We start from the raw sequence: 57,671 nt of genomic DNA, 5'->3' as shown, positions 1-57,671 counted from the left end.
ATGCGTAGCTAATTAACTTCATTCTTTTCACCACTACTGAAAAGGCTGCTCTCGTTAATGAGCAGTCTTTTTGTTATTTTAGCTGCGCCGGTGGAGGCGTAGAAATATGCAGTTGAAAGCAGAAAACATAACGAAAATTATCGGTGGCAACACCATTTTTAAGGAACTTTCTTTTGAAGTGAATGCCGGTGAACGTATCGCAATCGTCGGTCGAAACGGCAGTGGGAAAACAACATTATTTAAAGTGCTGGCAGGTATTGAACAGCCGGATGAAGGGCGAATCATAAAATCGAAAGGTCAAACAATCGGCTACTTGCATCAAATACCTCAATACACGGATATATCAGTTTTTGATGTATTGTCAAAAGCATTTGCTGAATTACATGATATTAAAGATCGTCTGTCTCAGTTGGAAATGAAGATGGTAACTGATTTATCCGAGAAGATTTTAAATCAATATGGAGAGCTGCAAGAGCACTATTTAGCAAACGGTGGCTACGAAACTGAAGCGAAAATTGCATCGATTGCCAATGGACTCGCGATTACAAAACTATTGGATCAACCTTTTCATGCGCTCAGCGGCGGTGAAAAAACAAAGGTAATGCTCGCTCAAATATTACTGCAGCAGCCCGATATTTTGCTGTTAGATGAACCGACAAATCATTTGGATCTTGCTGCAACACAATGGCTTGAAGACTATTTGCAATACTTTAAAGGTACCGTTGTTGTAATCTCGCATGACCGGATGTTTTTAAATAAAATTGTTCAGTATGTGGCAGAAATTGAAGACGGACAGATTTGGATGAGCAAGGGTAACTATGATCAGTACATTAAAAATAAAGAGGCAAAAATAGCGCAGCAGTTTGCAGCATATGAAGAACAGCAAAAAAAGATTCAGAAGATAAAAGAGGCAATTCGCCGATTACGTCAATGGGCGAATGAGGCTTCTCCTCCGAATCCTGATCTATACCGCAAAGCGAAAGTAATGGAGAAGATGCTGGCTCGAATGGAAATTGTCAAAAAGCCAAAAACCGAGCGCCAGATGAATTTACAGCTGAAGGCAGAAGACCGGACTGGAAAAGAAGTATTTATGCTAAAAAACATTTCCCACGGGTTTGAACAGGACTTTTTATTTATGGATGTTCAGTTATCGGTCCATTTTCAAGATCGGATGGCGATTGTTGGAAATAACGGAACAGGAAAATCCACGTTAATAAAAATTCTATTAGGGGAAATTGAGCCTGTTGATGGGGATGCAAAACAGGGCAGCAATTTAAAGATCGGATACCTTGCACAGCAGTTTGACCAATTTAACGGCAAACAGCGTCTTATTGATGCTTTCCGAGAGCAGGTGTCATTAACGGAATACGATGCGCGGCATATGCTCGCCAAATTTTTATTTTACGGTCATGACGTATTTAAAAAGGTGGATCAACTAAGCGGCGGGGAAAAGATGAGGCTTCGACTAGCTCAATTAATGGTTCAAAAATGCAATGTTCTCGTTTTGGATGAACCGACGAACCATCTTGATATTGAGTCAAGGGAAGCGCTTGAAGAAGCATTGGAAAACTTTGAAGGAACAATACTTGCGATTAGCCATGACCGTTATTTTCTGCAAAAACTATTTACGAGAACGGCATGGCTGGAAAATCAGCAGCTTATCGTACATGAAGGGCCATTTGAATGGGCACAGTCGAAACAAAAGGAGTTATGCAAATGAATCAAATCGAAGCATATTGGCAGCGCTTTTGTGAGTCAGAAGGTTTGCAAAATATTCGTTATAAAGAAGCATTTCAGTTTGGTGAAAAAGCGGATTGGCTTGCAGAACTTGTAGTAGATGGCGTTAAAAGAGCAACTTGCTCAAGTTTTCCGTTGTATGAACTTGAAGAAGAAAGTTTGCCGGAAGTGGGGGACTACCAGATTGTTTTAAACAGTCATGATGAACCTGTTGCGATCATCCAATCTTATTCTATTGAAATTTACCCATTCAATGAAGTACCGGTTGATTTTGCATTGGCAGAAGGAGAAGGTACTTATGAGGAGTGGAAGGAAGCACATGTCGCGTTTTTTAGCAGAGAACTTTCCAAACTTGGTCTGGAATTTACCGAAGAAATGCTGACAGTTTGTGATCGCTTTAAAAAAGTTTTTCCTAAATAAAGATTAGAAAGTTGCAATATTAATAGCTAAACTTATACAAAATGGAGGAATTTGTTTAAGCAAACCTCCATTTTTTCACTGTTTTCGTTCAATTTCAACACTTCCTGGCAACAATTGCTATCGAAAAACGTTACATAATAGTTGCATAGGTTAATGTTTTTTTGATATATTGATTCTTGTTTTTCTAAATAAAAAAGGAAAACGTCTTGAATAGAAAGAGTGATTACAAGGTGAAAAACTTAGTAAAAAATAAAAGCTTAATAAACAATTTTCTAGGGATTTTCGTTCTTGCGGTTTTAATGCTATGGGCGAAAACTTATATTACACAATTGACGCAGTTTAAGTTGGGTGTAGAGGGGCCACTTCAACAGTTTCTTTTATTAATTAACCCATTAGGTTCTGCGGTACTATTTTTAGCAGTTGCTTTTCTGTTTAAAAGAAAAAGAAGACTGACAGCATTGATCATCCTTTATACATTGATGACATTTCTATTATTTGCGAATTCTGTATATTATCGTTTCTTCAGTGATTTTATTACGCTTCCAACGATTTCTCAAACACAAAATTTCGGAGATTTAGGCGGCAGTGTTTTAACATTATTAAAACCGACTGATTTATTATTTTTTGTGGATATTTTTGTACTGATATATATTCGTTTCTCAAAGAAAATTAATTTCCAATCCGGCAAAGTCGGATTCAAAATGCCTGCAGCTGTTATAGCAGCAGCAATTGTATTATCAATTGTTAACTTGCAATTAGCGGAAGCTGACCGCCCGGATTTATTGAGCCGTGGCTTTGACCGCAGTTATATCGTGAAATATTTAGGTATGTACAATTATACAATTTATGATTCTGTTAAAACGTTTGAAGCATCTTCAGAACGTGCTTCAGCAGACAGCAGTGATATTGCTGAAATTATTAACTTTACAAATTCATTTTCAGCCCAGCCAAACGAGAAGTACTTTGGTAAAGCAAAAGATATGAATGTAATTTATTTGCATCTGGAATCCATGCAGTCATTTTTAATTGATTATGAGCTTGAAGGCCAACAAGTAACACCGTATTTAAATTCGTTAGTTAAAAATGAAAACACAATGTATTTCGATAACTTTTATCATCAAACGGCGCAGGGGAAAACTTCCGATGCTGAATTTATGTTAGAGAATTCATTATTCGGATTGCCACAAGGTTCGGCCTTTATTACAAAAGGTCAGAATACATTTGAAGCTGCACCATCGATATTAAAAGACTATGGCTATACATCAGCAGTGTTCCACGGAAATAACGGTAGTTTCTGGAACCGAAATATTATTTACAACCAGTTCGGCTATGACGAATTTTTTGACGAAGGTTCGTATGATACAGCCGATTCGAAAAATATGGCGGAGTACGGCTTAATGGATAAACCATTTTTCGAGCAGTCGGAAAGCTTGCTTGAAACATTGCCGCAGCCATTCTATACAAAATTCATTACGGTTGCCCATCACTTCCCTTACAAGATTGATCAGGATTTAGCGACGATCGGTAAGGCGACAACAGGCGATGCGAGTGTCGATAATTATTTCCAGACAGCTCGATACGCTGACGAAGCGATTGAACAGTTCTTTACGTATTTAAAAGAATCCGGGCTTTATGAAAATACAATGATTGTAATGTACGGAGACCATTACGGAATTTCCGATAACCATAATAAAGCGATGGAACAAATTATTGGTGAAGAAGTTACACCTGTTGTAAATGCAGATTTACAGCGTGTGCCGCTATTTATTCATGTACCGGGAATGGAAGGTGGCGTTAACCATACGTATGGTGGCCAAATAGACCTTCTTCCGACAGTGTTGCATTTACTTGGTGTTGAAACGAAAAACAATATCCATTTTGGGACAGACCTGCTTTCTGAAGAACATAGCGAAATCGTTCCGTTTAGAAACGGTAATTTTGTCAGCCCGACAATCTATTCGTTGGACGGCAAATACTACGATCCGAAAACAGGTGAAGAGCTCGATGAATCGAAATTGGAAACAGCAGATAAATTAAAAGCGACGGTAGAAGAAAAACTTCACTATTCCGATAAAGTTGTAAATGGGGATTTATTGCGCTTCCATTCCAAAGACGGAAGCATAAAAGAGTAAGTAGATAGTTTAAAATTGAACATATTTTCTGAGGCATCATCTAATTTGATTAATTCAAATAGGTGATGCCTTTTTATTATGGCTTAAAAAATAATTAATAAAGATTCAGAGGAAGAAAATACTTTTCAAATTGCAGTGAAATAGTCAAGGAACTCTATCTGTTTCATAATAAATTACTATCAGGTAAGAAGTTCGATTTACATATAAAACCATGCATTCATCCTGTTAATTACCTTCTGAAGTAATGTGTTAACTTATATTGAAAGTATAAATGAAAGCATGATTTGTTATTAAAACAATAACAATTAATGTCGTAAAGGTGAATTTTACTATTTAAAAGTACTAATTTGTTGAGAATATTTTAGCAGCATTATCTATATAAATTAATAGACAGATAATTAATTACTTAATAGGTTGTAATCTTTTTGTATAAACAACATATATTGTTTTTTGTGAAAGCGAAATGGTTTAGGATTTTTAGGAGGCGATCTAAATTAAATGATTCGCCAACACCCAATTTATTAAGGGGGAATGAATGAATGAGAGAAGCCGTAATCGTCGCTGCAACACGAACACCGGTAGGCAGAAGAAATGGTGTTTTGGCAGAAGTACGGGCAGATGATTTAGCTGCAGATGTACTGGAGGATGTAGTAAAGCGAGCGGGAATTGAAAAGGCACTTGTTGAAGATGTTATTTTTGGCTGTGTCACCCAAACACTGGAGCAAGGCGGGAATATCGCACGAATTGCTGCATTGATGGCAGGCTTTCCGATTGAAGTGCCCGGTGTAACGATTGACCGGCAATGCGGCTCGAGTTTACAGGCAGTTCATTTTGCGGCGCAAGCGATTATAGCAGGTGATATGGACATTGTGATCGCGGGTGGTATTGAAAGCATGAGCCGTGTACCGATGGGATCGAATATGGAGGGCACGCGCAAAAGTGACCGTATCAAAAAATATGAGTTGATTCACCAAGGGTTATCCGCAGAGCGTATAGCTGAACAATGGGAGTTAACAGAGCAGGAAATTAATGACTATTCTGTGCTGAGCCAGCAGCGTGCCACTCAAGCAATTGAAGCAGGCTATTTTGATGATGAAATTGTAGCGATCGGTGATGTAGATACTGACGAGGGACCAAGACCGGGAACGACCGTCGAAGTTCTGCAAGGCTTAAGAAAGCTGTTTAAAGAAGACGGATTTATTTCTGCAGGAACTTCGTCACAAATGAGTGATGGTGCATCAGCAGTACTCATTATGTCGAGTGAAAAAGCGCAGGAACTTGGTGTGAAACCGATGGCGAAAATCATTGCGCGTACTGTCGTAGGTTCTGATCCGACACTTATGCTCACAGGTCCAATTGAAGCGACAAAACGTGTCCTTGAAAAGGCAAACTTAACGATTGATGATATGGATACGTACGAAGTAAATGAAGCTTTTGCACCTGTACCGATCGTTTGGGCAAAAGAGCTTGGTGCGGATCTGGAAAAATTGAATCCGGATGGTGGTGCGATTGCATTAGGTCATCCACTTGGCGCAACAGGAACAAAATTATTAACGACGATGCTTTACCGCATGGAGCGTAATAATCAGCGCTATGGCTTGCTTGCGATTTGTGAAGGAATGGGCATGGCCAATGCAACAATTATTGAGAGACTTTAAATAAAACTCTATTCATATTTTATAAATTCACGAAAAGATATGTAATCGCTTTCAATAGATAAGGTGTTAAAAATATGACGAAGAAAGAGTGAAATAAATGAATAAAACATTGGCGAAAACAAGAAAAGAGTCCCGTACGTTTTTTAATAATGATCATATTATGTTCCGGGAGTCTCTTAGAAAATTTGTAGAAAAAGAGATTGATCCTTATTTTACACAATGGGAGCATGATCGCATCGTTCCGCGTGACCTATGGACAAAATTAGGCAGTCAGGGATTTTTATGTCCAAGCGTAGAGGAAAAGTACGGCGGAATGGGCTTGGACTTTATTTTTGATATTGTTTTATCTGAGGAATTGTCAAAAGTCGGTGGCGGTCTAAGTGGAATTGGACTGCATAGTAATGTCGTAACGCCGTATATCACTTCTTTTGGAACAGAAGAGCAGAAGATGAAGTATCTTCCGAAGTTTGTAAGCGGTGAATGGATTTCAGCCATTGCAATGACAGAGCCGGGTGCAGGTTCGGATTTACAGAAAATGACGACAACAGCAATTAAAGATGGCTCCGACTATATTGTAAACGGTCAAAAAACCTTCATTACGAACGGAATTCTTTCCGATGTTATCATCATCGCCTGTAAAACAGATCCTAAAGCGGTACCAGCCCATAATGGGGTAAGCTTACTAATTGTTGAAAGAGGGATGGAAGGATTCTCACGCGGCAGAAAATTAGACAAGGTTGGCATGCATAGCCAGGATACAGCAGAACTTATTTTTGAAAATGTACGAGTACCTGCAGAAAACCTTCTTGGTGAAGAAGGAAAAGGTTTCTTGTATTTAATGCAAAAGTTGCAGCAAGAACGCCTATTGACAGCAGTAGGGGCAATTACCGCTGCAAAAGATATGCTCGACTTAACGCTGCAATATGTTAAAGAGCGGGAAGCGTTTGGGAAACCGATTGGTAAATTCCAAAATACACAGTTTACTCTGGCTGAAATTGCGACACAAGTAAAAATCGGCCAAACATTTGTAGATGATTTGATCATTCGTCATTTAGAAGGACAGGATATTGTGACGGAAGTATCAATGGCAAAATGGTGGATAACGGATATGGCGCGGAAAATTTCGGTAGAATGTATGCAATTACATGGCGGATACGGCTATATGGAAGAATACAAAATTGCAAGACGGTTCCGCGATATTGCAGTTACACCAATTTTCGCCGGTTCCAACGAAATTATGAAAGTCATCATTGCCAAAAATTTAGGACTGTAATAAATCCGAAATTACTTCATCTAGTTAAAGCACATGATTCGTACTATGAATTTATGAGGTGAGATGAAATGAAAAATGCCGTAATAATAGACTCTGTACGTACAGCAGTCGGTCGCATGGGCGAAACATTAAAAGATGTGGAAGTAGATTATCTTGCGGCAAAAGTATTGGATGAAATTACTGTCCGTACCGGTATCGACAAGAGTAAAGTCGATGAAGTCATTATTGGGCAAGCGAAGCAAAGTACAGACTCGCCGAATCTGGCCCGTTTAGCCCTTTTACGTGCAGGTTTTCCGATTGAAATTACCGGTTATACTGTTCACCGGCAGTGCGGATCGGGACTGCAGGCGATGAATAGCGGTGCTCAGCAAATCATGTGTGGACTGTCCGATATTATTATTGCGGGCGGAGCTGAAAGTATGAGCACTGCGCCATACTATTTACGAAATGTTCGATACGGTTATGGTGCAGGAAACGGTGAAATTCTCGATTCAAACACGGAAAGTCAGCCCCGTGCCCAGCCGATTGAAACATATGGCGCATTAACGATGGGATTGACTGCTGAGAACTTGGCTGTAAAATACTCGATTTCCCGAAGTGAACAAGACGAGTTCGCCTTAAGAAGCCAGGAAAATGCGAAAAGAGCGATCGAGTCGGGATTGTTCACGGATCAAATTGTCCCATTTGAGGTGAAGACGAAAAAGGGAATCGTTGAATTTAAAGTAGACGAGCATCCAAGGGGAACAACATTTGAGAAATTATCACAGTTAAAACCTGTTTTTAAAGAAAATGGCACAGTAACTGCCGGAAATACTAGTGGTCGTAATGATGGGGCGGGTGTAATCATGCTGATGTCGGAAGAAGCGGCTGCACAGTATGATAAAAAGCCTAAAGCAAAAATCATTGCGCAGGCTGTAGCAGGGGTTTCGCCTGATATTATGGGAATTGGCCCTGCGCCGGCAACTAGAAAAGCATTGAAAATGGCGAATTTAACACTCGATCAGATCGGGTTAATTGAATTAAATGAAGCCTTTGCAGCTCAATCTTTAGCCGTCATTAAAGAACTTGGCATGGACATAGACCGAGTCAATGTAAATGGTGGCGCAATCGCCCTAGGTCATCCAATTGGAGGCACAGGCGGTGTATTAATGACAAAGCTGCTTCATGAAATGGAAAGGCGCGGAGAAAAATACGGTTTAGTTACATTCTGTATCGGCGGCGGACTTGGTATTACAACAATTGTTGAAAATATGCAGTTGTAAATATGTACTGGAGCTGATCAAATGAACAATACCGATTGGAAATACCAGTATACAAAAAAATGTACCACTGCTGAAAAAGCAATCCAGCTTATTGAATCCTCTCAAACAATATTTTTGGCACCGATGTGTAATGAACCTCAAGTACTTGTAGAAGAATTAATTCGTCAAAAGGCACGGTTACAAGAGATTTTATTATATACCATCGTTTTAGGTAGTCCGTGTAAATATGCGGATATATCATGTCAACCACACTTTACAATCCGAACATTTTTAAATTCATCCTTATTGAAAAAAGCATACAAAAATAACCATTGTGATTACGTTCCTTTGAATTTCTCGGACATCCCTAGGTGGATCAAAGAAGAGAAAATCGATGTTGTACTTATACAGGTTTCAAAGCCAAATGCAGATGGTTTTTGCAATCTCGGTCTTTCGGTAGATGTTGTACAGACATTGATTAAGGAAGCGACGGTTGTGATCGCGGAAGTAAACAGCAATCTTCCTTACACATCCGGTGAAACACTGGTTCATGTATCCCAGATTGACCGTTTTGTTTCATCCGACAGACCGTTACTTACGATTCCTAACAGTCAACCTGCCAAAGAAGACAATACTATCGGCAATTACGTAGCAGCGCTGATTCCTGATTATGCGACGATACAAGTAGGGGTCGGCAAACTCGCAGGCAGTATTGTCCGATCACTTCGGTCAAAAGTGGGCTTAGGTGTGCATTCGGGTTCGATTTCTGATGACATTATGCAACTCATCAATCTGGGAGTCATTACGAACGAACGAAAAGAAATCAATCGTCATAAAACCGTATGTACAACACTTACCGGAACAAACGAGTTATATGAGTTCTGTCATCACAATAAAAGTGTTGAACTGTATCCGGTCAGCTACACACATAATGCGGCAGTTATAGCGAAAATAAGCCACTTCTATTCAATTAACTCGGCGTTGGAAGTAAGTCTGTCCGGGCAAATCAATGCCGAGCAAGTTGAGGATTCCTATGTTGTTGCGGGAGTTGGCGGTCAGATGGATTTCATTCATGGATCAAAACTTTCTCCTGGTGGAAGAGCAATTATTGCCCTTCCTTCTACGGCAAAAAATGGAACGGAATCCCGGATTAAGGTTCATACAAAATACGTGACGTCGCTGAAGTCTGAAGTCGACTTCGTTGTCACAGAGTATGGTATTGCAAAACTGTTTGGAAAATCTTTAAGCGAACGGGCAGAAAGCTTGATTGCCATTGCGCATCCGAAGTTCCGTGGTGCTCTAACTGAACAATACAAACAATTAGTATAAATAGAAAATTAGCCAAATAAGAAAGGGTGTTAACTATGACGAATTTAAAAGATAAAGTTGCAATCGTTACAGGTTCCGGCCGAGGCATTGGACGAGATATTGCGTTACTTTTAGCAAAAGAAGGAGCAAAAGTAGTTGTCAATGATTTAGGCGGAGGATCTGACGGGCAAGGGAATGATACAAAAATTGCTGATGAGGTAGTGCGGGAAATACAGGAACTTGGCGGAGAAGCTGTAGCCAACTATGATTCCGTTGCCGACTATGAATCTGCTTCCAATATTATAGATACAGCACTTTCAAGATTCGGGCGCTTGGATATTGTCGTAAATAATGCAGGTATTTTACGGGACCGCATGTTATTTAAAATGAGCGAGGAAGAATGGGATGCGGTTATTGCGGTTCATTTAAAGGGTTCATTCAATATGACGCGAGCAGCATCAACGATTTTTAAGGAGCAAAAAAGTGGGCGCTTTATTCATTTCACTTCCACTTCAGGGTTAATCGGTAATGTTGGGCAGGCCAATTATTCAGCTGCCAAATTAGGAATTGTAGGGTTAAGTAAAAGTACGGCGTTGGATATGGCACGGTATAATGTCACATCGAATGCGATTGCCCCGTTTGCTTGGAGTCGATTAATCGGGACAATCCCTGCAGAAACAGAGGATGAAAAAGAGCGCGTGGACAGACTGAAACAGCTTTCACCAGCACATATTGCGCCATTAGTTGCCTTTTTGGCATCGGATGAAGCTGCCGATATTTCCGGTCAAATATTTGGTGTGCGAGGAAAGGAAATTATGGTGTTTTCTCAGCCGCGCCCGATTCGTTCTGTCTTCAATGCGAAAGGCTGGTCTGTTGACAGCTTAAGTGCAATTAAAGGGTCGCTTCAATCAAGTTTTACACCGCTCGAAGGTAGTGCACAAGTCTTCCCGTATGCTCCGTTAGTGTAATTGTTTGGACTGCTAAATGGAAGGGAGAGAAAAAATGGACTTTCAGCTGCCACCCGATTTAATAGATATGAAAAAATCGATTCGGGATTTTATAGACAATGTAGTGGACCCACTTGCAGACCAGATTGACCGTGAAGACCGTATACCAGACCATATTATGAGAATGTCAAAAGAAATGGGCTTATTCGGTCTAAGCATCCCTGCAGAATATGGCGGTATAGGCATTGATATGGTCGGGAAATGTAGTCTCTTTGAAGAAATCGGCCGTACATCGAACGGATATATGACGGTAATTGGTGCTCACACAGGAATCGGGTCTGTCGGAATTGTGGAATTGGGGACGGAAGATCAGAAGCGAAAATATTTACCGCGCATGGCTTCCGGTGACATTATTGGTGCGTTTGCTTTAACCGAAACGACTGCAGGTTCCCATGCAGTGGCTTTAAAAACAACTGCCGTTCGTAAAGGGGACAAATATATTCTGAATGGCGCAAAGCAATATATTACGAATGCACCGATTGCAGGAGTTTTTACAGTGATGGCTGTAACCGATCCAACTAAAGGTGCAAAGGGGATAACTTCATTTCTCGTAGATAAAAGCGCTCCCGGTTTAATCATCGGAAAAACAGAAGAAAAAATGGGGCTTCGCGGATCCCATTCATCTGAAATCTTCTTCGAGGATTGTGAAGTTCCGGCTGAAAATGTGCTTGGTGAAGAAGGCTTAGGTTATGTCAATGCTTTAACCATTTTGGCAAATGGCCGTGCAGGACTCGCAGCGAGAAATTTAGGGTCTTCGCAAAAACTTTTTGAGCTATCCGTCAAATATGCGCATGAGCGTGAACAGTTCGGTAAACCAATTTTTGACCAGCAAATTATCCAACATTACTTGGCGGAAATGGCATTGGATATTGAAACGTTGAGAGCCTTTACGTACCGGGTAGCATGGATGGTGGACCAAGGGGTGAATGTCATGAAAGAAGCCGCGATGGCAAAGCTTTTAGGTTCGGAAATTTATAATCGCATAGCGGATAAAGCTGTTCAAATCCACGGTGGTCTTGGTTACATGAAAGATTTTCCAGTTGAAAGATATTACCGTGATGCCCGTATTACAAAAATATATGAAGGTACGTCCGAAATCCAAAAAAATATTATTGCTGCTCAAATTCATAAAGACTATTTGAAGAAAGCACCGCCGGCAACAATGAAATAATATGATTTAAATTATCTGAAAATAATGATAAATGAAGTTGGAGGAGGTGATTTTTTGAGTACTGGGCATAAGGAAGAAGTTGGCCTGAAATTAGAATCCTACACTTTTAGAGTAGAAAAAGGAAAAATCAAAGAATTGGCACAAGCGATTGGCGATCTGAAAGAGGAGTTTTTGAGCGGAGAAGCAGTTCCACCTACATTCCCGACAGTGATCGACTTTTGGGGTGGAGGTGCCTCCTCATCCGAGTTATTGAATTTAAATATGAAAAAGGTTCTCCACGGTGAGCAGGAGTATGAATATTTCAGGGGAATTGTTCCCGATGAGGAAATTACAGTGCATGGTGTCATTGAAAAAGCTTATACAAAAGCGGCGATGAACTTCTTTGTCATACGCAAGGACTACTTGGACAAACAAGGTAAAACAGTTTTAATCAGTCGATCCACGATTATCGAAAGGCATTAGGGGGGCATTTTATGGAAGTCGGCCAGACACTGGAACCTTTACAGAAGGAAGAAATAACACATACACAGCTCGTTCGATATGCGGGTGCATCCGGAGATTTCAATCCGATCCATACCGTTGTTCCTTTCGCGGAGGCAGCAGGTTTAGGCGGGGTCATTGCACATGGCATGTTGGTTATGGGATTTGTCGGCCAGGCAATTGGACAATGGTTCGAAGTGAAGAATCTGAAGAAATTCACAACGAGATTTAAAGCAATGACAAGGCCCGGAGAAAGAATAACAGTTCAAGGGCGGATTGTTGATGAAAATGATACTTGCTGGATTTGTGAGGCGGAAGCTGTCAATGAAGCTGCTGAAGTAAAGGTAAAAGCATTTTTTGAAATAAGAAAATAATTACTTTTACGGTTGTTCTAGAGAGATGGCTCGATACGTAAAATTTGTGATGTTGACTGCAATTATTACAGGAGAATCTCTTTAATACTCAAGCAGTTATAGATGAAGCTAACAAAATTTAAGGGGGAACTGGCAATGAGAGAATATGTAACGACGAAACAGGAAATCAACAAAAATTCACTACCGTATAATTTATACCAGAAAGCAAAAAAATTCGGAATCTGGAATCCGGTAGATATCGATTTTAGCCAAGATAAAGAAGACTGGAAGAAATTAAATGAAGAGCAGCAATTAGAGGTACTGACACAGTTTGCCCAATTTATTGGCGGTGAAGAGGCAGTCACACAAGATATCCTGCCGATGATAATGGCGGTTTCAAAAAAGGGATGGTTTGAAGAGGAAACTTACTTAACAACATTCCTTTTTGAAGAAGCGAAGCATGCGGAGTTTTTCAGTCTGTTCCTGGAAGAAATCGGCGTAACGGAAGATTTGACACATTTACTTTCACCAGGCTACCGGAAGTTATTTGATGAAACATTGCCGGCAGTGATGGGTAAATTGATTGATGATCAATCACCGGAAGCAATGGTCGATGCTGCGGTTACTTACAACATTTTCGCGGAAGGTGTTTTGGCTGAAACCGGTTACTGGTTCTTCCATGAAGCACTCTCAAGATCAAATCTGTTCCCAGGGTTTATTTCGGGAATTCGAAATGTAAAGCGTGACGAAGGACGTCATATTGGTTTTGGTACATTCCTCATTCAGCGCCTAATCAGTGAAAATCCTGAGCTTGAGCTGTTTGAACGCGTACAACAAAGACTGCAGGAGCTGTTACCGATTGCGATGATGTTAACGGAAAGAAAAGAAGAAGTAACAAGCCTTGGTATCGAACGAGGAAAATCGATGGAATTTGCCATGAAGCAATTGCAGGCACGTCTGACAGTCCTTTCCCGAGCAAAAGGAAAGACTTTGGAAGAAATCTATAATACGGACATTGCTTTAGAAGAAGTGTAGGAAGTAATCAATCAGACGCTGTAACGAGACAGTTTGCTATTTAAAGGGGGATGAAAGATGACGACAGACGTACAAGTAAAGATCTTTCCGCAATTTATTAATGGTGAATGGACACCACCAGCTTCAGGTGAATTTTTTGATGTAATCAATCCGGCTACATCAGAAGTTGTGGCGAAAGTTTCAAAAGGGAACCAGGAAGATGTGAATAAGGCGGTTCAAAATGCGAAAGAAGTATTTGAATCGGGTGTGTGGTCAGAGAAAACGCAGGCAGAACGTGCACAGATCATGCTGCTATTTGCGGGGAAAATCAGGGAGCATGCACAGGAGATAATTTTCCTGGAGGGTATTAGTACGGGGGCGACACTTCGTAAACTGGGTGGCGCGGATATCCGACAGTTAATCCTTTCTCTTACTCAAACAGCAGATTTATCGCTGAAATATGAAGCCGTGACAGCGCTTCCTGTTAATGAGCAGCTCGGTCCGAACCGAAGCTTACTCGTTCGTGAACCACTTGGTGTAGTAGCGGCAATCACTCCATTTAATTTCCCGTTAGTTTTAGCAATGTGGAAAATCGCACCGGCAATTGCGATGGGGAACTCCATCATTATTAAGCCGGCTTCAAATACACCATTAGGCACATTGAAACTTGCACAATTAGCAGTTGAAGCAGGTATTCCACCAGGGGTCATAAATGTCATCACTGGTCCTGGAGCCGAAGTGGGGGATGCGCTTGTCACACATCCGGATGTATCGAAAGTGGCGTTTACTGGATCTACCGAAGTAGGCAGAAAAATTATGGCGCAAGCTGCAGGTACGGTAAAGAAAGTGACGCTTGAACTTGGAGGAAAAGCACCTGCAATAGTACTTCCGGATGTAGATCTTGAAGTGGCGATTCCGGGAATACTGCTCGGTGTATTTTTCCATTCAGGGCAAGTATGTGAAGCGAGTACACGCCTCATCGTCCATGAATCCATTTATGATATCGCCGTGCAACAACTAGTTGAAACAACGAAGAAAATTAAACTCGGCCAGCCGCTTGATATGACAACTGGAATGGGGCCGGTTATCTCTGAATCACAAATGAATAAAATCCTCGATTATATTCAGTTAGGCATTGATGAAGGAGCGAGACTTGTTAGTGGTGGTAAAAGGGCAACAGGTCCAGGGCTGGATAATGGGTATTTCATCGAACCGACAATCTTCGCAGATGTAACAAATGATATGAAGATTGCGAGAGAAGAAATCTTTGGTCCGGTATTATGCGTGATTAAATATTCAACAGAAAAAGAAGCAATCGACATTGCAAATGATACAGAATACGGATTATCTGGCGGTGTCTGGGGTCGTGATGTGACAAAAGCAAATGAAATTGCTACGAAAATTAATGCGGGAACAGTTTGGATCAATGACTGGCATATTTTTCGTACTGATGCTCCATTCGGCGGCTATAAGCAAAGTGGTTTAGGTCGTGAACAGGGGGCTCAAGTGTTTGATGACTACACAGAGCTTAAAAATATTTGCACGTCCTTAACGACGGAAAATGCGCAGCGCCCAGCTTTAGGTTTAATCTTTTAATCGAAAAACGAATGGAGAGATACGATGAAAACGACTTCCTATTTTGAATTCACACATCGCCCTGAAATCCGAAGTGGTGCAGGTTCACATATTTTAGTGCCGGATTTAATTCAAGGTTTAGGCGGAAAGCGCCCTGTTCTTTTTTCGGATAAAGGACTAACAGATGCCGGATTAACGCAAAAAATCAAAAGTTTATTTGACATGGTACCAGGCATAAAGCTTGCTGGTGTATTTGATGATATTCAGCAAGATGCGAAATCAAGCAATATAAACAGAGGTCTGAAGTATTTTAAAGAATGCAATGGCGACTCCATTATTGCCATTGGCGGCGGAAGTGTTATTGATACAGCTAAAACGATCAAGTGGGCTCTTTACAATGGTGTTAACCAAGTTGAGTATATTTTAACCGGGAATGTTCTAGAGGTGTGGCCAGATGCAAAACCATTCGGTATTCCGCATATTTCGATCCCTACTACAGCTGGAACGGGTTCTGAAATTTCCAGTATTTCAGTAGTGTTCAATGAAATGCTGAACTTGAAATGCAATTTAATGAATCCATATTTAAGTTCCGATATTGCTGTATTGGATCCAGATTTAACGGTCGGTTTACCGCCAAGAGTAACAGCGTTTACAGGTATGGATGCACTAACACATGCTGTAGAAGGATTTTTCTCAACAAAATCCACGAATTTCTCGGATGCATTTGCGTTGCATGCTGCAAAAATCATTATCGAAAATTTGACTACAGCAGTACATGATGGGAAGAACGTTGCGGCACGTGCTAATATGCTACAAGCTAGCGCAATGGCTATTACAAGTTTCCAATCGGCGATGGCCAATATTCCAATTCATAACATAGCCCATACGTACGGTGCAAAATACGGCATTCCACATGGATTGGCAAATGCAGTTCTCATGCCGAGTGTTATGAAAAACATGCCGAACATGTATTTACCGAAAGTAAATGCATTTGCTTCTGCATTAGGGGTAATTCCGAATGCAGAAAATCCTCTAGAAACATTGGATGAGTGCATCAATGTAATTGTTGACTTAAGAAATGCAGTAAATCTGCCGCCAAGCTTTGACGAGTTTAATATTGATGCGGCAGATATTCCGCAACTTGTGCCTGCTGTTCAAAACGATCCTTCGTCGTTAAGTTTCCGTATTCCTGATGACATCATTGTAAACGTTTCTAAAGAAGTAATCAGTTCTAAAGTAAGTATTTAATTTAAAGAAAGCGCTCTTGAGGAGAGGGGGATCCTCCTTTCCTCTGATCAATAATTTGAAAGTAGGAGGTTACATTATGAACATTGTTGAATTGCTTACTTCAACAACTTCACGTTTGCCAGATCAACCTGTCATCCACTTCAAAGGGGCTCAACTTACTTATAAAGAATTGCAAGATAAAGTTTACATTATCGCTGCAGGATTAAAAGAACAAGGTGTCACAAAAGGTACAAATGTGGCTTTAATGATGACAAACCGCCCGGAATATATTATTACGTATTTTGCTATTTTAGCAAATGGAGGTACAGTCGTTCCGATCAACCCTACATTTAAAGAGCAGGAAGTTACGTATATCCTGAACGACTCTGAAGTTGAATTGTTAATTATAGAAGATGCGTGTAGACCGGTTATCGAAAACGCATTGGCTCAATTTAAAACGGTTAAAGCAATTATTAATTACAGTGATACGGCTGATGAACAATTTTTATCATGGCATCAACTAGAGACATCCGCTTCTATTTCAGAAATTGTCCCCCTACATGAATCTGACGTCGCACAAATTATCTATACTTCCGGAACGACCGGAAACCCGAAAGGCGCCATGATTACACATGGAAATTTAAACTGGATGGCGATTACAGCAGCCGTCTACAATCAGTTAGTTCCGAGTGACCGTGTCCTATGTGTCTTACCATTGTTCCATGCTTATGCAAAACTTCAAGGTTTCCTTGCACCGATTGCCCACGGTTGCGCGATTTATTTGGAAGAACGGTTCCATCCGGTAGAAACATTAAAAGCGATTGCCGAACATGAAATTACAATTTTTTTAGGGGTACCGACAATGTATGCTTTCTTTGCCCAGGTTCCTCATTTAGTAGAGCAGCTGGACTTCTCAAAATTACGTACAGCCGGTTCAGGTGGGGCAAGTTTACCGGCGGAGCTATTGCATAAGACGAATGAATCGTTCGGTGTAAGTATTTCAGAAGGTTATGGCTTAACGGAAAGTACGGTCATGCTGTTGACAACACACCGTAGCTTACCGAAAAAAGTCAATTCAGTCGGGATGCCATTACCGGGAATCGATTTGAGACTGGTAGATCCTGAAGGCAATGAAGTAGCCAATCATGAAGTAGGCGAAATCTTATTTAGAGGGCCGAATATGATGAAGGGGTACTACAAGAAGCCGGACGAGACCGCAAATACGATTAGGGACGGCTGGTTGTATACAGGTGACATGGCCTATCGCGATGAAGAAGGCTATCACTTTATCGTTGACCGTAAAAAAGACATTATTATTCGCGGCGGGTTTAATATTTACCCTCGTGAAATAGAGGAAATGCTGTATCAGCATCCGGCTATCGTAGAATGCTCTGTGATCGGCAGACCGGACACGGTTTTTGGTGAAAAGACGGTTGCGTATGTCGTATCGAAAGACACCGAACTTACAGAAGAAGATATTCGAGACTACTGCAAAGTGAAACTTGCCGAATACAAAGTACCGGATTATGTAAGTTTTATCGAAGAAATTCCGAAATCGGGAACAGGTAAGATTTTGAAGACAGCATTGAAAAACTTGGATAAGAATGCACTGCCTAAATAAGAAGCGGTCGGTTGGTCGGAGTTCTTAAACTTCAGTACATGAACTAGAACGCAGATCATGCCGTTATGAACAAGTCGCGAACTGCGTATGCCCAGAAACGGCAAATAGGTTAAAGATTGAACACATATAAGGAGGGGTAAATAAATGAATTTTGACCAAAAGGCGATTATCGTTACGGGTGGAGGTTCAGGGTTAGGTGAAGCGACTGCACGAAAGATTGCAGCTGCTGGAGGCTATCCAATCATATTGGACTTAAATGAAGAAAAGGGTCAAGCGGTGGCTGATGAAATAAATGGCCTATTTTTTAAAACGAATGTAGTAAAGGAAGAAGACGTACAGGCAGCGATTAACGGTGCTGTAGAAAAGTACGGTTCCATCCAAGGTGTTGTAAACTGTGCCGGTCTTGGTACTTCGACACGTGTAGTAGGCAGAAAAGGTATATTTCCATTAGATGAATTTAACTTTATTATTCAAGTTAATTTAGTTGGTACATTTAATGTCATTCGTTTAGCGGCAGCTGCCATGATGACAAATGAACCAAATGAACACGGGGAACGCGGGGTTATTGTGAATACAGCTTCTGTAGCGGCATTCGATGGGCAAATCGGCCAGGCTGCCTATTCTGCATCTAAAAGTGGAATTGTAGGAATGACATTGCCCATCGCAAGGGACCTGGCAAGCTATGGCATCCGAGTTATGACGATTGCACCGGGAATTTTCGATACACCTTTAATGAACAGTGCACCTCAAGCACTTAAGGAAGCGTTAGGAAAACAAATCCCATTCCCTTCCCGTTTAGGTGAAGCAGATGAATATGCACATTTAGTAAAGGCGATTTTTGAAAATCCAATGTTAAACGGTGAGACAATTCGACTTGATGGTGCGATTCGCATGGCCCCAAGATAAGGAGGAAAACGGATGAACCTTGAAACAATGACGATAGAGAAGTTGGATTACGGTGTACACGTCGTAACAATTAATAACCCGCCAGCCAATACATTAAATGCGGGAATTCAACAGGACTTATTGCAGCTGATTGAAGAAGTCGAGAAAAATCCGGCAATCCGGGCCATTGTGTTTAAATCTGCCAACCCGAAAATCTTTATTGCAGGTGCAGACCTGGGGGAAATGGGCAACTCTGATGAAAACGTGGATTTTGCCGAAAGCTCAAAACATGTACAAGAGATTTTCAATCGACTGGAAGCATTAAGGGTACCAACAATTGCCGCAATTAATGGCCATGCATTAGGCGGTGGATGTGAATTCGTACTTGCATGCGATTTCCGTATTATGGGTGCCGGCACAATTGGGTTAACGGAAGCATCATTGGGCTTATTGCCAGGTGCTGGGGGTACACAGCGTATGACAAGGTTGGTGGGCGGAGCAAAAGCACGTGAATTAATGTATTTAAGCAAACGTTTAAAAGCTGACGAAGCTGCAGCAATCGGCTTAATTACAGAAGCGGTAGCTCCGGAAGAGTTGGAAGAAAACGCTATCGCATTCGCAAATAAGCTTGCTCAAAGTGCGGTAGGAGCGATCGGGCTCATTAAAGAGAGTATTTTGGCAGCAGAAGAATTGCCGTTGGAACAAGGTTTATTAGTTGAACGGGAAGCTTTTGCGAAAACATTTACCACAGGGGAAGTAAATGAAGGCATCCATGCGTTCTTTGAGAAACGCCCTCCGAATTTTTTAAAAACAGTTACAAATCAATAAATAGGACAATTGGGGGCCGTGTTGAAAGTTCAGCTTTCATTACGGCCTTAATTTATTATGGAAGGATGAAGAATTAATGCTGTTAAAAGGATTAAAAGTATTGGATTTCTCCACATTATTGCCAGGTCCGTTTGCGACGATGATGCTGGCGGATCTTGGAGCGGAAGTGATACATGTCACAAAACCGGTAGAAGAGGGCAAGCAATGGGGACCGGACGAGTATTTGCAGCGCTCTAAAAAATCGCTGGCGGTCGATTTAAAATCTCCGGAAGTTATCGCATCTCTGAAGGAGCTTTTAAGGGAACAGGAATTCGATATTGTTGTTGAACAGTTTCGCCCTGGCGTGATGGCGCGTCTTGGTCTCGATTATGAAACATTGAGAGCGATCAATCCTGGCTTAATATACTGTTCTATTACAGGCTACGGTCAAACAGGGCAGTACCGTGAACGCGGCGGGCATGATATTAACTATGTAGCCTTATCGGGGTTGCAAGGATATTCAGGTACAAAAGAAAACGGCCCGGCAAATATAGGCTTTCAGGTGGCTGATTTGGCGGGGGGATCAATGCATGCGGTAATCGGTATTTTATCGGCTGTCATTTATCGTGGAAAAACAGGACTGGGGCAGCATCTGGATATTAGTATGACGGATTGTGCTTTAACGTTAAACGCCTTATTTGCCCATGACTATTTAGCAGAAGGAAAACCGCTTGCGCGTGAAGAACTGATCTTAAACGGTGGATCATTATATGGTTATTATGAGACGTTGGATGGTCGGTACCTTTCTATCGGCAGTCTAGAACCGAAATTCAGGCAGCAGTTATGTCAGGCAATCGAATCCCCGGAATTACTCCGATTAGCAATGAGTAATAAACCAGATGATATTGCCACGCTGAAAGAACAGCTGCAAAGTACTTTTATGCAAAAGACATTGGAAGAATGGCAATCTATTTTCTCCGAAGTAGATGCTTGTGTGGAGCCGGTATTGACCTTTGAAGAAACAGTTGCCCATCCACTTTTCAAGGAACGGGAAATGTTTGTGGAAGTAGCAAAGCCGGATGGAACGACACAAAAACAGATCGCAAGTCCGATTAAATCCAATCTTTTCAAGGCATCTTATGGGGAAATCGGGGTAAAAGCAGGAACACATAATGACGAAATTTTTGGGAGCCTATTAAAGAAGTCATAAGGAATGGAGTAGGTATAAATAGGTATCCTCAACTTCCTGTAAGCAGGGAAATAAATATAAAAATGTAAATAAAATTATGTTTTATTACGTTCATATTAAAAAAACTTAACATTTGTAAGAGTAATTACTGTCTTTTTATTGAAAAATATTTTAAGATATAAACGAATTACAAGATTGTTGAGCAGGTGAACTATGAAAAACTTAAAACTTAGTGTTTTCCTTCTATCCGTTCCACTTTTACTGGCAGGCTGTGAAAGTGTTGAAAACAAAGAAGGCTTCTTCTATTCAACATTTGTACGTCCGATGGATTGGACGTTAAACACATTTGGTGAATTATTTAACGGCAGCTATGGTTTGGCTATTATTGCTATTATTTTAATTATTCGTCTCGTACTAATGCCGTTTATGCTTAAAACTTACCGCAGTCAAGCTACAATGAAAGTGAAAATGGATTTTGTCCGTCCACAAATGGAGGATATCCAGAAACGTTTAAAAGCAGCAAAAACTCCGGAAGAAAGAACGGCGGTTCAGCAGGAAATGATGTCGCTCTACAAAGAACATAATATTAATCCGTTAAATATGGGCTGCCTGCCAGCGCTTATACAAATGCCGATTATTATGGGCTTATATTATGCGATTTTATATTCGACTGAAATTAAAACACATTCATTCCTATGGTTTGATCTTGGCTCTACAGATATTTGGATGACTGCAATCGCAGGTATCGTTTATTTTGTACAAGCGAAAGTATCGCTTCAAACCGTACCGGATGCTCAGAAGAACCAAATGAAACTGATGATTTATGTATCACCAATTATGATTGTCATTATTTCATTGTCTTCGATGGCTGCACTCCCACTGTACTGGGCAGTCGGAGGGTTATTCTTAATTGTCCAAACCTTTATTGGACGCAAATTTTTTTCAAACATCCCTGAAACTAAGGGAAATGAATAGATGTAACTTATGCCTCTGCTAAAGGCTTACTGAACTAAAACTACTGAGACGATGATTTCAGTAGTTTTTTTGTTTTCCGCTCATGGTAAATGTTGAATTTTGAAGGCGAAACAGGTCCATATGTACACAGCGGGAAAACCGTCTACAGCTATGTTTTGCAGTGGCAACCGTATTAAAGGATGGATATAAGTTACTTGGAATCCAACACCGGAAAGTATGTAATTAGATAAAGGCTAGTTGGAGACCATTATTCAAAACAAAAGGATTCGTAAAGGAAGTCCTTTTGTTTATTTATGGTCGATGCAAATTCAATAATTTTAACTAAAAACTTTACATTCTTTTAGAAGTTTACCTTCACTGATCCATAATTCAACCATGTGATTAAAGAAATCTGGCATTGCTAAAGAAACACCATGTCCGACTTCAGGTAAAATAACACCAATACAATTTGAATTGGCTTTTACAATATCTTTTGCAGATTTTTTCATAATAGCTTTTTCCTTTTCACCTACTGTAACTAATATTTTTGCGGATGCCTTTCTAAAGTCTTCAGGTATTGTAAAGGACATGTTTTCTTCAAGTACTCTAGCAAGGGTGTCTAACTTTATTTGACAACTTTCTTCATAATATTTCTCGAAATTGTCATTACTTATATACATGGACTTTGCTTGAAGTTTAGAAAACGATTTCTTTTTTATTAATGGAAAAGTTAATCTAAGAGCAGGTTTTATTAATTTTTTAATATGAGAAAGGGGTCTGACAGCAGCACTATTTATAATTGCAACATCAACTAATTCTGGGTTTGAGCTTAATAATTGGATAATTACTTGTGCACCTAAAGAAAAACCTATTAGAATTACTTTCTTACCATCGGCTTTTGCTTCAATTAACTTAATTACCTCTTCTGCGCTTCTTTTTATAGAAAAGTGAATTTCATTATTGTTTAACCCATGTTCAGGCATGTTTGGAACTATGCAATGATAATGAGTAAAATATTGAATTTGTCTACCCCACATCCAATTGCTTACTCCGCCGCCGTGTAAAAAAATTATGAGAGAAGCACTTTTATTACCGTATTCTTGATAATGTAATGACAATTAGTTCAACCCTTTTCTATATAACAATTTATTTCTTACTATTTAATAATTCTTCCAATGTATTATAAAAACCTTCCCATTAGTGTTTTTCAAAGTGATTTATCAATATTACTAAAGAAAAATAGTTAAATATTAAATCGCCATTGTATCCACTCATTAACTATGCGAAAATTTATTAGAATATTGGAAAAATAAGGAGTGGGATTATGTGGGAACAGCAGCTAATTGAAACAACGCGAGGAGTTTTCGAAGTTTTTACAAAAGGCGAGGGGAAACCGCTCTGTGTGACGCATTTATACAGTGAATTTAACGAAAATGGTAATCGGTTTGCGGAAATGTTTACCCCGTATTATAAAGTGCATTTAGTGAATTTGCGTGGCTGTGGAAAATCAACGGATGATGTGTCTGTCTTTAATTATGGTATGCAGGATAGCGTAGAAGATCTGGAGGCTATCCGCGCAGCATCAGGTTATGACGCATGGGGCTTTGCGGGGCATTCAACAGGAGGGATGCTGGCATTAGATTATGCTATTTTGCATCCGAAAAGTGTGGAATTTATCGTCGCTGGCGGTCTTTGTGCTTCTGCGGAATATATGCATCATCCTGCGAGCATTTACTGCAAGGAAAATCCGAACAACAAAAGAATACTTGAAATTTTAACAATGCTGGGTGATCCAACATCAACAATCGAGCAAAGAAGAGCTGGCTCTAAAGAATGGGCGCTTATGTCGTTATATAAAGAACAGAGCTATGAAAATATGATAAGCCGTCCGAACAGCGGGAAAACCGTTTCGAAAAGACTGGATTATTTTTCGTATAAAGAGCTGCCAGAATTCGATTTGCGACCGGAATTACCAACAGTGAAAACAAAAGCTTATATTTATGGCGGGTTATATGATGCGCAATGTCCATATGAATTTGCAGTGGAAGCAGCGGATTTATTGGCGAATGCGACATTGACGACCTTTGCAGAAAGCAACCACAATCCGTTTATTGAGGAAGAAGAAAGGTTCTCGGAATTTGTGCGGAATCTATCTCAGGTTCATTCCCTGCGATAAATAGCGGGAATATTCGTTCAAATACAGTGAAAAGGGAGAATCATATGGAAGAAATAATATTAGAAAATGACATCATCAAGTTAAGACCAGTCCAATTAAGTGATATCGAAGCGATCACAAATGCCGCGAATGATGAGCGGATTTGGGAGCATATGTCGGTAACATTGCTTTCAAAAGAAGGGGTACAAAACTATATTGAAAATGCGATTAAAGAGCGGGAAAAAGGGATTTCGTATATGTTTGCGATCATCGATAAAAAAACAGACGAAATTGTAGGCTGTACATCTTTTCTTGATATTTCATTTCCCCATAAACGGCTGGAAATAGGGGCTACTTGGTATAATACGAGTGTTTGGCGTTCTGCGATTAATACAAATTGCAAGTTTCTATTGTTTCAATATTGTTTTGAAGTCCTTAAATTAAATCGTATTCAAATAAAAACAGGGCACGAAAACTACCGTTCACAGAAAGCCATCGAACGCATTGGCGCAGTGAAAGAAGGCGTTTTGCGCAATCATATGATTCGAAAAGAAGGAAGCATTCGTCATACCGTTATGTATAGTGTCATTTTGGAAGATTGGGAAAAACTTAAAGATATGTTCATCGATCGCTTATTAAAATATTGAAAATTTGCAGGACCATCAATAGTATTGATAATAATTTATAATAAAATCACATTTTTTCAAGCCATTTAACACGAATTGTGTGGAATAAACGAACATTATCGTGTCATATCCCATATTTTCATATACAATGAGAGAAGTTAATCTTTAATGGGGAATTCTTATCCTGTTAAATTTAGATAGATTCGGTGTAGGTGAAAAATTTGGAACGAACGAAAACATATATAAGTATAGATATAGAAGCCGCTCTTATACGCGGTAAACAGTATATTATTGAGATTGGTGCTGTTAAGTGGTTACCGGATGGTACGACAGAAACGTTTACACAGCTAATTCAGCCATATAAATTCAAAAAACTGAATGCGCATATTCAAAAGTTAACAGGTATCACTACAGAACAGCTAGTTGATGCCCCTTCTTTTAAAGAAGCTTTTAATAAGTTTAAACGCTGGTGCAAGCAGGATTATGTATTTTTGACATTTGGCGAATTTGATCGGAAAGTGCTTGAAGAAGAGCTGTCGCGCAATTACTTAAAAAATGATTGCTTATATCCAATGATCGATTTTCAGCAAAAATATATGATTGCCAATGGTTTAAAAGAGCAGCCTTCATTAGGAGGATTAATGGCACAGCTTGGTTTGGAAAACGAAACACAGCACCGTGCTTTAGCCGATGCGGCAAGTCTGCTCTCAATCTTTGTTAAAGTTGATGGAGATCAGCTAATTGAACAGCAGCAAACAAATGATTTTATTTTATTGCTGACAAATTTTAGAATGCTGGAAACGACATACGAACTAGTCATTTCTGCGACAAATTGCAAAGTCGAGGGTGATTGCATAACGGTTGAATCAATGAAAACTTTCCGTGATGAGCTTCCATTTACTGTTCAAATGATTGAACGTCAAGGGGAAGACGGGGAAACAACGACAATGGAAAAGATTTTGATTAAACCGAATGCGCAGGCAAAACAGTTCTTGCAGCAAATTTCCGAGAATATGAACGGGAAAATCTTAATTTCACGAACGGCATTACGTTCAATGTCAAAAATATTGAAATTACATCAAGTAACTTTACCAAAAACAGAAGTAATGACATTAGTAAATTTATTGAAAAAAGAAGAGATTATTGCAAGATTTAATTTGGATGATGAACCAACCAATACATATGAGGCAAGGGTTCTGCATTTGCTTAATAAGTATGAGCATATGTTTGTTGCTGAGTTTTATAAACGGGCATTAATCGAGAAAAATATAATACAAGTATAATAAATTCTCCGTTTTTAGGAGAATTTTTTCTTTAATGCCGACTCCTATTACGTTATGATAGGGGGGTACGAATCACTCGTGGGATAATAAAGGAGATTAATTTATGTCAGCATGGATCGGAATTGATACAGGGGGTACGTTAACGAAGCTTGCCTATTTAGATGAACGTCAGGAGCTTAAATTAACGGTCTTTCCATCTAACGAAATGCATTTAGTAAAAGAATGGTTGGAAAATCATCCTCAAGTGGAAGAAATCGGCTTAACTGGAGGACGCACAGAGCAATTGCTGGACGTTTTAAAGACGATGAAGTCGATTGAATATATTGTAGAATTTGAAGCAACTTTAAAAGGTGTGCGCTATTTGCTGGAGAAAGAAGGCCACACAATAGATCAAAGTATCATTACAAATATCGGTACGGGTACATCGATTCATTATATGGATGGCAATACTCATGCCAGGGTTGGCGGTACTGGAGTAGGCGGTGGTACCCTGATTGGACTATCAACGATTATGACCGGAATTTCAGATTTTGATGAGATAAAAGCAAACGCTTTCAAAGGCAAGCGAGAAGGCATTGATTTGCTTGTGAAAGATATTTATCAAGGGATGGATACGCCGATTGATGGCAATTTAACTGCAAGTAATTTTGGAAAGGTCGGCATTACCGATCAACGTGAATTTGAACAAAATAATGTACTGGCAACAACACAGGGTCTCATCGGTGAAGTGATTTCCACGTTAAGTATCCAACTTGCCGTACAGCATGAGACAGAGCATATCGTGTATATAGGATCAACGCTGATCGACAATGAACAGCTTGTAAAGGTAATTGAACATTATACTATATTAAAAAAACATAAACCTATTTTCTTAGAGGATTGCGGATTTTCCGGTGCAATTGGTGCATTGTTGAATATTCGTGAGCACAGCAGAAAATAAAGGACAGCATTTAGGCTAGCAACATAGTTTAAATGCTTCTTTTTTGCCATTTTTATCTCAATTACTTTACTTAGGTTTTTAGGAAGCGTAGAATGGGAAAGTAAATTATTTAGTTAGGTAAATAAGGAGTGATTGCGATGAATCCGTTATTTCATATATTTTTTCAGCAAAATCGTTATTTAGTAAATCAGTTAAATGATGTTTTAAAACAGCATGGACTATTCAGCTCACAATGGACGGTTCTTTTTTTATTGCATCAAAACGGACCAATGACACTCACAGCTATATGGAAATACCTTGATGTAGAAGCGCCAACTGTTACGCGAACAGTCACTCGTCTGGAGACGCTTGGATGGGTGGAGAGAGTTCACGGAGCGGATAAACGTGAAAAAATGATTGATTTAACGACCAAAGCAATTGAACAATTTCCTCAAATAGAAGCATCCGTCGTTTCGTTCGAGAAAAAAATGACTGATAATCTGTCTGAGGAAGAACAGGTGCTCCTAATTCACTTACTAAAAAAGATGGAAGGTTAGAATAAATGGAGCTTCAAGAACAAACAAATAAAATTTTCACGAAACGATTTATTAGTCTATTCTTTACAAATATGTCCATATTCCTTGTGTTTTACGGATTAATCACAACATTGCCATTATATGCTATCGGCGAGTTAGGGAAATCGGATGACGATTCCGGACTCCTTGTCACGGTATTTTTAATTTCAGCGATTATCGTTCGTCCATTCAGCGGAAAACTGCTAGATCTCTTTGGCAAGAAGCGATTGTTGATTTTAAGTCTTGTACTTTACTTTGCATGCACAGTGTTGTACTTATTTTTTAAACCTTTTCTGCTTTTGCTTGCACTTCGTTTTTTCCAAGGGATATGGTTTAGTATTGCAACGACTGCATCGGGTTCTTTAGCAGCCGATATTATTCCGAAAAGACGTAAAGGAGCAGGATTGGGCTATTTTGCAATGTCTACGAACTTAGCTGTCGTATTCGGTCCTTTTATTGGGTTGCTCATTATTCAATATTCAGGATTTGATATGCTATTTATCGTATTATCTGTATTGGTGGCAATTGGCGGTTTACTGGCATTGACTATTCAAACAAAGGACTTGCCAAAACCAGTGGTAACAGACCGCAGCTTTAAATTTTCATTTAACGATTTATTTGAGCGAAGTGCACTGCCGCTTGCCGCACTCGCAAGCTTAGTCGCTTTTTCTTATGCGAGTGTTTTGTCATTCTTATCGCTTTATGCGGAACAAAAGGATTTACTAAGTGTTGCCAGCTATTTCTTTGCGGTGTTTGCTGTAGCAATGATTTCGGTTCGTCCATTCACAGGGAAAATCTATGATACAATGGGCGCAAAATTTGTTATTATTCCGTCGTTCTTTATTTTTGCATTAGGGCTGATTATTCTTGGTAATGCAGAACAGGAAATTCCGTTCTTATTATCGGCGATCTTTATCGGTGCAGGGTACGGTACGTTAACAACAAGTTTACAGTCACTATGTATTCAAGCAACGACAATCCAGCGTAGCGGCTATGCTACGGCCACTTATTTTACGCTGTTTGACATAGGGATTGCTATCGGGTCGTATTTACTGGGGATGGTAGCGGTGAGTCTTGGCTATGAATATGTGTATTACATTGCGGCATTCATAATAGTTGTCGTATTCGCACTGTATATGCTGTTGCTCAAACGTCAAAAACATAAAACAGAACAATAAGAAAAACGATTCATCGTTCCATTAGTGGGATAGATGGATCGTTTTTTGCCACAATTAGTTTTAGAAGTTTTCGGTTTAAAATATGGATCAAATAGCGAATGTAGAAAGTAAATTATATTACGTTCTTTCCAGTGGTACACGTATCTAATTATTTTTTAAAATCGCTTCACGTGCAAGAACGTCCGCTGCTTTGTTTTCTTTATCCGGAATCCACTTTATGAAAAATAGGTCAAATTGTTCGATTAAAGCGAGTGCCTGCTCTAAATAAGGTTTGAAGTCCTCGTTTTTCACATATGCTTTGTCGATTGAGCTTACGACTATTTTTGAATCCGAGCGCATTGAAACAAACGATGAACCGATTTTCAATGCTTCTTCCAAACCACGTAAAAGCGCAATAAATTCGGCTTGATGATTATTTGTGATGCCGATTGGTTCACTGATTTTTACATGCTGACCTTCACCTTTTATAAATATCCCAATTCCGCTTGGACCGGGATTGCCGGCACTGGCGCCATCTATATAGACTTCTAACATAATTTCGCTCCTTTTATGTTCTATTCGTTTAAGTATAACAAATACATGTAAGTTGGAGAAAATAAAAAAATAGCGTACAATAGTAAAACAAATTATCGGGAGGTACATGACTTGAATAAAGTAGATGTTATGAAAGATATTGATGAATTAATGGATATGTACTGCGCTGATTGTCTAGTCATTCAGGACCTTCGCAAAGAACGCGGTAAACATGGTGCACACCGTTTCTGCATTGAATCTTGTACGGTAGGGGAACAGCTTCAGTTTCTTGGTAAAGAAATAATGAAAGTTTCCGAAAAATAATAATTTTAGAACATTGTTCTTACTATTGAATAATAATGTTTTTTTGATATAATAATTAAGTATTTCTTATTTACCTAGTATAAATCTCTGGTACAGATTTATTTTATAATAGGTAAATGACTTCAGCGGAGTGGTTACCGTTGAAAAATTTCTTTATTTTTAAATCCTTTTTATAGCTGAAAAGGGGGAGACAACTTGTAATGTGTAGCGCATAACTACTATATTACAAGTTGTTTTTTTATTGTCTTATTTAGATCAGCGCAAAATAAAAAGCTACTTTCGACGTCTCGAAAGTAGCTTTTTGCATTTATTAACTATTAACAAGTTGCTTTTCATTATAGAAAGCATTTAATTCTTGATAATATTTATTTAAAGATGATGGAGAAACACTAAAGCTTTCGCCGATTTCTTTAACAGTGAATTTTTGATCGAATAAATCATTATCCTGACCGAATCTTACAGCACCAGCTGCGATAGCGCCTGCCTTACGAGCTGTAGGCTGCTTTTCGACTAAGTAATCTTCAACGATTGCTACGAAGCTCTCGTTGGTGATTGCTTTTTCCGCCATAAATGCTTTTAACTGTTCCACGACTTCCTGCTCGAAAGGTGTAAACTCTTCCCCTTCATAGCCGTTTTCAACTAGACCTTCCCATAATAATAAATGGTTTTCTTTTGTGAATTGCTCAACAGGTAAACGGCTTGCTTTGTAAGCTTCTGTAAACTGTTCAAAAGAAATCGCATGTTCTTTATGGAAGAAGATTAGTGTAGAGACAGCTAATACGTGGTTTTCCTTGTTTGAACCATCCGGTAATAAAAAGGCGAACACACGCATTCCTAGAGGGATTGATTTGTGGCTTTCACGTTGAATATGATATGTTGTGCCAGTTAATGCAGAGATAGCTGTAAAGTAATCATCTTTCACATCATCAACAGTACCGATGAAGAAAATCGGCTGTTCCCATGATTTCAATAATTCCATCATAGATGGGCGAAGCACTTTTTTAGCTGTTTTTGCTAAAAAGTTCTGCCAAATATCAGGTCGTTGATGGAAGAAATATTCGTCCAAAGCAACGGCTTCCACTAATTCCTTGTGTAATTTCTTTTCTAATTTCGGTGCCCAATTTCGAACCAATTCCATAAATTCACGGATATCTTTTCGTTCTGGGTAATTACTATAGAAAGTTTGTAATACGTTTTCAATCTCTTCCTGGAAAACGTTTTGTGAAGTTACTTGATTTTTTCCTTCACAACATTTTTTGTATTTTTTTCCACTACCGCATAGACATGGGTCATTACGTCCAATCATTGTAACACTTCCTTTAATACAACTTTTAAATACTAATGTCGCAGTATTGCTACTAATAATAATAACGTCAGATTGTTATTATGAAAACTGATTATGTTTTTAGAACTATCAGAAAAATTGTTGCATTTTACATTATATTAAACTTTACATAAAAATAGAACAATAATAGAGTTAATTCTATCAATAATTTATAAAAAAAGAGACATGGCACGCTCGATGCGATGTCTCTTCCTATTATAACGTAGTTTCAGAGTGAGTAGGTGCTGGGATTTTTTTCATTGCTATAAATTGTTCGAGTTGAGCAACACTATTCCCGATTAAAATAAATGCGCCACCAATCACAAGTTGTGCAGTTAATCCTTCCCCTAGGAAAAGCATCGCGAATATGGCTGCAAAAATAGGTTCAAGAGAAAAGATCAGTCCTGTATGTGTAGGTGAAGTATATTGTTGTACAACAGCTTGCGCGATAAAACAAAACGCGGTACAAATAATACCTAACCCAAGTACAGCGATCCAACTAGAAGAATTGGACGGGAACATTGGAGATTCGAACATTATTGTAAATACTGCTCCAAACAAGCCGGCAATACCTAATTGATATACTCCATAAGAAATGGATTCAACGTTTTTAGTAAACTTACTATTTAATATTAAATAGATTGAATAGCAAACTGCTGCGATCGCAACCAATATATCTCCAGTCTGGAACGTCATAGAGTCTTTCATTGTCAAAACGGTAATTCCGATCATTGTAGCAACAACAGCGAAGCTCACTGCTCGTGAAGGGAGCCGTTTTTCAATAAAGCTTGTCATGATCGGTACTAAAACAACTGTTAAACTAAGTATAAATCCTGCATTACCAGCTGAAGTTGTTTTTAGACCTAACAAAGATAAGGCGAAAATTGTAAACAATAAGAAGCCTTGAACCGATGCATATAAAATCGTTTTAATATTCACATGCAACATCTTCGGTAAAAAGATTAGCCCTGCAATGATAAATGCGATTAAGCATCGAAGTGCTACAACATTAAAAGCTTCTAAACTTTCCAGTCCCATGACCATAAACGTATAGGATAGCCCCCAAAACATTGTAACAATCACCATTAAAATATTTGCTTTACCTTGTAAACTCAAAGATGTCACCACATTTCTAAAAAGTAAGTTTTAAATAATCAGTAAAAATATGTATAAGATTAAGAGATTTAAAATATTGTATTATCTATAAATCCGATCTGTTATAAAACAGTATAAACAGGAAGTTGTGATTAGTAAAACGAATGTTTATAATGAATGATATGAAAAAAATTCATGTTTAAAATTGATTAGTGGAGTGAATTATCATGAGTTTAGTCAAGTACGAAATTTTAAATAAAGTGGCGGAAGTACATAGCTTTACAAAAGCGGCCTCGGTTCTAGGGCTTACACAATCAGCTGTAAGTCATGCAGTATCAAGTTTGGAAAAGGAATTTGGTTTTAATTTAATTCACCGTAACCGTACAGGAGTAACATTGACAGAAGACGGTATAAAAATGCTTTATGAAATGCGCAAAGTATTATTGGCGGAAGAACATCTGCAACAGACTGCGTCGAACATTTTAGGGGTCAGCCAAGGGACAGTGCGAATTGGGCTAATTTCAACGATTTCTACACATTGGATGCCAAACATCATTCATATTATGGATTCAGAATATCCGGGAATTCGGATTGAATTGCGTGAAGGGGATTACTACGAAATAGAACAGTGGCTATTACAAGGTGAAGTCGACTGCGGATTTTTAAACCGGACAAGCTCCAAGCAGTTCGAATTTATGCCGTTAAAACGGGATCCTTTGTTATGTATTGTGTCGTCGCATAGTCCGCTATATGATAGAGAAGAGATCGATTTATTTGAAATTGAAGAAACGCCGATTATAATGCCTTCCTATAAAGGGACGAATGATGTGATGACGACATTTGAAAAATATGGTGTATATCCGAATATACGTTTTGAACTTTATGACGAAAAGGCCATAGTATCAATGGTGGAACATAATCTAGGCATTAGCATACTGCCTGAAATGGCGATTTCAATGTTGCCGGATACTGTAAAAGCGCTGCCTCTTGTACAGGAAAGTTACCGAATCCTCGGGCTGTCGACAAAGCAGAAGCTGTCACCGGCATCGCAAAAATTTGTAGAAATATTAAAACAGTGGCTGGAAAACGAAGAACAGTAAAAGGGGAAACAACTATGCTAACAGGGAAAAAAGTTTTAATTACGAGTGGCGGGACATTTGAGAAATGGGATAATGTTCGAGGCCATACGAATTTATCAAAAGGAACGATGGGGTGTTATTTAGCAGAAGCAGCGCTTGAAAAAGGTGCGAACGTCATTTATATGCACGGCGTATTTACACAGCTGCCGGAACACCAAAACGAAATGCAACTCATTAAATTTGAAGGGATCGAGGATTTAGGCGATAAGCTGAAAACAATTCTTGAAACCGAGCAAATCGATTATGTCATTATGGCGGTGGCAGGCTCTGACTGGCTTATTGACAAAGTGTTCGATCAGCAAGGGAATGAACTGACTGAAAAAGGGAAAATGCCTTCGGATGAACCTCCGATTATCCATTTTAAAAAAGCGCCGAAAATTTTGGCCCAAATTAAAAACTGGTCGCCAGGTACGACATTAATCGGCTTTAAATTGGAAGCGACAGAAGACGAATCGTTTTTATTGGAAAGAGCTTCTGCAAGAATGGAAACTGCAAAAGCGGATTATATGGTCGCAAATAGTTCCAAATCTTTGTACGGTGCAATGGAGCCTCATTATATTATTCATAACTCCGGGAAGACCGTTATAGTTGACGGAAAAATGGCAGCTGCAACGGAATTAATTAATGTCATCTCTTAAATAATGATTGCTCATTTTTCAAATGCCTTTATATGTTATAATTTAGAATATTTAATCTATTTAATAGTGAAAAGAGGTTGAAGCATGTACCAGTTCGATCATCTCGTCCATTTTGTCCCTTATCCAGAGCAGACATTGTTAAAACTCAAAGAAGAAGGTCTCCATGTTGTCAATGGAGGAAGTCATGAAGCGTGGGGTACATATAATACACTAAGCTATTTTGATTTGGCTTATATTGAATTAATCGGCATTGAAAATGAGGAAAAGTTTCAGGAGGCAGCCAAAAAGAAGTATTCACTACATGCGAGCTACAAAGAAAATCGCCGACGTGATGGATTGACACGTTTTGCTGTTCGTACAACGACAATCGAAGAAGACGCGAAGTTATTCGCTAAAGCCGGTTTGGAAGTAGTTGGACCGGAGCGTTTTTCCAGAAGACGGGAAGACGGCTCTGATGTAAGCTGGCAACTGCTTTATATTGGTCATCCGAAATCGAAAATTGAATTCCCTTTTTTCATTCAATGGGATGAAGCAGATACAATTCGGCGCAAGGAACTGACGGACCGCGGTATTATAGCGCAACATCCGTTAGGGAATTTAACGCTTCAGGCTGTCCATTTTGTTGTACCGAATTTTGATGCAGTGGAGCAAATTGCCCAACTATGTGGTGCGACAATTTTAAAAAAGGTCAATGAGGAAGAGAATGTAGAATACTCGATTATTCTGCTTGATGAAGTGAAGCTTATATTTGTCAAGCCAATCGGTGAAGGAGTCGCCTGGAATTATATGCTCGAACATGGCTACGGCATAAAAAAAGTTGTCATATCAGGCGCGACAGAGCAAAAGTATTTTACAATTGATGGCGCACAATACGAAATTAATAAGAAATAAAAAAAGCTGTAAACGATGAAAATCTTTCGTTTACAGCTTTGTCTATTTTTTTATAACATTCGCTGCCTGTGGACCCCGGATACCATCGACTAAATCGAATTCAACCACTTGTCCTTCATCCAGTGAACGAAATCCTTCTTCTTGTATGCCAGTAAAGTGTACAAAAACATCTTCACCATCTGCAGATTCTATAAATCCATAACCTTTTTCATTATCAAACCATTTTACAGTGCCTTGGTGCATCCGCTTTCTCCTCCGATACTGTCAAAATCAATTGATGAAACATAAAGATTCCAGAATATTACGAATAAACTATATCCTATAAAGATAAGAACTGTCAATAATTTGTCGATTTACATCGCTTTTTATATTTATTAATTCAGACAAAACAGACTATAATAAAGTGACTACATATAGAAAGCAGGGCAAAGCATGACAACAACTACGAAAAAACCATTATCAGATATTGAAATAGCCAACAAAGCGACAATGAAGCCAATTTTGGAAATTGCTGAAAATGCACAAATTCCATTAGATGCGGTTGAACAATATGGTCGCTTTAAAGCAAAAATTGATACAAGTAAAATTAGTGGTGAAGCAACGGCAAACGTGGTGCTTGTAACAGCGATTAGCCCTACACCAGCAGGAGAAGGAAAATCAACGGTAACTATCGGTTTGGCGGATGCATTGCACCAATTGGATAAGCGAGTAATGGTCGCTTTACGGGAGCCTTCATTAGGACCGGTAATGGGTGTGAAGGGCGGCGCTACTGGCGGCGGATATGCACAAGTATTGCCGATGGAGCAAATCAATTTGCATTTCAATGGCGATTTCCATGCGATTACGACTGCAAACAATGCATTATCTGCATTGATTGATAATCATATCCACCAAGGGAATGCATTGAACATTGATCCAAGACGAATTGTCTGGAAGCGTGTACTGGACTTAAATGACCGTGCACTGCGCCATGTAACGGTCGGGTTAGGTGGTCCGATGCAAGGCGTACCTCGTGAAGACGGATTTGATATTACAGTAGCTTCTGAAATTATGGCCATTTTCTGTTTAGCAACAGGCATGAAAGATTTGAAACAGCGTTTGGCACGTATTGTAATTGGTTATACGTACGACCGGAACCCGGTAACAGTTGGTGACTTACAAGTAGAAGGAGCACTCGCCCTTATTTTAAAGGAAGCAATGAATCCAAACTTGGTTCAAACAATTGAAGGCACACCGGCCCTGATCCATGGAGGACCGTTTGCCAATATTGCCCATGGATGTAATTCTATTACAGCTACACAAACAGCACGTAAGCTTGCGGATATTGTTGTAACAGAAGCAGGATTTGGTTCCGATTTAGGGGCGGAGAAGTTTTTAAATATTAAAGCACGTGAAGCAGGATTTAAACCGAGCGCTGTTGTTATTGTTGCGACAATTCGTGCACTGAAAATGCATGGCGGTGTAGCAAAGGCTAACTTAGTGGAAGAAAATGTGGAAGCATTAAAACAAGGTATTGCCAATTTAGCACAGCATGTAGCCAATGTTCGTAACTTTGGACTGGAGCCGGTAATTGCTTTAAACCGATTTATTACGGATACTGAACAGGAACTGAAAGCTGTTTTACAATGGGCCGCAGCAAATGAAGTTCGGATTGCCCGTACGAATGTTTGGGAAGAAGGCGGTAAAGGCGGTATTGAGCTTGCCGAAAAAGTACTCGAAGTAATTGAACAGCCGAATACTTTCCACCATTTATATGATTTGCAAGAAACCGTGGAACAAAAATTAACGAAAATTGTACAACAGGTGTATGGTGGTGCAGGTGTGCAATTAACGGATGCTGCGAAAAAACAGTTAGCAGTCATCGAAAAAAATGGGTGGGACACTTTGCCGATCTGTATGGCGAAAACACAATATTCATTATCGGATCAACCAAGCTTAGTAGGCAGACCAACCGATTTCGTTGTTACAATTCGTGAAATTCTTCCAAAGTTAGGTGCGGGATTCCTTGTTTGCTTAACTGGGGATATTATGACAATGCCAGGCTTGCCAAAACAGCCGGCAGCACTGAATATGGATGTGGCTGAAGACGGAAGTGCACTTGGATTATTTTAAAATGAAAATATATAGCGACCGACAAGAAATTTCTGTCTGAGGACAAAATAACGCAGGAGCGATTAATAAAAGTAAAAGAAACGTATTCGTTTGATTATTCATTCGAATACGTTTCTTTTATTTGCTGTGAATATTTAGTTTGAATTTACGTTCGTCCATTAAAACATGATTTGTAGAAGGTTAGTCGCAATCATAAAAGTGGCACTTAATCCGTATGCAACCGATCCAATTAAAATTGGTGAAATAACAATTAGTCCCTTACGTTGACTTTCATTCATATTTGGTGCTACAGCTTGCATCATTCTTTGCATAATTAACACTCCTTTTTCCTGTTTTATGTTTTCTTATTTCTATTATATGTCACAAATTTGTAAAAAACAAGCATTTAGTTCACATTTTGGACAAAAATTATCTCCGCATAATGAAGGATACTTGATTTTTCGTGTAAAAGTTGCTAAGAGGGGGTTAGGGCAAGAGTGGGGAAGTCGGAATCTTTTAGCAATAAACATGTCAAATAACTGAAGTCATCCCACTTCTCGTGGTAATATAATTATGTAAACTATAAAAAGAAAATGGTGAATGTAACATGTCCGAAGTAATCGTACGTTGTGAACAATTAGTAAAAGGAATTTATGAAACAATGGATGCAAGCCATGATTTTCAACATATTGAGCGTGTCTATCAAAACGCTATGACAATCCTGAAATCAGAACCTTTAGCAAGTGGAAAAATCGTGAGTTTAGCCGTGCTGCTGCATGATGTCAGTGACGAAAAATATGCTGTTGATAAACAGCAGGAGCAGCGAATCCTGGATGAACTTGATTTAACGGATGAGGAAAAACAACATATCCAAACGGTTATTGCAGAGGTTTCATTTAATGGGGGCAATGAACGGGATATTACAACAGTAGAATCAAAAATCGTTCGCGATGCAGACCGGTTGGATGCAATAGGTGCGGTTGGGATTGCGCGTACGTTCGCTTACGGTGGTGCGAAGGGACGTAAGTTATATGATGATGCTGAAGAAGTGCGCGTAAATATGACGAAAGAACAATATCGCAGTCAATCCACAGCGTCTGTTACGCACTTTTATGAGAAGCTTTTATTATTGAAGGATTTAATGGTAACTTCAAAAGGGCGCGAAATGGCTGAAGAACGTAATGCCTTTATGGTACAATTTTTAGAGCAGTTAAAAAAAGAAAGAGACGGGATTTCATGAGTCATTTAATCGTATCAAATCTAACAAAAACAGTTGGCGATAAAACGCTATTTCAAAATATTGAATTTACCATTTATGAAGGCGAAAGAGCAGGCTTAATCGGGATAAACGGGACAGGGAAATCAACTTTATTATCGATTATCGCTAAAAAACAGGATGCGGATACAGTGGAATTTGACCATCCGAATAAGTACCGCATTGCCTATTTGGAACAAGATCCGCAATTTCCACAAGATTTAACGGTTTTACAAGCGGTATTTAGTGGAGATTCACCGATCTTACAATTAAACCGTGCGTATGAAGAGGCGGTAGCAGCATTGTCTCAAAATCCGCAATCTGAAAAGCTGCAAAATGAACTGTTTCGATTACAGCAGCTAATGGACACAGAAAATGCCTGGGACGTCAATGCATTGGCAAAGCAAGCATTAACAAAGCTTGGAATCGATATGTTTGATCAAGAAGTGACGAGTCTTTCAGGTGGACAGCAAAAACGTGTTGCATTGGCAAAAGTATTAATCGAACCGGCAGACTTGTATTTACTGGACGAGCCAACGAACCATTTGGATGTTACATCGACAGAATGGCTGCAAGAAATGGTATCACGTCTAAAAGGGGCCGTTATCTTTATTACCCATGACCGTTATTTCCTGGATGAAACAGCGACACATATATATGAATTGGCAGATAAAACGTTATACCGTCATACAGGATCGTATGGTGATTTTCTTGAATCAAGAGCAATTCGTGAAGAAATGAATGCAGCATCACAGGCCAAATTACGAAATCGTTATCGCTCAGAACTAAAATGGATTCGTCGCGGGGCAAAAGCGCGAACAACAAAGCAAAAGGCACGTATTCAGCGTTTCGAAACTTTGGATGAATCTATTGATCGCTCGAATGACCAGTCGGATCTTGAATTGGGATTGGCCACAACACGTTTAGGAAAAAAAGTGTTGGAATCAGATGGAATTTCCAAAGCTTACGGAGACCGTGTCATTATTCAGGATTTCGAATTTTTACTGCAGCACGGGGACCGTATTGGCATAATCGGTGCAAATGGCTACGGAAAATCGACACTTCTTAACATGATTGCAGGTGAAATTGAACCCGATAGTGGCGAGGTAATTGTCGGAACAACAGTAAAACGTCTTCATTTCAAGCAGGCACTGCCACCAATGAATGAAAATGCACGAATGATCGATTATATTCGTGAAGCTTCGAATGATATTACCGATTCTGACGGGGTTCGCTACTCTGCATCTCAAATGCTCGAACGTTTTCTATTCCCGCTTAATACACACGGTACACCGATCAGCAAATTATCGGGCGGGGAACGCAAAAGGCTTCACTTGCTTCGACTATTGATGGAACAACCAAACGTTTTGCTTTTAGATGAGCCGACGAATGATTTGGATATTGAAACATTGGGTGTACTTGAAGATTTTATCGAAAACTTCCCTGGCGTTGTCATTACAATCAGTCACGATCGTTTCTTCCTTGATCGTATTGCGAAAAAGCTGTGGATTTTGGACGGAAAAGGCGGCGTATCGGAAAGCTTGGATGTCTATACCGATTATTTAGCAAAACGCGATTCTGAACTGCAGCAGGAAGCAAAAGAAATGAAGCAGGAAAAGCCAAAAGTTGAAAAACAGAAATCAGATAAGAAAAAGCTATCATTTAAAGAGCAGAAAGAATGGGAAACTATTGCTGATAAAATTGCTCAAGTTGAAGAAAAAATTATGACGGCAGAAGATGAAATTTCAACAGCAGGTTCGGATTTTACAAAACTTCAGCAACTGACGTCGGATTTAGAAAAGCTAAATCAGGAATATGAACAATTAATCGAGCGATGGAGCTATTTAGACGAAATTGCAAATGGATAGGAGCATAACAATGAAAATTTTATCTATTGAACCAACACCAAGTCCAAATTCAATGAAAGTAATTATTGATCAGGATTTACCATTTGGTAAAAGTTTTAATTATACGAAAGACAACATTGGTGATGCATCTCCTGAGCTGCAAGCCATCTTTGGAGTAGAAGGTGTAAAAGGCATTTATCACGTATCGAACTTCCTGGCGATTGAACGTAACGCAAAATTTGCATGGGAAAATATTTTAGCTGATATTCGTCGCGCAATTGGCGGAGAGGCAACTGAAAGCACGGAATATGAGATGAATGACCATTATGGGGAAGTAAATGTGCATGTTCAAATGTATAAAGCAATTCCATTGCAGATCAAAGCATTCGATGGTGAAGGGGAAGTGCGAATAAGCGCAGGAGACCGTTTCACAACAGCTTTCAAACGACTGCAATTCAGTGTGACTGACGAAAACTATATTTTTGAACGAAAATGGGTCGATTTCGGTGTTCGCTACGGTGATAAAGAACAAGTTGTACAAGAAGTGCTAAAAGAGGTGGATGCACTATATCCGCAAGATCGTGTTGAAACAATTGTTCAGTCAGCAAATGAACAAGTTGTCACAGCAGCTCAAGAGCGTAAAGAAGTGACATTGGAACAATATGAGCAGGTTGAAGATTGGCAGCAACGTTTCCAGTTGTTAGATCAATTACCGGATCCGGAAGTGAAGGATATACCGTTGTTCGAAAAAGCGCTGGAAGACGAGCAAATGTCTATCCGACGTCTTGCAACCGTTTATTTAGGAATGATTGAAGACATCGCGGTTGTACCAGCTTTAACGAAGGCATTGAATGATAAAAGTGCAGCCGTTCGCCGTACAGCGGGCGACTGTATGAGTGATTTAGGCTTACCTGAGTTTGAGCCAGCGATGATCGCTGCATTAGGTGACAAAAATAAACTTGTCCGCTGGCGTGCCGCTATGTACTTGTATGAAGTAGGTACGGAGCAAGCAATTGACGCATTAAAAGCAGCGAGCGAAGATAAAGAATTCGAAGTAAAGCTGCAAGCAAAAATGGCACTTGCCCGTATTGAAGGCGGGGAAGAAGCAAAAGGTTCTGTGTGGAAACAAATGACAGAAAGCCGTAAAGCTTAAAATTAAGCTGCTAACGTAAATAATCGTTAGCAGTTTTTTTATTTTAATTAAACATTATTTTTTAATCGAATGGCATAATTTGATAAAATGGTATATATTTAGGAATATACAAAAGAAAGGTGGGTCCATAATGGAGGAGCTATTGTTGAAAAATCCTAGCTCATTAAGTGATGAGCGTAAAGAGGCACTGTTAAATTTACTTTACTCCGAACATTGTAATGACTCCATACTATTAGAAAGTGATGATTTTTATTTATTTTTTCATGATATTTGGTCACTTTTTGAAATTGGGGAAGAGTACGAAAGCGAAATTGTAGAAGAAGATATTAGGCTGAAAGAATGGCGAATTTTCATATTGGAATTTTTCTCAGCTCGAAATTTAGAAAAATTGCACTTTGAGTACTTAACGAATTCCTCTTTAAAAAAATTTTTTGTAGCACTATACATATGGAAAAAAATTAAAAAAGATTATTTTTATGATATGCGTAAAGCGTTGAAAATCGAAAAATTAAAAACTGAATATGAAAAGGATCTTGCTGATAATCAAGATATTAAGGATATTTATCATGAAATCCATTTAAAAATACAAAGCTATTGGTATATGAATTTATTTAAATTCAATTCCATTTATGACAGGATTTTAGAAGAAGTATTAGAAGAAACAAAGGCGGCTGAATTGCTCTTCGGTGACAATATATGGGAGACAATCAGCAATGATAATTTAAGAAAATTTATGAGTTATATTGAATCAAGGCACTTTTCCGAAGTTTTATTTTGGAAATCCAAATTTCAGACAGAACAATTTTTAGAAGTTGGTCTCGATCCGAACAGTACATATGTATTTTGTGTTCAAAAAGATATATCGATGAAACGTAGCCTTACTTTACAAAATGGATTGGCATTGGCCGTTTCGGAATTTTCACAACAACATGAGCACAATTTTGTTTTTTTATCATTCATTAAAGCAATCGATCAGGAAATGATTACACATAAAGAGTCGATAGATTTTAATCATTACTTCGAGCTGGATAAATCATTTGGACTTAAAACGGAACCGATTAATTATAAAGGCATCATCAATTATGCCTTTACGATGTTAAAGTTAGAATTATCTCATAGCAATAGCGGTAAAATCTATTTAATCTGCAATGAATTACTATTTGACGATTTCCCTAATGAAGAAGATTGGATATCAGCCGTTACGCATTACAAAATGTTGAAAAAAATTGAAATTGTCGTAATTTATATGGGCGATAAAACGAAACTCAAGCAAATATGGTTTGCAGATAAAATACTGATACCAAAACAACTGGCTCAGTTTAAATAGAAAAAAATAAACTCTAAATAGTGTGCGGATTTAAATCGCTCCTACTTAGAGTTTTTTTCGTTTTTATATAGTTTATTGTGAACTACTTGTTTTTAGCTTCTTCACGGTTTGTTCAGGGGCAAAAACGGTATACAAAATACTACCGAAAATCAGGGCAATTCCGAGCACTTGCAATAAACTTGGTCGGAATGATAGTAATACAGCATCCAATAAAATCGCTACTACGGGATCGACAAATACGAGTACCGAAACGATGACAGTAGGAAGATCTCGAACACTGTCAAAAAATAAGTAGTAGACAAATCCTGTATGAATTAAACCTGTACCAAGTATGTAAAGCCAGTTTGTATTTGTTAAACCTTCAAATGCTGCAAAATCGCAAAACGGGAGCAACAGTATTATTCCAGCGATCGTTTGAATAAAAGTAAGAGCATACGATGACATACCGTGAATCGTTTTACTCGTAAACATTGTCAGTGCATAGCAAATGGCCGAAAGTAATGCCCAAATAAAACCAGAATTCATAAATTGTGAAACGCTTGTAAAGCTTTCAATTCCGATAATGAGGATACTACCAAAAAAGCAAATAACGGTTGCACAAATTGCGCGTATTCCCATTTTTTCTGCCAAAAATACCGAACCTAATATTAATACAAAAATCGGTGCCAAATTATAAATTGAAATGGCGATAGAAATCGACATTACTTCGAACGCTTTAAATAAAAACACCCAGTTTAAGACAAGAAATATACCGCAAATGACCGTTTTCATCACTTCGCTTCTATTCCAAACTTCAGTTTTATGACCGCCTGTAACAAACCATAATCCGCCTAAAAAGAGTGTGGCACAAATACAACGAACAAAAACGAGCTCTACTGCAGGCAAGCCGGTTTGCGTAGTAAAGAAACCGATAGAGCCGAAAATAGCCATGGAAAGAGTAAGTTTAAGCATCGAGCGTGCATTCATATGGTGAACCTGCTTTCTATATCCCGCAATATCGGGTAGTAATTTTTCTGCCTCGAAAGCAAAGCGGCAGAGGCAAAAGGAAGATGAATACTATTCACGAATCTGACCGTTGCCATGTATATAGTATTTCGTAGATGTTAATGCTGGTAAACCCATTGGACCGCGAGCATGAAGCTTTTGAGTTGAAATACCGATTTCAGCACCATACCCGAATTCAAAGCCATCCGTAAAGCGTGTGGATGCATTATGATACACAGCTGCCGCATCAACCGAATTTAAAAAGATTTCAGCGTTTTGCAGATTGTCAGTGATAATAGCTTCCGAATGATTAGTTCCGAACTGATTAATGTGATGGACCGCTTCGAATACATCATCCACTACTTTAACACTTAGTGTCAGAGCCAAAAATTCTTCAGCATAATGCTCTTCTGTTGCCTCGATTGCTTCTGGCAAGACGGTACACACATTTTCATCGCCATAGATTTTTATTTCAAGTTCATTCTGTAAGTAATGCAAAAATTCTGTACCATGATTTTTGAAAAATTCCTGATGAAGTAATAAACTCTCAGCTGCATTGCATACAGATAAACGCTGTGTTTTCGCATTTTTTACAATTGATTTTGCCATCTCAAAATTAGCGAATTCGTCCAAATAAATATGGCAATTCCCGGCACCGGTTTCGAGTACAGGAACCGTCGATTCACGCACGACTAAATCAATCAGTTTTTTTCCTCCGCGCGGAATTAGCACATCCAAGTATTCCGTCAATGTAAATAAAAATTTCGCTGTTTCACGGCTAGTATCTTCGATGAGCAATACGGAATCTTTTGGATAGTCAACAGCGTCCAATGCGCGGTGAATCGATGCAACGAGTGCAATATTTGAGTATTTTGCAGATGAGCTGCCACGTAAAAGTACCGCATTACCAGTTTTAATTGCAAGTGTTGCTGCATCAATCGTTACATTCGGGCGTGCTTCATAGATCATGCCAATTACACCTAATGGTACACGCTTTTTAGTAATTTGAAGGCCATTTTCTTTCGTAATTTGTTCGACTACTTCACCGACAGGATCCTCTAATTCAATTAGCTGCATGATTGCATCACTCATCGCTTGAATGCGGTTCTCATTCAGTAAAATGCGGTCCAGTGTCGCTTGGTCGAGTCCGTTTGTTTTTCCATCAGTAATATCTTTGTTGTTTTCCGTCAGTAATATGTCCATATCGGCAAGAAGTTGTTGTGCAATACTTCTTAATGCTTTATTTTTTTCTTCTGTAGATTTGATATTCGTCATATAGCTTGCTTTCTTTGTACGCTTGCCTTTTTCAATAACTTCATTTGTAATTGTTTTCGTCATATAATATAACCTCCCTAAATTTTGACCCATTGATTACGGTGAATAACTTCAATCGGGTAATGCATGAGTTCTGTCGTCCGTTTACCCATTGCATGCTCCAATTCAGCTGAAGAATAAAGAATTTCTCCACGACCGATACATGTATGTCGGTCAAAAACTTCTACAACATCGCCTTTTTCAAATTGTCCTTCATAGGCGTAGACACCGGCTGGCAGTAAACTTTTTCCTCCATACTGCAATGCTTGGACTGCACCCTCGTCGATAAAAATCTTTCCGGAAGATTTTGAAAGTTGGACCCACTGTTTATTTGTTGGAACATACTTTTCATTGCGTTCAAAATACGTACCGTCACCATTGTTTTCAAGGATTTCAGTCAGTTTTGTATGGCCGGAACCTGTGCCAATAAATACTTCGACACCTGTATTAATCGCATAATTGGCTGCGGCGAGCTTTGACTGCATGCCCCCGGTACCGACTTTTGAGCCTGATCCTGTAGCAAATAGAAGCATCTCTTCTGTGATTTTTTCTATTCGATCAATTCTAATTGCATCTGTGTTTGTTAATGGATTTGCCGTATAGAGCCCGTTGACATCCGTTAAAATAATTAACTGATCTGCATGAACAAGACCACTTACTAAAGCGGAAAGCATGTCATTATCACCAAAAGTCAATTCAGCAACAGATACAGTATCATTTTCATTTATAATGGGGATTATTGAACGTTCCAATAACTCTGTTAATGTTTCATAAGCATTTCTGTAACGTTGCTTATCGTTAAAATCAGAGCGAGTCAGTAAGATTTGGGCGGACGTCTCATTATATGTGGCAAATTCATCTGCATACGCTTGTATTAATATGCTTTGACCAACTGCAGCGGCCGCTTGTTTTCCTTTTAGCGTAATCGGTCGAGAAGGGTAGCCGAGCTTTCTGAAACCTGCTGCTACTGCTCCTGAAGAGACTAAAATAACTTCATGACCAGCTTGTTTCAATGTAGCAATGGCAGCAACATGGTCATGAAATTTCTCATGATCAAGCTCCCCTTTATTATTTGTTAAGGAACTGCTTCCGATTTTTATTACAACACGTTTTCTTTCCACCCAAAAATCCTCCTCAATAGAAATATTGAAATTACACCATAAACGGGTAGTAATTTATCTGCCTCGAAAGCGTCACGGCAGAGACAAGACTTCCGCCTCTATGCGGAAGGTCAACTACCCGTAAAAGCCCGATTGGTTCAACTAACACTCAGTGGGATAAAGCCCCCCACTGAGTGAAGTTTCACTTTATTACATTAAAAAAGCACATTTCAATCCTATTGATTAGGACGAAATGTGCTGTTTCCGTGGTACCACCTAAATTGAATGCCAATACTTGCATTCCACTTCATCTCATAACGCTGAGTCTGCGCCTATTTTTGTAGGAGCTGTTGAAGTAGGTTCGGCAGGTTTTGCTATGCCATCCTTTCAGCCTGTGGAATGTGCTCTCTTGTTTAGCCAATTGCTGCGTACTCGTCTTCAATATGCCTTTATATTTTCTAATAGCATGCATGATAGCTCATTTTTTGTCAATATCATTAAGTCTGATTTATTTGAAAACTATGCGAAAATCTTCTTTTTGGACCGATTTACCGCATAAAAGTGTGAATTTTACGACTATTTACTATTCAAATTTAATTTTTCATGATAAATCCGTACTTTGTCTCTTTTTCAGCTATTTTTTAAATTTGTAGTACCTAGGAATAATCAGTTGTGCACAGCTTAAAGGATTTGTAGAAATGCAGGATGCAGAACAACTTATTTTTGAAAATGAGACATTAATAAAAAAGGTCATCTATAAACTGAAAATTTATCGAGATTTGGATGAATATATGCAAGTAGGAAGGATTGCTCTATGGCAGGCATTGCAGAAATTTGATGATACTAAAGGGGATTTTGCGATGTTTGCTTACATGACCGTAAAATATGCTATTATTCGAGCATTAACCAAAGAAAATCACGTATCAGAACATGAACTAGCAGTGGAAGAAGATGTAATTATCGTTAATGCGCAGCAACACTTTTTGGATACAGCAAGTTTTGAATGGCCCGAATGGTTTGAGGAATTAAATAAAGAAGAGCAATTTCTGTTGATCGCCTTGTATGAAAAAGAGCTTTCGTTAAAGGAGATTGCTGACAAGTATATGCTGAGCTATGAAACAATAAAGAAAAGACATCAACGGTTATTGTCTAAGTTAAGGGGTTTGTTATTTTAGATTTTTTGGGATAAAAAAAGTGGAAGCTTATGAAGTTTCCACTTTGTAATATCTTATTGGATTATATTCAAAAACTCTGTTCTCTGCTCTTCGGATTGCTGTTCGCCATTAACAAGCATTGCCCCAATACGGTAATCTGTTTGTCCTTTTTCAACAACATACTGTAAATTAACAGGCTGTACTTTGTTATCAACTTTGCATTTCCCTTTAAATTCCACAACATGCTCCATCATTTTTGTTTGGAAATACTCCCAGCTGCTTTCTTCACAATAGTTTTTGAGGGCTTGTTCTATTGTAGTATCGCTATTTTCCATGACGGGTGTAGCATGAACATATGTAATATAGTCATTATCTGTTACGGCTTTTTGTGGACCGAAAAAGTAAAAAAATACACCAATTACCCCGATTGGTATGATCCATAATATCGTCCGCTTTCTTTTTACCATGAAATAAATCCCCCTTTTTGTATCATTAGTATAACATTGGAATGTTAATATTTTCTACATTGAGATAATATTTATCTCGAAAGAGGGAGACTGTTGGTCAACGGCGCTGTTAATGGTTTCAGATGACGTTTGAACATATATTTCAAAGCAGCATATCTTCAAAGGTGTAACCTTTTTCATAACGTTGCTCCTAATCATTGTTTAGGAACCAAAGGGATTATTACGAACATTATAGAATATTAATGATTAAGTGGTTTGAAATTTCCAATGAAAGGAAGGAGAGAAATGAAGAAAACTCTTATAATAGGAAATGTAATTGTCAGTGGATTTGTTGTTTTATTGATTTCCTGGTTCTTTGCAGCAGGAGCATTAGGAGAGACGGATTCAATAACTCCCGAATTCTTTTTAATTATACCGCTATGGATTTTTAGTGTACTTATCATGTGTCATTCTGTTTCTATAAATAAACTAAAAAATTCTTCCTATTTAAAAATAATATTAAGCAATATTTTGCTTTGGTTAATGATTCCTGTAGGATTAATCGTCGCATTTTTAATAATATAAAATTTGAAAGAGGTGAGTAGCAACTGAAAACCAAATGGCAATATATAAAACATATAAACAACTGAAAGGAGTACACAAATGAAAATGAAACAAATAATTGCGATGGGCGGTGGGGGCTTTTCAATGGAACCTGATAACCCCTTATTGGATCGTTATATCTTAAAACAAGCGGATACGGCAAAACCGAAAATTTGTTTTCTTCCTACAGCTAGTGGAGATTCTGAACAATACATATCCAGGTTCTACAATTTTTTCAATCAACAAAATTGCGACCCATCACATTTATCTCTATTTAGCCCGCCAACTCGGGATTTGGAAAATTTCATTTTAGAGAAAGACATTTTATATGTTGGCGGGGGAAACACGAAAAACCTTTTAGCTGTGTGGAAGGATTGGGGATTAGACATTATTTTTAGAAAAGCTTGGGAGGAAGGGGTTATTTTAGCTGGGTTAAGCGCAGGGGCAATCTGTTGGTTTGAACAGGGGGTGACAGACTCCTTTGGGGATGGACTTGAACCAATAACCTGCCTGGGATTCTTAAGGGGGAGTAACTGTCCGCATTATGATGGAGAAACGGAAAGAAGACCTGCATATCATAAACTGATTGAGTCCAAAAAAATACAATCAGGAATTGCTGTTGATGATGGGGTTGCGATCCATTATAAAGGGCATGAAATCCATAAAATTGTAAGTTCCAGACCTGATGCTAAGGCGTACAGTGTGTTTTGGGAAAAGGGCATAAGTGAAAGGAAACTCCCAACAGAATATTTGGAAACTTAATAGTTTAATAAAATTACGAAAAAGTGAGTTGTTAAACATGTTTTTCATACAAATGTCCGGATTCCCGGGGTCCGGCAAGTCGACGCTTTCTCGACATATTGCAAAGAGAACAGGGGCAGTCATAATAGATCATGACATTGTAAAATCTTCATTATTATCGTCATTTGAAGAAATTTCAATAGAGAAAAAATTTGTTGGTAAAATTGCCTATAATGTTGATTGGTCATTAGTGGAATTTCATTTATCACAAGGACAAAATGTCGTTTTAGATAGTCCTTGTCTTTATCAGGAAATGGTGGATCGAGGCATAAGATTGTCAAAAAAGTATAATGTCACATACAAATACGTTGAGTGTTATCTGAATGATTTTCAAGAAATTAATAATAGATTAAAAAATCGAAATAAAATGGTTAGTCAAATTGAAGCGGCTTGCTCAGAAGAAACATTTAAATTTACTATTGAAAATAGTAAGAAACCTAATGAAGGTGCATATATTGTTGTAGATACTAATGAACCTTTAGAGAGTTACATAGATCGAGTGATTGGTTTCATCAAGGAGTAAGCCATACTGAGATCTGGACTGTGGAGGTGTTGTATTGAAACTCGTTAGTTCGAAAATAGGAATACTAATATTGTTTAGTGCTATTCTTTTATCTGCCTGCATACAAAAAGATTATGTGTTTTTTGGTGAAAGTGAAAATTGGAGAGTTCAATATGCAGTGACAGATGATAATGGCTGCAATTCTACTAAAGGCTATATAAAATACCTAGGTAATGATCCGATGCCAGAGCAATTGGAGTTTAGTGTTGATAATAAAGAAGGGGCCTCCATTTCTTTAGATGAAAATGGCATGTTTTTTCTGCCTTATGGCTGTTCGAATGCAACGGAAGGATCAGAACTTAAAGCGACAATAAAGTGGAACAGTCAATCAGAAACAATCCAATTACCCTTAAAATGATAGTTGTAATAGATGCCTTATCAAGTAGAAAAATAGCGTTTTCACATTTTATTTAAGTAGGAGGCACTGATTTGAGACAATCAACATATTTAATTGGGATAGTACTGTTGGGGTTATCCATCATAATAGCTGCTTTTATAGTAAATAATACAGCTTCGAACACAACTAATATTGATGAAGGTACAGAAATTGCCACCAGTTCTATACCTGATTTAATGACAATGACCCAGCTTGCTGAATATCTTCAAATAAGCGAGCAATCCATTGACATTATTATCTCGCATGATGATTGGCAAAGGGAGGGATTAAGCAGCTATGATACTTATCAGTTTATCCCGTACCTTTTGCTCGATAATCAGAAAAGATTTATTAAAACAGAAATAGATGCATGGTTAAAATACAGAAATGATAACAAGTTAAATTATGATTAAAGAAAAGAAAAATCTCCCCGAAAGTTAAATGTTCGACACTAACTTTCGGGGGGCTATCTTTTAAAGGAAGTTGATTACTTTGTATTTGTAAACTTAAAACTTGTCTTTCGTTCCTTCTCATCCCAAATGAGGTGGGCGTTGAAGATTTTACCGCCTTTTTTAAATCCTTTGATCAAGTCTGTTTCACCGGAAGCCAATAATTTCTTCAGATTCGTTTGTGTAATTGTTTTTCCGAGTATTTTTTTGGAAACCGAAAATTTACAGCTGGCTTTTTTATAATTCGAACAGCCGTAAAAAGTACCGTGGTCGACAATGGATCCATCACAAAGGATGCATTTACCGACAACAGTTTTCACTTTGTTATACTTTTTCGTATATGGATTGTTTTCGGTAATTTTCTCTACATCATTTTGATTGAATGCCCATTCTTTTTCCCGCTCGCCGGCATCAACTATCAACTTATCTGCCAGTTTTTTTACCTGTTCCATAAATACTTGTGGAGATGCGTTCCCTTCACCAATTTCAGAAAGGCGCTGCTCCCATTTAGCTGTCATTGAAGCGGACGTTAAAATGCTTTCACCTAGTGCTTCAATGAGCAGCATTCCTTTCGTCGTTGCAAACACTTGGTTTTTCCTCACTTCGATATAGTTCCGGTCTTTCAGTGTGCCGATAATTCCGGCGCGTGTCGCTTCCGTACCTAACCCTTCTGTTTTCGATAAAACCTTTTCCAGTTCCGCATCTTCCAAATGTTTGCCTGCTGTTTTCATGACAGTAATTAAATTACCTTCAGAATAGCGGTTTGGCGGCTGGGTTTCACCTTTCTTTACATTCGCTTTTACAACTGTCCCTTGCTCATTTTCCTGAAGAAGGGGGAGCAGTTCATCTTTGTCAGCACTATCTTTTGAATGATGAATGACTTTGCGCCAACCTTCCTCCAGCAATACTTTTCCTTTAGAAATAAACTCAGCACGATTATCGACAAGTGAGTGAATCGTTGTATAGGAGAATACGGCATTATTGTAATGTGCCGCAATGACTTGCCTTGCAACTAAATCATAAATTTTTGCTTCCTCGGCACTGAGCTTTGCCATATTCGGAACTTGTTCAGTAATAATAATGGCATGGTGATCGGTTACCTTTTTTTCATTCACGAACCGTTTATTGTTCATAAGTGAAGTTTTCGGTGGAGGCAACAGATTTTTATATTGATCTAACTTACCTAGCTGATCGAGAATGGCCGGCAATGTTTTTGCTTCCTCATTCGTTAAAAATTGGGAATCTGATCTAGGATAGGAAACGACACCTTTTAAATAAAGCTTCTGTAAAATATCGAGCGTCATTTGTGGTGAAAATTTAAACGCTTTGTTTGCTGTTGCCTGTAGGGCAGACAGATTGAACAAAAGAGGTGGCGCATATTCCTTCGTTTCCTTTTTGATGTTCGTAATTTCTACGTTTTTATTGATGCAAAAATTGGCGGCAGCAATTGCCTGGCGTTCCTCTAGAAGCCTTGTCACGCTATTTTTATGCCATTTCGCTTTTAGTATTTTGCCGTTAAAATTAAATTCCGCTTCCACTTCCCAGAACGGTTCAGGTTTAAAGTTCGCAATTTCATGTTCCCGTTTTACGATGAGCGCTAATGTCGGTGTTTGTACTCTTCCAATGGAGAAAACATCTTTTACTCCATTACGTTTAAGGAGCACCGTGTACAATCTGGATGTATTAATACCGATTAACCAATCAGCACAGGAGCGGCTTAATGCTTCAAAATAAATGTTTTTAGTTTTTTCTTCCGGCAATAAGTTTGCAAATCCGTTTTTCACCGCATTTTCCGTTAAAGAGGATATCCATAATCGTTTCATCGGTTTATTCACACCGCATACTTTTAAAATCGTACGTATTATAAGCTCGCCTTCGCGCCCCGCATCCCCGCCAATAATAATTTCCCGAATGTCCGGTCTTTTCAAGAGTGTTTTTATAATATTGAATTGCTTATATTTTGTTTTAGTAACTTTATATTCGAAACGGTCTGGGATGATCGGCAATGTTTCCAACGTCCATTTCTTCCAGGAAGGGTTATATTCTTCCGGGGCCTTCAATTCACAGAGGTGACCGATCGCCCATGTAATGAGAGCACCTTCTGGAAAGTAAGTGTTTTGCTTAACTTCAAAATAACCAGCCTTTTTAGTGAATGAAAATGGGGCAGCCAATTTTGCTGCCTGATCTGGTTTTTCTGCAATTACTATTTTCATATATCCTTCTCCTACTAATAATAATTACAACTCCTATTGTAATAATTATAGATTAATTTACAGTCGAATGGGGGAACAAACATTTATTCATTACTATGGATTGTAGGGAAGGTTGTTTAACTATTTTGTCACTTCATTTGCCTAACAGGATATAATTATTTTTTTATTGTAAAGATGCTCTAAAATTGAACAAATAAATATCATTTTTTATAAAAATCTCATATAATATATTGACAAAATGACGAATTATTCGTATTTTGACTAAATAGATTAATGAATTTACTGAATAGTCTTGACTGAAATAGGATAAATTTGTACACTGTGTAAAGTCAAATGTTTTTTCGGTGAGTACAAATATCAATTTTGAGAGTAAGGATATGATGAGATGATAGTATGTAAATTTGGCGGCACATCTGTCGCGAGTGCAGAACAAATCAAAAAAGTAGCAAGCATTGTGAAGTCTAATCCTGAAAGAAAGATTGTCGCTGTTTCTGCGCCTGGTAAGCGTTCAGGTGATGATATTAAAGTTACGGATTTATTAATAGATTTAGCAAACACCGTGATTAATAAGGGTGATGTTGAATCAAAAATTAAGGCTGTAGTAAATCGTTACCGTAATATCGCTGAAGATCTTGGTTTAGACAATACAATTTCAGATATTATTGAACAGGATATACGCGGGCGTGTGACAGAAAATTGGTCAGACAAAGACTTATTCTTAGATAATATAAAAGCAAGCGGTGAAGATAACAACGCAAAACTGATTGCGTGTTATTTTAATGCAATTGGTATGCCGGCAAAATATGTAAGTCCAAAAGATAAGTTAATTTTAAATGACTTCCCGGAACGTACGTATGCACTTCCAGAAGCATACGAAAACTTAAGTGTATTGAAAAATACAGAGGAGATTATTATTTTCCCTGGATTCTTCGGTTATACAAAAGCAGGCGTATTACGTACATTTGACCGTGGTGGATCGGATATTACAGGTTCAATTTTAGCATCTGCCGTTGGGGCAAAGCTTTATGAAAACTTTACGGATGTAGACTGCGTTTTCGCTGCTAATCCTAAAGTCGTAAATGATCCAGTTGATATTAAGGAAATTACGTATCGCGAAATGCGTGAATTATCGTATGCAGGTTTTTCCGTATTCCATGATGAAGCACTAATGCCTGTCTATAAACAAGGTATTCCGGTCAATATTAAAAACACAAATAACCCATCTGCATCCGGGACGCTAATTTTACCAACTCGTCCGGCAACAAATCGCCCGGTTACAGGGATTTCCGCAGACAGTGGTTTTTCAATTCTATATGTATCAAAATATTTAATGAATCGAGAAGTTGGCTTTGGCCGCAAGCTTCTTCAAATTATTGAAGAAGAAAACATCTCTTATGAGCATACACCATCTGGTTTAGATGATATTTCAGTTATTATGCGTTCAAGCCAGCTGACAACTGAAATTGAAGAGCGTATTGTAAAACGCGTTAAAAATGAACTATGTGCAGATGATGTTCAATTCAGCCATAACTTTTCAATGATTGTCATTGTCGGGGAAGGCATGCGCCATAATACAGGCTTGGCAGCACGTGCTGCAACTGCTATTTCTGCAACAGGTGCGAATATTGAAATGATTAATCAAGGTTCTTCGGAAGTTAGTCTTGTGTTTGGCGTTCGTTCGGAATTTGAAGATCAAATTTTAAAGGGACTTTATGAAGAATTTTTTGCAGCAATTACTTCATTTTAGATAATATTTAGTCGAATCCATGTTGGGTTCGGCTTTTTTCTTTGAATTTTTGGGTATTGTATAAAAAAAGCCATAGAATAGAGGGATAAATACATAATTATTAGGGGGAGAGAATATGAAAATAGAAATTTTTTCCGATTTTGCTTGTCCGTTTTGTTATATCGCAAAAACGAAATTATTCCAAGCAATTAAGCAGTTAAATTTAGGTGAGGAAACGGAAGTCGTTTACAGGGCGTTCGAACTAAATCCTACTGCTTCAAAGACGGAAACAATACCTTATGTCGACACAATCTTTAAAAAGAAAAACAATGATCTCCGTAAAACGGAAGAATTTATGGAAGCGTTGGAGATGCATGCACAGGATGCAGGAGTCTTATTCAACTTTGATAAGGTAGTGCTGGCCAATACAAAAAATGCCCATCGTTTATCTAAGCTCGCAAAACTTTATGAAAAAGAACTGGAATTTGTAGATATTGTGATGGAACATTTATTTTCGGAAGGTCTTAATTTAAATGACAGCGCGGCACTGTTGGCCATTTGCGAACAGATTGGCATCGACCGAAACATGGCACAAAAAATAATAAGGGAAGGACAATTCACTCAAGAGCTAATGCTGGATCGATATGAGGCACAGCAGCTGCAAATATCAAGTGTTCCTTTTTTCGTCTTTGAAGACCATTACGGAATCAGAGGGGTGGAGCCAATAGAAGTATTTACAAATACATTGCTTCAAACGAAGGAATATATAAAGAAAAACCAAAATAGAGATAGAATTTAATAGTCGGAGGAAGTCTTGTGGACAGAATTAAACGAGTTATTAAACTAATTTTCAGAAATCTATATTATTATCGAGTCGATTATATACGGACGTTTGCGATATTACGGATTGTGCAGGCATTTATTCTACTGCCGCTCATCTGGCTGATAACAACGATTGTCATGGATATCACAGGGGTGCAGGTAATTACGCAAGACAGTATCCTTTATTTACTGACACATCCGTTTGCGTTATTTGGAATAGGGATCATTTTTTTTATCGGAATTCTATTCATCTATTATGAATTAGGATTTTTAATTCTACTGGCATACTATCAGCAGCGTGCGATTCCATACACATGGAAAGAGCTCTTAAAACGATTAAATCAGAAGGTTGTCTATTTTATCAGTTTGCAGACCTTACTGATTGTTGTATACCTACTATTATTAATCCCGCTTATTTCATCATTATTACCAGTTTCATTGATTCAAAATATAAATATACCAAGCTTTATTATAGATGAACTTTTGAACTCTCGTAATGGCACGATTTTATATGTTGTGCTAATAATTATATTGAGTTTTATAAGCTTACGCTTTATTTTTACATGGCCATTTTTTACGGTTTACCAAGAGGTTACAATATTTAAAGCATTAAAAATGAGCTGGCAGTTTTCGAAAAGAAAATTATTTGAGACAGTCGGTATGATCGGGCTTATTGTTATCGTCAATTTAACGCTTTTATTGTTCGCGTTATTCATAATATTGACACCGCTATTTATCATTGAAAGTTTTAAACCGAGCTGGGGACTTGTTACCGCAAGCTTTACATTAACACTCGCACAGGGGATCATCATCCTGTTTTTTACAATATTGCAAGTTTTCTTTACTCAGTTAATCGTTATGGTAGCATTTCAGTTAACACGCCATAAACCGTTAATTGTTCAGGAAGAACCATTTAGACAAACGATTCGTCAATGGACCTTTATAATTGTTGTATTCGCGTTTTTCCTTGTGAGCGGTTTTAATTTGATCAATTTGGAAAAAACGATTTACGAACCTGATACAAATATCGTTGCCCATCGAGGTTTTATGGATGGTGGTGTGGAAAACACATTGAATGCGATTGAGGCGGCAAAAGAAGCAAAAGCGGATTTAGTGGAAATCGATATTCAGCAAACGAAGGATGGGGAGTTCGTTGTTTATCATGATAAATCTTTAACACGTTTGACAGGTGAAGATGATATTGTCTATGATTTAACGCTGAATGAATTAGTCACAACAACTGTTTTGGCGGATGGGTTTAGCGACACGATTGCTTCATTTGAGGAAGTGCTTGAAATGAGTCGTGATTTAAATATAAAATTGCTTATTGAGCTGAAAACACATGGTTTTGAAACAGAAGACTTTCTGCAGCGCTTTGTTGATCAGCTTGATGAATATGATGCCTTGGATTATCATTATGTTCAATCACCGGATTTACCGACAATGGAACTGCTGGAAGAACTGGAACCCCGGATTCATACCGGTCATATATACTCTATCGCATACGGTAAGTTACCGGAATCAAATGCAGACTTTATTTCAGTAGAACAGTCCTTTGCAACGAAAAATATTCAAAAGCAGGTTGAAGAGCGCGGTATGGAGTTGTTTGTATGGACGATTAATGATGAGTCGGATATGCAGAAATTTTATGAGAAAAATGTAAATGGCGTCATTACCGACCATCCGGATGAGGCACTAGCTAAACGTGAAAAATTTGATGAAAAGCAAAATTTTTTACAACGGATACTCAATAAAATTAAGATTATTTATTAAGGGGAAATCAATGCAGACTTATACGTACGAAGTATTAGGGGATATTAAATCTACGGTACAGCAGCCTGTTTATAATGAAGCGGGGGAGCAAATCCTGAAAGTTCAGCGTATTTATGATAACGGTTTGAAAAAACTGCTGGACGGCTATTTCGATCATCGCTATTTTTTGAAATACGCGGTGCTTCGTAATGATGGACAATCATTGTTCGAGGTGAAGAAGATTTTCAGACGCGGGAAAGTGTGGTTTGAAGGGAAAGATTTTGTTCTAAACGAAAAATATATCATTAATTATGAAAACTGGCGTATTGGCGTTCCCGAACTTTTTATTTCAAGCGATAAATTTAAAATGAAAATTGATAAAGAAATGGAAGACTGGTCCAACTTTATTATAAATGACGAGGTTATCGCAAGGTGGCTTGCTGTTTATAATGAACAATCGGATATGTTTTCAGTTAAGCTGGTTGTTTGGGATGAAGCACCGGTACAGGACCCGGCGTTTTACATTGCCATTGCGCAGGCGACACTATTTATAGGGGTATAGGAGAGTAAAAAGATGAATGTTGTATTTGTATTAACAGAAACGGCTGAAGAAGTATTGCAAATGGTCAGTAATGATGTTGCGGGACTGCTAGCTGCTGTAAAAGGCGAAAGTGTTTCATTTCCATTTGGCAACTATCAGTATGACAGCCATACACTTGATCATTATTTACTGGAAAATGGTACATACCAGCAAGAACTTGTCATTTATTTAAAGCCAGAGCAGAAAAATAATGAAACGATTTTGCCATTACCAAAAATGCAGGATTAATGTAGCTGATTTGCATCAATTTTATATACGTTTCACCTAAATAAAGGAAATTAAATTCACTTGTCGAATGTAATTGTTGAATACATGTTGGCAGGTGAATTTTTTTGCGGCAGCTAAATTTATTTGATCTGGAGTTTGAACAGCATCAGCCGAAG

59 protein-coding genes (2 of these 59 only partly in view) are annotated in these 57,671 nt (G+C 38.5%); 48 read left to right on the top strand and 11 right to left on the bottom strand.

The features are described from left to right. The 21 genes from ACQKN3_RS07450 to ACQKN3_RS07350 form a co-directional block, all read left to right on the top strand. Positions 1–8, top strand: partial view of an RAxF-45 family protein gene (locus tag ACQKN3_RS07450; protein ID WP_427710549.1) — the final stretch only. The gene continues 124 nt to the left of window position 1, outside the view; the window shows 8 of its 132 coding nt (coding positions 125–132); the start codon falls outside the window, past its left edge; its stop codon occupies positions 6–8. Positions 9–106: 98 nt separating this feature from the next. Next, positions 107–1,720, top strand: coding sequence for a ribosomal protection-like ABC-F family protein (gene abc-f, locus ACQKN3_RS07445; protein ID WP_251688740.1), 1,614 nt, complete (start codon positions 107–109; stop codon positions 1,718–1,720). Further along, positions 1,717–2,157 carry an ASCH domain-containing protein gene (locus tag ACQKN3_RS07440; protein WP_251688738.1) on the top strand — a complete coding sequence of 147 codons (441 nt, stop codon included), beginning with the start codon at positions 1,717–1,719 and terminating at the stop codon, positions 2,155–2,157. The genes abc-f and ACQKN3_RS07440 overlap by 4 nt, the downstream gene beginning before the upstream one ends. Before the next feature lie 230 nt (positions 2,158–2,387). Further along, entirely contained in the window at positions 2,388–4,289 is a 1,902-nt protein-coding gene (locus ACQKN3_RS07435; RefSeq protein ID WP_427710547.1) for an LTA synthase family protein, read from the top strand. Positions 4,290–4,828: 539 nt separating this feature from the next. Then, positions 4,829–5,947, top strand: a complete 1,119-nt coding sequence (locus ACQKN3_RS07430) for a thiolase family protein (protein WP_251688733.1) — start codon at positions 4,829–4,831, stop codon at positions 5,945–5,947. Between the two features lie 97 nt (positions 5,948–6,044). Beyond that, positions 6,045–7,220 (top strand): acyl-CoA dehydrogenase family protein, encoded by a 1,176-nt coding sequence (locus ACQKN3_RS07425; RefSeq protein WP_427710544.1) that lies wholly within the window; start codon positions 6,045–6,047, stop codon positions 7,218–7,220. 68 nt (positions 7,221–7,288) lie between these two features. Next, positions 7,289–8,482: a thiolase family protein gene (locus ACQKN3_RS07420; RefSeq protein ID WP_427710542.1), complete on the top strand. Its 1,194-nt coding sequence runs from the start codon at positions 7,289–7,291 to the stop codon at positions 8,480–8,482. A 21-nt stretch (positions 8,483–8,503) separates the two neighbouring features. Then, positions 8,504–9,790: an acetyl-CoA hydrolase/transferase family protein gene (locus ACQKN3_RS07415; RefSeq protein WP_427710540.1), complete on the top strand. Its 1,287-nt coding sequence runs from the start codon at positions 8,504–8,506 to the stop codon at positions 9,788–9,790. A gap of 35 nt (positions 9,791–9,825) precedes the next feature. Beyond that, positions 9,826–10,737 (top strand): SDR family NAD(P)-dependent oxidoreductase, encoded by a 912-nt coding sequence (locus ACQKN3_RS07410; protein WP_427710538.1) that lies wholly within the window; start codon positions 9,826–9,828, stop codon positions 10,735–10,737. Positions 10,738–10,771: 34 nt separating this feature from the next. Beyond that, on the top strand, positions 10,772–11,947 hold the full coding sequence (locus ACQKN3_RS07405; RefSeq protein WP_427710536.1) for an acyl-CoA dehydrogenase family protein: 1,176 nt from the start codon (positions 10,772–10,774) through the stop codon (positions 11,945–11,947). Between the two features lie 54 nt (positions 11,948–12,001). Next, positions 12,002–12,409: an FAS1-like dehydratase domain-containing protein gene (locus tag ACQKN3_RS07400; RefSeq protein WP_427710534.1), complete on the top strand. Its 408-nt coding sequence runs from the start codon at positions 12,002–12,004 to the stop codon at positions 12,407–12,409. A gap of 11 nt (positions 12,410–12,420) precedes the next feature. Next, a complete protein-coding gene (locus ACQKN3_RS07395; protein WP_427710532.1) occupies positions 12,421–12,801 on the top strand; it encodes a MaoC/PaaZ C-terminal domain-containing protein in 381 nt (126 codons plus the stop codon). Between the two features lie 135 nt (positions 12,802–12,936). Further along, on the top strand, positions 12,937–13,815 hold the full coding sequence (locus ACQKN3_RS07390) for a R2-like ligand-binding oxidase (RefSeq protein WP_251688717.1): 879 nt from the start codon (positions 12,937–12,939) through the stop codon (positions 13,813–13,815). A 57-nt stretch (positions 13,816–13,872) separates the two neighbouring features. Next, on the top strand, positions 13,873–15,390 hold the full coding sequence (locus ACQKN3_RS07385; protein ID WP_427710529.1) for an aldehyde dehydrogenase family protein: 1,518 nt from the start codon (positions 13,873–13,875) through the stop codon (positions 15,388–15,390). Positions 15,391–15,414: 24 nt separating this feature from the next. Beyond that, positions 15,415–16,617, top strand: a complete 1,203-nt coding sequence (locus tag ACQKN3_RS07380) for an iron-containing alcohol dehydrogenase (protein ID WP_427710527.1) — start codon at positions 15,415–15,417, stop codon at positions 16,615–16,617. Positions 16,618–16,693: 76 nt separating this feature from the next. Continuing rightward, a complete protein-coding gene (locus ACQKN3_RS07375) occupies positions 16,694–18,217 on the top strand; it encodes a class I adenylate-forming enzyme family protein (protein ID WP_427710525.1) in 1,524 nt (507 codons plus the stop codon). Between the two features lie 144 nt (positions 18,218–18,361). Then, complete coding sequence (locus ACQKN3_RS07370) at positions 18,362–19,123, top strand: 3-hydroxyacyl-CoA dehydrogenase (protein WP_251688710.1); 762 nt, start codon at positions 18,362–18,364, stop codon at positions 19,121–19,123. Between the two features lie 12 nt (positions 19,124–19,135). Then, positions 19,136–19,930, top strand: a complete 795-nt coding sequence (locus ACQKN3_RS07365; protein ID WP_427710523.1) for an enoyl-CoA hydratase/isomerase family protein — start codon at positions 19,136–19,138, stop codon at positions 19,928–19,930. A gap of 76 nt (positions 19,931–20,006) precedes the next feature. Then, positions 20,007–21,119: a CaiB/BaiF CoA transferase family protein gene (locus ACQKN3_RS07360; RefSeq protein WP_427710521.1), complete on the top strand. Its 1,113-nt coding sequence runs from the start codon at positions 20,007–20,009 to the stop codon at positions 21,117–21,119. 192 nt (positions 21,120–21,311) lie between these two features. Further along, the gene (gene yidC / locus ACQKN3_RS07355) at positions 21,312–22,073 is read left to right on the top strand and encodes a membrane protein insertase YidC (RefSeq protein WP_251688704.1); all 762 of its coding nucleotides are present in this window, start codon (positions 21,312–21,314) and stop codon (positions 22,071–22,073) included. 160 nt (positions 22,074–22,233) lie between these two features. Next, on the top strand, positions 22,234–22,299 hold the full coding sequence (locus tag ACQKN3_RS07350; RefSeq protein WP_427711635.1) for a hypothetical protein: 66 nt from the start codon (positions 22,234–22,236) through the stop codon (positions 22,297–22,299). A 91-nt stretch (positions 22,300–22,390) separates the two neighbouring features. On the opposite strand, the gene ACQKN3_RS07345 is transcribed toward ACQKN3_RS07350, so the two are convergent. Continuing rightward, on the bottom strand, positions 22,391–23,170 hold the full coding sequence (locus tag ACQKN3_RS07345) for an alpha/beta fold hydrolase (protein WP_251688702.1): 780 nt from the start codon (positions 23,168–23,170) through the stop codon (positions 22,391–22,393). A gap of 206 nt (positions 23,171–23,376) precedes the next feature. On the opposite strand from ACQKN3_RS07345, the gene ACQKN3_RS07340 reads away from it, so the two are divergent. The 6 genes from ACQKN3_RS07340 to ACQKN3_RS07315 all read left to right on the top strand — a co-directional run bounded on the left by ACQKN3_RS07340 (position 23,377) and on the right by ACQKN3_RS07315 (position 28,788). Beyond that, on the top strand, positions 23,377–24,228 hold the full coding sequence (locus ACQKN3_RS07340) for an alpha/beta fold hydrolase (protein ID WP_251688700.1): 852 nt from the start codon (positions 23,377–23,379) through the stop codon (positions 24,226–24,228). Positions 24,229–24,272: 44 nt separating this feature from the next. Further along, entirely contained in the window at positions 24,273–24,854 is a 582-nt protein-coding gene (locus ACQKN3_RS07335) for a GNAT family N-acetyltransferase (RefSeq protein WP_251688698.1), read from the top strand. Between the two features lie 200 nt (positions 24,855–25,054). Then, a complete protein-coding gene (locus tag ACQKN3_RS07330; RefSeq protein ID WP_427710517.1) occupies positions 25,055–26,116 on the top strand; it encodes an exonuclease domain-containing protein in 1,062 nt (353 codons plus the stop codon). Positions 26,117–26,219: 103 nt separating this feature from the next. After that, entirely contained in the window at positions 26,220–27,056 is an 837-nt protein-coding gene (gene coaW, locus ACQKN3_RS07325) for a type II pantothenate kinase (protein ID WP_014824241.1), read from the top strand. Between the two features lie 137 nt (positions 27,057–27,193). After that, a complete protein-coding gene (locus ACQKN3_RS07320; protein WP_014824240.1) occupies positions 27,194–27,592 on the top strand; it encodes a MarR family winged helix-turn-helix transcriptional regulator in 399 nt (132 codons plus the stop codon). A gap of 5 nt (positions 27,593–27,597) precedes the next feature. After that, a complete protein-coding gene (locus ACQKN3_RS07315) occupies positions 27,598–28,788 on the top strand; it encodes an MFS transporter (RefSeq protein ID WP_427710515.1) in 1,191 nt (396 codons plus the stop codon). 144 nt (positions 28,789–28,932) lie between these two features. Here ACQKN3_RS07315 and ACQKN3_RS07310 read toward each other — a convergent pair whose 3' ends face one another. Next, positions 28,933–29,322, bottom strand: coding sequence for a reverse transcriptase-like protein (locus ACQKN3_RS07310; RefSeq protein WP_427710513.1), 390 nt, complete (start codon positions 29,320–29,322; stop codon positions 28,933–28,935). A 111-nt stretch (positions 29,323–29,433) separates the two neighbouring features. Here ACQKN3_RS07310 and ACQKN3_RS07305 point away from each other — a divergent pair, with 111 nt between their 5' ends. Next, positions 29,434–29,625, top strand: coding sequence for a zinc-finger domain-containing protein (locus tag ACQKN3_RS07305; RefSeq protein WP_008404740.1), 192 nt, complete (start codon positions 29,434–29,436; stop codon positions 29,623–29,625). A gap of 310 nt (positions 29,626–29,935) precedes the next feature. Here ACQKN3_RS07305 and ACQKN3_RS07300 read toward each other — a convergent pair whose 3' ends face one another. Continuing rightward, positions 29,936–30,931, bottom strand: coding sequence for a YecA family protein (locus ACQKN3_RS07300; RefSeq protein WP_251688691.1), 996 nt, complete (start codon positions 30,929–30,931; stop codon positions 29,936–29,938). A 234-nt stretch (positions 30,932–31,165) separates the two neighbouring features. Further along, a complete protein-coding gene (locus tag ACQKN3_RS07295) occupies positions 31,166–32,074 on the bottom strand; it encodes a DMT family transporter (protein WP_251688689.1) in 909 nt (302 codons plus the stop codon). Between the two features lie 197 nt (positions 32,075–32,271). Between ACQKN3_RS07295 and ACQKN3_RS07290 the strand changes: the two genes are divergently transcribed. The 3 genes from ACQKN3_RS07290 to ACQKN3_RS07280 all read left to right on the top strand — a co-directional run bounded on the left by ACQKN3_RS07290 (position 32,272) and on the right by ACQKN3_RS07280 (position 34,712). Continuing rightward, positions 32,272–33,144 carry a LysR family transcriptional regulator gene (locus ACQKN3_RS07290; protein ID WP_251688687.1) on the top strand — a complete coding sequence of 291 codons (873 nt, stop codon included), beginning with the start codon at positions 32,272–32,274 and terminating at the stop codon, positions 33,142–33,144. Positions 33,145–33,158: 14 nt separating this feature from the next. Next, entirely contained in the window at positions 33,159–33,821 is a 663-nt protein-coding gene (locus ACQKN3_RS07285; RefSeq protein ID WP_427710510.1) for a phosphopantothenoylcysteine decarboxylase, read from the top strand. A gap of 84 nt (positions 33,822–33,905) precedes the next feature. Then, entirely contained in the window at positions 33,906–34,712 is an 807-nt protein-coding gene (locus tag ACQKN3_RS07280) for a VOC family protein (RefSeq protein ID WP_427710508.1), read from the top strand. A gap of 42 nt (positions 34,713–34,754) precedes the next feature. On the opposite strand, the gene ACQKN3_RS07275 is transcribed toward ACQKN3_RS07280, so the two are convergent. Further along, on the bottom strand, positions 34,755–34,955 hold the full coding sequence (locus tag ACQKN3_RS07275) for a cold-shock protein (protein WP_008404734.1): 201 nt from the start codon (positions 34,953–34,955) through the stop codon (positions 34,755–34,757). A 189-nt stretch (positions 34,956–35,144) separates the two neighbouring features. On the opposite strand from ACQKN3_RS07275, the gene ACQKN3_RS07270 reads away from it, so the two are divergent. Continuing rightward, complete coding sequence (locus tag ACQKN3_RS07270) at positions 35,145–36,824, top strand: formate--tetrahydrofolate ligase (protein WP_427710505.1); 1,680 nt, start codon at positions 35,145–35,147, stop codon at positions 36,822–36,824. A gap of 158 nt (positions 36,825–36,982) precedes the next feature. Here ACQKN3_RS07270 and ACQKN3_RS07265 read toward each other — a convergent pair whose 3' ends face one another. Beyond that, entirely contained in the window at positions 36,983–37,135 is a 153-nt protein-coding gene (locus ACQKN3_RS07265) for a hypothetical protein (RefSeq protein WP_008404730.1), read from the bottom strand. 275 nt (positions 37,136–37,410) lie between these two features. Between ACQKN3_RS07265 and ACQKN3_RS07260 the strand changes: the two genes are divergently transcribed. The 4 genes from ACQKN3_RS07260 to ACQKN3_RS07245 all read left to right on the top strand — a co-directional run bounded on the left by ACQKN3_RS07260 (position 37,411) and on the right by ACQKN3_RS07245 (position 42,385). Continuing rightward, positions 37,411–38,043 carry an HD domain-containing protein gene (locus ACQKN3_RS07260; protein WP_427710503.1) on the top strand — a complete coding sequence of 211 codons (633 nt, stop codon included), beginning with the start codon at positions 37,411–37,413 and terminating at the stop codon, positions 38,041–38,043. Further along, complete coding sequence (locus ACQKN3_RS07255) at positions 38,040–39,926, top strand: ABC-F family ATP-binding cassette domain-containing protein (RefSeq protein ID WP_427710501.1); 1,887 nt, start codon at positions 38,040–38,042, stop codon at positions 39,924–39,926. The genes ACQKN3_RS07260 and ACQKN3_RS07255 overlap by 4 nt, the downstream gene beginning before the upstream one ends. Before the next feature lie 10 nt (positions 39,927–39,936). After that, positions 39,937–41,058: a virulence factor gene (locus tag ACQKN3_RS07250; protein WP_251688676.1), complete on the top strand. Its 1,122-nt coding sequence runs from the start codon at positions 39,937–39,939 to the stop codon at positions 41,056–41,058. 130 nt (positions 41,059–41,188) lie between these two features. After that, the gene (locus ACQKN3_RS07245) at positions 41,189–42,385 is read left to right on the top strand and encodes an aldehyde dehydrogenase (RefSeq protein WP_427710499.1); all 1,197 of its coding nucleotides are present in this window, start codon (positions 41,189–41,191) and stop codon (positions 42,383–42,385) included. Positions 42,386–42,457: 72 nt separating this feature from the next. Here ACQKN3_RS07245 and ACQKN3_RS07240 read toward each other — a convergent pair whose 3' ends face one another. From ACQKN3_RS07240 to proB, 3 genes are all read right to left on the bottom strand, one after another. Continuing rightward, positions 42,458–43,351, bottom strand: coding sequence for a DMT family transporter (locus ACQKN3_RS07240; RefSeq protein ID WP_427710497.1), 894 nt, complete (start codon positions 43,349–43,351; stop codon positions 42,458–42,460). A 90-nt stretch (positions 43,352–43,441) separates the two neighbouring features. Then, entirely contained in the window at positions 43,442–44,707 is a 1,266-nt protein-coding gene (locus ACQKN3_RS07235; RefSeq protein ID WP_427710495.1) for a glutamate-5-semialdehyde dehydrogenase, read from the bottom strand. A gap of 14 nt (positions 44,708–44,721) precedes the next feature. Then, complete coding sequence (gene proB / locus ACQKN3_RS07230) at positions 44,722–45,804, bottom strand: glutamate 5-kinase (RefSeq protein WP_251688668.1); 1,083 nt, start codon at positions 45,802–45,804, stop codon at positions 44,722–44,724. A gap of 677 nt (positions 45,805–46,481) precedes the next feature. Here proB and ACQKN3_RS07225 point away from each other — a divergent pair. Further along, positions 46,482–46,958 (top strand): sigma-70 family RNA polymerase sigma factor, encoded by a 477-nt coding sequence (locus ACQKN3_RS07225; protein WP_427710493.1) that lies wholly within the window; start codon positions 46,482–46,484, stop codon positions 46,956–46,958. 53 nt (positions 46,959–47,011) lie between these two features. On the opposite strand, the gene ACQKN3_RS07220 is transcribed toward ACQKN3_RS07225, so the two are convergent. Then, positions 47,012–47,404 (bottom strand): glucosamine 6-phosphate synthetase, encoded by a 393-nt coding sequence (locus ACQKN3_RS07220; protein ID WP_427710491.1) that lies wholly within the window; start codon positions 47,402–47,404, stop codon positions 47,012–47,014. Positions 47,405–47,689: 285 nt separating this feature from the next. Here ACQKN3_RS07220 and ACQKN3_RS07215 point away from each other — a divergent pair, with 285 nt between their 5' ends. The 5 genes from ACQKN3_RS07215 (at position 47,690) to ACQKN3_RS07195 (ending at position 50,138) form a co-directional block, all read left to right on the top strand. Beyond that, complete coding sequence (locus tag ACQKN3_RS07215) at positions 47,690–47,968, top strand: hypothetical protein (RefSeq protein WP_427710490.1); 279 nt, start codon at positions 47,690–47,692, stop codon at positions 47,966–47,968. 84 nt (positions 47,969–48,052) lie between these two features. After that, a complete protein-coding gene (locus ACQKN3_RS07210) occupies positions 48,053–48,748 on the top strand; it encodes a Type 1 glutamine amidotransferase-like domain-containing protein (protein ID WP_427711633.1) in 696 nt (231 codons plus the stop codon). Between the two features lie 37 nt (positions 48,749–48,785). Beyond that, entirely contained in the window at positions 48,786–49,310 is a 525-nt protein-coding gene (locus ACQKN3_RS07205; protein ID WP_427710488.1) for an AAA family ATPase, read from the top strand. A 34-nt stretch (positions 49,311–49,344) separates the two neighbouring features. Next, positions 49,345–49,707 (top strand): hypothetical protein, encoded by a 363-nt coding sequence (locus ACQKN3_RS07200; RefSeq protein ID WP_427710486.1) that lies wholly within the window; start codon positions 49,345–49,347, stop codon positions 49,705–49,707. A 71-nt stretch (positions 49,708–49,778) separates the two neighbouring features. Next, positions 49,779–50,138, top strand: a complete 360-nt coding sequence (locus ACQKN3_RS07195; protein ID WP_427710485.1) for a Clp protease ClpB — start codon at positions 49,779–49,781, stop codon at positions 50,136–50,138. 74 nt (positions 50,139–50,212) lie between these two features. Here the strand turns inward: ACQKN3_RS07195 and ACQKN3_RS07190 are convergent, their stop codons facing one another. Further along, positions 50,213–52,387, bottom strand: coding sequence for a DNA topoisomerase III (locus ACQKN3_RS07190; RefSeq protein WP_427710483.1), 2,175 nt, complete (start codon positions 52,385–52,387; stop codon positions 50,213–50,215). 385 nt (positions 52,388–52,772) lie between these two features. Between ACQKN3_RS07190 and ACQKN3_RS07185 the strand changes: the two genes are divergently transcribed. The 6 genes from ACQKN3_RS07185 to ACQKN3_RS07160 form a co-directional block, all read left to right on the top strand. Then, a complete protein-coding gene (locus ACQKN3_RS07185; RefSeq protein ID WP_251688654.1) occupies positions 52,773–54,134 on the top strand; it encodes an aspartate kinase in 1,362 nt (453 codons plus the stop codon). Between the two features lie 115 nt (positions 54,135–54,249). Then, positions 54,250–54,912: a DsbA family oxidoreductase gene (locus tag ACQKN3_RS07180; protein WP_427710480.1), complete on the top strand. Its 663-nt coding sequence runs from the start codon at positions 54,250–54,252 to the stop codon at positions 54,910–54,912. A gap of 17 nt (positions 54,913–54,929) precedes the next feature. Then, entirely contained in the window at positions 54,930–56,708 is a 1,779-nt protein-coding gene (locus ACQKN3_RS07175; RefSeq protein ID WP_427710479.1) for a glycerophosphoryl diester phosphodiesterase membrane domain-containing protein, read from the top strand. A 10-nt stretch (positions 56,709–56,718) separates the two neighbouring features. Then, positions 56,719–57,249: a tubby C-terminal domain-like protein gene (locus ACQKN3_RS07170; RefSeq protein WP_427710477.1), complete on the top strand. Its 531-nt coding sequence runs from the start codon at positions 56,719–56,721 to the stop codon at positions 57,247–57,249. 12 nt (positions 57,250–57,261) lie between these two features. Further along, positions 57,262–57,516 carry a hypothetical protein gene (locus tag ACQKN3_RS07165; protein ID WP_008408462.1) on the top strand — a complete coding sequence of 85 codons (255 nt, stop codon included), beginning with the start codon at positions 57,262–57,264 and terminating at the stop codon, positions 57,514–57,516. A 104-nt stretch (positions 57,517–57,620) separates the two neighbouring features. Then, positions 57,621–57,671 carry the 5' portion of a hypothetical protein gene (locus ACQKN3_RS07160; RefSeq protein WP_427710475.1) on the top strand. The gene runs 207 nt beyond the window's last position, so the window shows 51 of its 258 coding nt (coding positions 1–51); the start codon lies at positions 57,621–57,623; its stop codon lies beyond the right edge, outside the window.

The organism is Solibacillus sp. NPDC093137, assembly GCF_050280445.1.
GTDB lineage: Bacteria > Bacillota > Bacilli > Bacillales_A > Planococcaceae > Solibacillus > Solibacillus isronensis_B.
Note: the sequence above shows the minus strand (reverse complement) of the source record. Positions and strands in the feature narration are given on the sequence as shown.

Bases quoted from the DNA above. Each gene is read 5' to 3' on its own strand.
- abc-f (WP_251688740.1), top strand. From the start codon at position 107: ATGCAGTTGAAAGCAGAAAACATAACGAAAATTATCGGTGGCAACACC.
- ACQKN3_RS07440 (WP_251688738.1), top strand. From the start codon at position 1,717: ATGAATCAAATCGAAGCATATTGGCAGCGCTTTTGTGAGTCAGAAGGT.
- ACQKN3_RS07430 (WP_251688733.1), top strand. From the start codon at position 4,829: ATGAGAGAAGCCGTAATCGTCGCTGCAACACGAACACCGGTAGGCAGA.
- ACQKN3_RS07425 (WP_427710544.1), top strand. From the start codon at position 6,045: ATGAATAAAACATTGGCGAAAACAAGAAAAGAGTCCCGTACGTTTTTT.
- ACQKN3_RS07420 (WP_427710542.1), top strand. From the start codon at position 7,289: ATGAAAAATGCCGTAATAATAGACTCTGTACGTACAGCAGTCGGTCGC.
- ACQKN3_RS07415 (WP_427710540.1), top strand. From the start codon at position 8,504: ATGAACAATACCGATTGGAAATACCAGTATACAAAAAAATGTACCACT.
- ACQKN3_RS07410 (WP_427710538.1), top strand. From the start codon at position 9,826: ATGACGAATTTAAAAGATAAAGTTGCAATCGTTACAGGTTCCGGCCGA.
- ACQKN3_RS07405 (WP_427710536.1), top strand. From the start codon at position 10,772: ATGGACTTTCAGCTGCCACCCGATTTAATAGATATGAAAAAATCGATT.
- ACQKN3_RS07395 (WP_427710532.1), top strand. From the start codon at position 12,421: ATGGAAGTCGGCCAGACACTGGAACCTTTACAGAAGGAAGAAATAACA.
- ACQKN3_RS07390 (WP_251688717.1), top strand. From the start codon at position 12,937: ATGAGAGAATATGTAACGACGAAACAGGAAATCAACAAAAATTCACTA.
- ACQKN3_RS07385 (WP_427710529.1), top strand. From the start codon at position 13,873: ATGACGACAGACGTACAAGTAAAGATCTTTCCGCAATTTATTAATGGT.
- ACQKN3_RS07380 (WP_427710527.1), top strand. From the start codon at position 15,415: ATGAAAACGACTTCCTATTTTGAATTCACACATCGCCCTGAAATCCGA.
- ACQKN3_RS07375 (WP_427710525.1), top strand. From the start codon at position 16,694: ATGAACATTGTTGAATTGCTTACTTCAACAACTTCACGTTTGCCAGAT.
- ACQKN3_RS07370 (WP_251688710.1), top strand. From the start codon at position 18,362: ATGAATTTTGACCAAAAGGCGATTATCGTTACGGGTGGAGGTTCAGGG.
- ACQKN3_RS07365 (WP_427710523.1), top strand. From the start codon at position 19,136: ATGAACCTTGAAACAATGACGATAGAGAAGTTGGATTACGGTGTACAC.
- ACQKN3_RS07360 (WP_427710521.1), top strand. From the start codon at position 20,007: ATGCTGTTAAAAGGATTAAAAGTATTGGATTTCTCCACATTATTGCCA.
- yidC (WP_251688704.1), top strand. From the start codon at position 21,312: ATGAAAAACTTAAAACTTAGTGTTTTCCTTCTATCCGTTCCACTTTTA.
- ACQKN3_RS07340 (WP_251688700.1), top strand. From the start codon at position 23,377: ATGTGGGAACAGCAGCTAATTGAAACAACGCGAGGAGTTTTCGAAGTT.
- ACQKN3_RS07335 (WP_251688698.1), top strand. From the start codon at position 24,273: ATGGAAGAAATAATATTAGAAAATGACATCATCAAGTTAAGACCAGTC.
- coaW (WP_014824241.1), top strand. From the start codon at position 26,220: ATGTCAGCATGGATCGGAATTGATACAGGGGGTACGTTAACGAAGCTT.
- ACQKN3_RS07320 (WP_014824240.1), top strand. From the start codon at position 27,194: ATGAATCCGTTATTTCATATATTTTTTCAGCAAAATCGTTATTTAGTA.
- ACQKN3_RS07315 (WP_427710515.1), top strand. From the start codon at position 27,598: ATGGAGCTTCAAGAACAAACAAATAAAATTTTCACGAAACGATTTATT.
- ACQKN3_RS07310 (WP_427710513.1), bottom strand. From the start codon at position 29,322: ATGTTAGAAGTCTATATAGATGGCGCCAGTGCCGGCAATCCCGGTCCA.
- ACQKN3_RS07300 (WP_251688691.1), bottom strand. From the start codon at position 30,931: ATGATTGGACGTAATGACCCATGTCTATGCGGTAGTGGAAAAAAATAC.
- ACQKN3_RS07290 (WP_251688687.1), top strand. From the start codon at position 32,272: ATGAGTTTAGTCAAGTACGAAATTTTAAATAAAGTGGCGGAAGTACAT.
- ACQKN3_RS07285 (WP_427710510.1), top strand. From the start codon at position 33,159: ATGCTAACAGGGAAAAAAGTTTTAATTACGAGTGGCGGGACATTTGAG.
- ACQKN3_RS07280 (WP_427710508.1), top strand. From the start codon at position 33,906: ATGTACCAGTTCGATCATCTCGTCCATTTTGTCCCTTATCCAGAGCAG.
- ACQKN3_RS07275 (WP_008404734.1), bottom strand. From the start codon at position 34,955: ATGCACCAAGGCACTGTAAAATGGTTTGATAATGAAAAAGGTTATGGA.
- ACQKN3_RS07270 (WP_427710505.1), top strand. From the start codon at position 35,145: ATGACAACAACTACGAAAAAACCATTATCAGATATTGAAATAGCCAAC.
- ACQKN3_RS07265 (WP_008404730.1), bottom strand. From the start codon at position 37,135: ATGCAAAGAATGATGCAAGCTGTAGCACCAAATATGAATGAAAGTCAA.
- ACQKN3_RS07260 (WP_427710503.1), top strand. From the start codon at position 37,411: ATGTCCGAAGTAATCGTACGTTGTGAACAATTAGTAAAAGGAATTTAT.
- ACQKN3_RS07255 (WP_427710501.1), top strand. From the start codon at position 38,040: ATGAGTCATTTAATCGTATCAAATCTAACAAAAACAGTTGGCGATAAA.
- ACQKN3_RS07250 (WP_251688676.1), top strand. From the start codon at position 39,937: ATGAAAATTTTATCTATTGAACCAACACCAAGTCCAAATTCAATGAAA.
- ACQKN3_RS07245 (WP_427710499.1), top strand. From the start codon at position 41,189: ATGGAGGAGCTATTGTTGAAAAATCCTAGCTCATTAAGTGATGAGCGT.
- ACQKN3_RS07240 (WP_427710497.1), bottom strand. From the start codon at position 43,351: ATGAATGCACGCTCGATGCTTAAACTTACTCTTTCCATGGCTATTTTC.
- ACQKN3_RS07235 (WP_427710495.1), bottom strand. From the start codon at position 44,707: ATGACGAAAACAATTACAAATGAAGTTATTGAAAAAGGCAAGCGTACA.
- ACQKN3_RS07225 (WP_427710493.1), top strand. From the start codon at position 46,482: ATGCAGGATGCAGAACAACTTATTTTTGAAAATGAGACATTAATAAAA.
- ACQKN3_RS07220 (WP_427710491.1), bottom strand. From the start codon at position 47,404: ATGGTAAAAAGAAAGCGGACGATATTATGGATCATACCAATCGGGGTA.
- ACQKN3_RS07215 (WP_427710490.1), top strand. From the start codon at position 47,690: ATGAAGAAAACTCTTATAATAGGAAATGTAATTGTCAGTGGATTTGTT.
- ACQKN3_RS07210 (WP_427711633.1), top strand. From the start codon at position 48,053: ATGAAACAAATAATTGCGATGGGCGGTGGGGGCTTTTCAATGGAACCT.
- ACQKN3_RS07205 (WP_427710488.1), top strand. From the start codon at position 48,786: ATGTTTTTCATACAAATGTCCGGATTCCCGGGGTCCGGCAAGTCGACG.
- ACQKN3_RS07190 (WP_427710483.1), bottom strand. From the start codon at position 52,387: ATGAAAATAGTAATTGCAGAAAAACCAGATCAGGCAGCAAAATTGGCT.
- ACQKN3_RS07185 (WP_251688654.1), top strand. From the start codon at position 52,773: ATGATAGTATGTAAATTTGGCGGCACATCTGTCGCGAGTGCAGAACAA.
- ACQKN3_RS07180 (WP_427710480.1), top strand. From the start codon at position 54,250: ATGAAAATAGAAATTTTTTCCGATTTTGCTTGTCCGTTTTGTTATATC.
- ACQKN3_RS07170 (WP_427710477.1), top strand. From the start codon at position 56,719: ATGCAGACTTATACGTACGAAGTATTAGGGGATATTAAATCTACGGTA.
- ACQKN3_RS07165 (WP_008408462.1), top strand. From the start codon at position 57,262: ATGAATGTTGTATTTGTATTAACAGAAACGGCTGAAGAAGTATTGCAA.